Genomic DNA, 50620 nt, shown 5'->3' on the forward strand with positions numbered 1-50620 from the left:
GTGCAGGGCTGCGTTGCTCGGAGCTTATTTGGAACAACCAAACCACGCTCCTCGCGCCTTGCCCTGCACGACATCAGATCCGGCGCGGCGCATGAAATAAGGGAGGACACGCCCACTTGCCACACCCGTTTTTTTTCGTCTGGAGAAAACCGTTATGAAGATTGTTTCTCGCGACCAGTGGTTCGAGGTCAAACAGCTCAGTGATGGCATTCGCCTGATTCACGAGCCTTACATCCGGCCGTTCTACCGTTGCAACCTCTGGCACATCCAGGGTCGCGACAAGGATCTGCTGCTGGACAGCGGCTCGGGGCTGGTGAGCTTGCGCGAGCAACTGCCGTGGATCACCGAGCGGCCGTTGGTGGCGGTGGCCAGTCATTGCCATTTCGACCACATCGCCGGGCATCACGAATTCCCCGAGCGACTGGTGCACCCGGCCGAAGCGCAAATCCTCGCCGCGCCCGATGGCGAGAACACCTTGAGCACGGCGTTTGTCGGCGATGAGATGTTCGAAGCGCATCCCGACTGCCCGTTGTGCTACGCCGAATACCGGGTCAAAGCCGCGCCGGCCACCGGGATGATTGAAGAAGGTGACGTACTGGATTTGGGTGATCGCGTGCTGCAAGTGCTGCACACACCGGGGCATTCGCCGGGTGGCATCAGCCTGTATGAAGCGGCGACCGAGACCTTGTTTAGCGGCGACATCATCTACGACGGTCCGCTGATCGAAGACGCCTACCACTCCAACCTCGACGACTACGCCCGCAGCTTGCAACGCTTGCACGCGTTGCCGATCCGCACCGTGCATGGCGGGCATTTCGGCAGTTTTTCCGGGGAACATTTGCGCACGATGATTGACGAGTGGCAGCGCTCCCACGGCTGAAGCCTGCTGTACTCAGCCAAGGGACAACAACAATAACGCCCTCGAAGAGCAACCATGACCAGAGCCGCCGTTCGTGCTGCCGTGCACCGTTTCATCAGCCGCCTGCTGGAACGTCAGGATGACTTCGACGACAACACCAGCCTGGCGCAGTTGGGATTGGATAAAGAGGATATCGAGGAGCTGATCTTCCATCTGGAAGATGAGTTGGGATTGACGGCGTTTACGGCTGAGGAAGACCTGATGCTCAAGGACGCCAGGACGGCGGCGGATTTGAGTCGGTTTTTAGTGAAGATCGGGCGGCATTGAAAGGATTGCCAATTACAGCCGAGAAACTGTGGCGAGGGGGCTTGCCCCCGTTGGGCCGCGGAGCAGCCCCGAAACCACTCACCCCGGTTGTATCAGGCAGACCATGTTGGCCTATTTACGACTGCTGCGCAGCCGAACGGGGGCAAGCCCCCTCGCCACAACAAGCCCGCCCGCCACAGACAGCGTGTCTGCAATTTACCGGCGGCGCTGCTGGCGTCGACGCTGTTCGTCGTCAGTGCGAATAGGCACAGGTTGCAGAGGCGGTTCGATCAAACCGAGTGCGACACCCAGGTCGTGCAGCCAGTTTTGGATTTTCTCTTTCATGGTGCCCCCTTCAGGGTAGTGCCGAGTGGCCAAAATTCTGTAGCCACTTCGCACTGATAATAGTCCGAAGTCCTACGCAATGCTCGCCCAAGATCGCAATGATCTGTTACTGAATTGATCCAAATAGCTGACCATTAGTTCAAGCCGTCGCCAGCGCCTGACTCGGAACCGTTGGATAGACCAATTGTTGCTGCTCAAGCCAGGCGTTCAGATTCGCCCCGACCATGCCTTTGCGCCACATCAGCCACGTGGTGGCGCTGGCAAACGGCTCGGCCAACGGGTGCACCGCCACGCTTTCGCGGCCCGGCAGGCTGGCCAGCATCGACTCCGACATCAGCGCCACACCTGAGCCGGCGATCACGCAGGCGAGCATTCCCGGATAAGACTCGATCTCTATCGCCCGGCCCATCGCCGCGTGGTAATGGGCGAACCAGGCTTCCAGGCGCATCCGGTAGGAACAACCCTGGCGAAAGGTGAACACCGAGCGCCCTTGCACATCCATCGCACTGAGGATCGGCGGATGATCGGCCTCGCTGATCAGTACCAGCCGTTCGTCGCACAACGGCACGCCGTCGAGTCCCGCCAGTTCCAGCGGACCGTCCACCAGCGCCGCATCGAGACGCCCGGTGAGCAGACCTTCGAGCAATTCACCGCTGGGGCCGGACTGTACTTGCAGGTTCACCGCCGGCCAGGTGCGGTGATAGCGCGCCAACAGCCCTGGAAGGTGGATAGCGGCCGTGCTGTACATGGTGCCGAGCACGAAGTCACCGGCCGGTTGCCCACCCTGCACCGCCGCACTGGCTTCGTCGTGCAAGGCAAACAGCTTGGCGGTGTAGTCCAGCAGGACTTTTCCCGCAGGAGATAACTGCAAACGCTGACGTTCACGCAGGAAAAGTTCGACGCCAAGTTGCTCTTCCAGCTGCTTAAGCCGGGTCGACAGGTTCGACGGCACCCGGTGCAGGCGTTCGGCAGCGCGGGTGATGGAACCCTCTTGCGCGACAGCCTGGAAAATCCGCAATTGGCTGAATTCCACGACCTTCTCCAAATCAGAACAAGTTACTCACTATTATTCATTTTAAAAGAAAGTCAATCAGTCCTAGCCTGACGGTCATTGATCCATTGCAGGAATTCAGACCATGTCCCCTCTGATTCGCTTAACCGCCAGCTTCATCGCCTTGATGATGGCCATGGGTATCGGGCGTTTCGCCCTCACACCGCAACTACCGCACTTGCTCAGCGAAGGTCAGATCGACCTGACTGCCGCCGGTCTGATTGCCGCGGCCAACTACCTCGGCTACTTCGTCGGCGCCGTGGACGCGATGTTCGCCCGCCGCCACCATCATATTCGGCTGCGTTTGCTGGGCGGCTTGTGGCTGTGTGTGCTGCTGACCCTGGCGTCGTTCTGGGCCAATGGCTTCTGGTCACATCTGGTATTGCGCTTCGGCACCGGCGTGGCCAGCGCCTGGGTGTTGGTGATGATCACCGCGTTGAGCCAGCCACTGGCAGCGGCGGCCGGTCGCCCACGGTTGGGCGCCCTGGTATTTGCCGGACCGGGTTTGGGGATTTTTCTTACAGGGTTGTTGGCCTTGGGCTCACACCTGTTGGGACAAACTTCCGCGACTTTGTGGTTGGTGTATGCCGCTGTTGCGCTGGTGATGCTGCTGGGGATTCTGCCCTTCCTGCCGCAACCGGTCACCGCAGTAGCAGCAACGACCGTTAATACTTCAGGCAATCAGGGTATCGGTCGTTTAGGGCTGATCTACGGCTTGTACGGCTTGGGCTACATCATCCCGGCCACGTTTCTCTCGCAGATGGCCAACGCGCAGTTCCATGGTCAATGGATGGCGGATCTGTTCTGGCCATGCTTCGGCCTGGCAGCCGCTATCGGGGTGGTGCTGGTGAGTTTGCGCCGGCACAACCCGAACGCCACGCGTCATTGGTTGATAGCAACGTTGTGGCTGCAAGCCGCCGGGGTCTTCGCCTGCTTGCTGGGCAGCGGCCCAGGCCTGGCGCTGGGCGTCATCCTTTGCGGCACGCCGTTCCTGGCCTGCATGCAATTGGTGATGCAACGCTCCCGGGAACTGGCGCCCCATGCCACTCAGCGCAACGCCGGACTGCTGACCGCATGCTTTGCCGTGGGTCAGCTCGCCGGACCGTTGCTGGCAGCGACAAGCAGCCATTTCAGTGGAGGCTTACAACCCGCGCTGATAGTCGCCGGCAGTGGTTTACTGATCGCCGGCGGTTTGCTGCTGAGCCCGCTCAGTGCTGGCCGAGGGCTTTGCGCAAACGACGGCGCACCCACTGCTCAGCACTGACAAAGGTGATGCCAAGCAACACCAGCACCGCGCCGATCACGAAGTTGAGGCTCAGGTCTTCCCCCAGTAACACCACGCCGAACGTGACGCCGAACAGCGGCGTCATGAACGAAAACACCGCCAGGTTCGCCGCCAGATAGCGGCGCAACAGCCAGAACCAGGTCAGGTAACTGAAGAACGACACCACCAAGCCCTGGAACAGCACGCTGGCCACCGCCACAGTGCTCAGGCTGACGTGGGTGACCTGGCCACTGAGGACCGCGATCAGTAACAGGCCGACAAAACCGACGATCAGTTGATAGAACAATGTCAGGGTCACTGGCGCTTCCGACAGGCGCGAGGCGCGCACCACCACCGTGGTCGCGCCCCACGAGGCGCCGGCCAGCACGCCCAAGGCATCGCCCATCAACATGCGGTGGTCAAGATTGTCCCAGGACACACCGCCAGCAAACGCAATGGCGATCCCGACGAATGCGAGAAAAATCCCCAGCCATTGCACCGGTCTTAAACGCTCGCTCGGCAACAGCCAATGAACGCCCAGCGCGGTGAAGATCGGCGCGGTGTAGAGGAACACCGACATGTGCGCCGCCGTGGTCAGTTGCAGTCCTTCTGAAATGAAGAAGAACTCCAGCCCAAACAGCGCACCGGCCAGTAGTCCACCGCGCCACGTATGGCTGACTTGATCCCAACCGCCCTTCCAGCAGATGAGAAGTCCTACGAGCAACGCAGAAATCCCCGAACGCCCGGCGGCTTGCATGACCGGCGCGATATCGGGCGCCGCCCATTTGATCATCACCTGCTGCACCCCCCAGATCAGGCACAGCCCGAGCATCACTTGCAGAGCAAACCCATCGGCGCTACGCCGGGTGGCGCTCACCGGAACACCTCGACAACAACACAATCCATGGCAGTGACTCGACAGTAAAAAGCAAAGCCCCAGCTCAAGGCTGGGGCGAAAAATTATGCTGTCGATTATTAACCAGATGGCCAGAAAATGCCGCCTGTAAGAGATATACCGAGCAAAGACAATCCTGTGGGAGCGGGCTTGCTCGCGAAGAGGCCATTACATTCAACATTGTTGTTGAATGACAGACCGCTTTCGCGAGCAAGCCCGCTCCCACAATGGACTGCGTTTAGCCAGTGGTCACCATCGCGACCGTGGGCCGAGTTTGCTCACGCCAAGCCAAAACGAAGTAAATCGCGCCACCGAGGAAACACCCCGTGAACCAGGCAAAGTTGGCCATTGGTTGCAGCACCGGGGTGAAGGTGATCGCCACGCCCATCAGCGTTGCAGGAATCAGTGCCTTGACCGCCGTCCAGTTGACCCCGCCGCTGTAGTAATACTTACCGCTCGGCCCGTCATTGAACAGCGCGTCCACATCGATCTGCTGCTTTTTGATCAGGTAGTAATCCACCAGCAGAATCCCGAACAACGGACCGATAAACGCGGCGAGTACATCAAGTGTGTAATGAATCACTTCGGGGTTGTTGAACAGGTTCCACGGGGTGATGAAGATCGACGCCACGGCCGCGATCATGCCGCCGGCACGCCAACTGATTTTGCTCGGGGCGACGTTGGCGAAATCGAACGCCGGAGAGACGAAGTTGGCGACGATGTTGATGCCGATGGTCGCCGTGACGAAGGCGAAGGCACCGAGCAGCACCGCCACACTGTTGTCGATGCGCGCCACGGTGGCAATCGGGTCGTGGAGCATTTCACCGAACACCGGCAACGTGCCGGAGACGATCACCACCGTCACCAGGGAGAACGCCAGAAAATTTACCGGCAAGCCCCAGAAATTGCCCCGGCGCACGTCAGCCATGCTGCGACAGTAGCGACTGAAATCGCCGAAGTTCAGGGTCGGCCCGGAAAAGTACGACACCACCAGCGCCGTCGCGACGATCACTTGTCCGAAAGCCTCCCAGCCCGACAGGGATTTTTCCGCGAGGGTGAAGCTGATATTGCTCCAGCCAGCTTGCCAGACGATCCAGCCGGCCAGCATGAACATCACGCCGTACACCACCGGCCCGGCCCAATCGATGAAACGGCGGATTGACTCCATGCCGGTCCAGAACACTAGCGCCTGGACGAACCAAAGACTGAGGAAACCGAACCAGCCCAGATAGGACAAACCGGCAAAGTGCGGTTCGGCGTAGGCCGCCATCGTAGGAAAAAACCGCAGCACCACGATGATCAATGCACTGGACGCCAGGTACGTCTGAATCCCGTACCAAGCGACTGCGATAAGGCCGCGAATGACCGCAGGAATATTCGCTCCGAATACACCGAACGCCAATCGACAGATCACCGGGTACGGCACCGCCGCTTGCTGGCTCGGCTTGGCCACCAGGTTGGCGATCAACTGCACGATGCAGATCCCGCCGAGCAAGGCGATCAACACCTGCCAACTCGCTAACCCAAGAGCGAACAGACTCGCGGCGAATACATAACCGCCGACACTGTGCACGTCGCTCATCCAGAAAGCGAAGATGTTGTACCAATTCCATTTCTGCGGCAGCGGCCCCAAGTCCTGGTTATACAGGCGGGGGCTATAGCCGTTGGGCACTTGCTCGGTCATCGCGGGGCTCCTCGTCAGAACCGGTCCGCCACACTGCGTACGGGAGCCGGCATCGTTTGTATACGAGTTGCTACGCAGAATGCGTGCCATAGGTGTTTAACATGTGACAGAGCACGGCTTTCAAGCTGCGGGGAAATGGATTTCAGATCGGTTTTCGGGCAACGAATGCCCACGAACAGGGCGCAGGCGCCTGCTAACGGTGCAAAGTTTTATGTATACAACTTGAATGGGGGACTGCTGCGCAGTCAATTCGCGAGCAAGCCCGCTCCCACAGGGGATTTATGTTTGGCTGGGGATCTTCATCTCACGCGAATCCCCTGTGGGAGCGGGCTTGCTCGCGAAGGCGGCATCACAGACAACTCAAATCACCGCACCCTGCACGCAACCCAATGCCCGACGGTGCAGGCCACACAAGTCGCAAAAGCCCCCCACACCATATCCATCACCGCCAACTGCGCCGACCACCCTTTCAACGTCGCCCAGTTGCTCAAGTCATAAGTGCCATAAGCCACCACCCCCAACAACGCGCCCAAGCGTGCGGCGCGTTGCCAGCTTTGCGCCGGCAACACCACGAACACCACACAACCGAAGACATAAAGGAGATAGAACACCGCTGCCGGGGCCAGCAGCGGTTGGTCGAGCATCAGCGGACCAAGCAGCGCGCGGTAGGTCGGCGCCATCAGCACGCCGAGCCAGAGGCCGTCGAGCACGAGAAATGCCAGCAAAGTGCCAGCGTAAGCGAACAAAGCTTTTTTCATTGCACCCGACCTCATGTGGACCCATGTAGGAGCTGCCGAAGGCTGCGATCTTTTGACGTTATAAGATCAAAAGATCGCAGCCTTCGGCAGCTCCTACATGGGGCCGGCTCGGGGTCAGCTTAGTTCAATGCGATCCGCATGAATGACGATCTGGCCGTTCTTGTACAACGCGCCGATGGCCTTCTTGAAGTTGCCCTTGCTGACGCCGAACATGCTGCTGATCAGGGTCGGATCGCTCTTGTCGCTGATCGGCAGGGTGCCGTTGTTGTCGCGCAACTTGGCGAGGATCTTCGAGTTCAGGCTAGTAGCCGCTTCTTCGCCCACCGGTTGCAGGCTCAGGCTGATCTTGCCGTCGGTACGGACTTCTTTGATAAAGCCCTTCTCTTCTTTACCGGCACGCATGAACTTGAAGATTTCGTTCTTGTGTATCAAGCCCCAATGCTTGTTGTTGATGATCGCCTTGAAGCCCATGTCGGTCGCTTCAGCCACCAGCAGGTCAACTTCCTGGCCTGGGGTGTAGCTGGCCGGGGTCTTGTCCAGATAACGGTCCAGGCGCGCAGTCGCGGTAATGCGGCGGGTGTGCTTGTCGAGATAGACGTGCACCACCACATACTCGCCGGCGGTCATCTGGCGTTTTTCTTCGGAGTACGGCAGCAACAGATCCTTCGGCAGACCCCAATCCAGGAACACGCCGATGCTGTTGACTTCAACGACTTTCAAACTGGCAAATTCACCGACCTGCACTTTCGGCGTTTCGGTAGTTGCGATGAGTTTGTCATCGCTGTCCAGATAAACAAAAACGTTGAGCCAATCTTCATCTTCGCTGGGAATATCTTTAGGGATATAACGATTTGGCAGAAGGATTTCACCGTCCGCGCCACCGTCCAGATATAAACCGAAGTTAGTGTGTTTAACCACTTGCAAACTGTTGTAGCGCCCGACTAAAGCCATTTCCAATACCCTCATTGCGTGGGCGGCATTCTACCCGTTTTTGCGGGCCGCGTTCGCCGGCCGGCCCGGTGGCGCGCGAAAATCCTCTGAGGCCCTTAATTTTCCTGGGTTTTATCGACAAGCTTGCGGCCGCTCGTCAGACGGATCTGTCGGCCCTGGCCTGCATCCGTCGAGTCGGATGCACATTTCCCCAGCCAGGCTTCTTATTTAAAACAGCAGCTTAGCCGGGTATTTCGAACAATAACTTGGGAGTAATGGAGTGATGGCCTCGGTTATTTCAGGGGGATATTTACCAAGCAATTGTCAAGTATTTCCTGTACGATGCCTGGCCAAGTTAATTTTCTACAGGTTAATGGCCGCCATGCGTGTAAAAGCATCCAATAGCAAAGCAAAGCCAGCTCCAGCCGTTGAAACCAGCGAATCGATCAACAACCAGATTGCTGCTTTCCTCAAGTCCGGTGGCGAGATCCAGCAAATTGCCAAAGGCGTCAGCGGCCAGACATTCGGCCCGTCGAAGCAAATCACGCTCGGCAAGAAGTAACACCCTGCTTTAACTGGTCCGTAAGCGCTTTGAGCTTCGAAGCGCTTGGACTGGAACCCTCCGCAACACCCCGCAAAATCCAATCAATATTCCAGAAATCGACGAACGGCCCTCAATGCCGAGCATTCGCCGGTATGCTTGCACACGTCTAGATTAAGCGTTTCAGCAGATTTCGGTTCCTGCTTCCCCGCGGTCATGGAGTGACGCATGCTCAAACCCTCCTATCTATTACTCGGTGCCCTCCTGCTGTCGTGCTCGAGTGCCAACGCGCAAATTTTCCAGCGTGAATTGGGCGACTTCGATCTCAAACTCGGCACCACCCCCAGCCGCAGCATGGCCCAAGGCCTGGTCAAGCCCGCCAGCACCGGCTCATTCCACGGCGGTCTCGACTTGAGTCATGACAGCGGCTTCTACGTCGGCCAATGGTCGCCGAGCATGGGCTTGAGCCCAGGCAGTAACCTCGAAGTCGATTCCTACATGGGCTTTAAACAACCCTTCGATAAAACCCTCGGCTACGAAGTCGGCATGATCCATTACAGCTATCCGAAAGTGGACACCCTCGACAGCCAGGAGCTGTTCGGTGGCCTGACCTTTCTCGGCAGCCGTTTTGGCGCCGCCTTCAGCAACGACCCCGACAAACAGAACAGCACCGTGTTCGCCGACCTGGGTGGCAACCAGCCGTTCGGAATCGGTATCAGCATGAAATACACCACCCACCAACTCAACACCCCGGTGTCCGTCGACGGCGGCGCGATCGGCAGTTTCACCGACTGGTCGCTGCAACTGTCCCGCGCGTTCATGGGCGTGGACCTGGACCTGATCTACAGCGACTCCAACCTCAGCGGCAACGACTGCTCCGCCTACTCCGGGCACAACACCCAATGCGACGGGCTGGTCACTCTCAAGGCCGAACGCGCCTTCTATTGATCGGCTTGAACTGCCGGGCTTATCTTGCGTTCACATAGAGAACACCTTCAAAGAAGCCAGGTTTTCGCAAGGACTCGCCCATGTCGCGCTGGTTTAAACGCATCGCCGTTCTCATCACCATCACCCTGGCCCTCGGCGCTTGCAGCCGCATGGGACTGGCCTACCGCAACCTCGACGTGATTATTCCGTGGACGCTCAGCGACTACCTGGACATGAACGGCGAGCAAAAAGGCTGGTTCAATGAACGCCTCAAGGAACACCTGAGCTGGCACTGCACCACCCAACTGCCGGGTTACCTGGACTGGCTGGACCGTTTGCAGGCGATGGTCGAGACCAATCAGGTGACCGACGACGCGCTCAAGGCACGCACCCAGGAAGCCAAGCAAGCCATCGCCCAAACCGCCAAGGAAATCACCCCGTCGGCCATTGAGTTGCTGCAAGGGCTGGATGACCAGCAAGTGGCAGAGATGAATGACGCCTTCGCCAAGGACCAGCGCAAACGCCAGGAGGACTACCTCAAGCCGTCCCTCGATCAGCAAATCAAGGACCGTGCCGAGCGCATGGACAAACGCCTGAATGACTGGCTCGGACCGCTCAGCCCCACCCAGCAGCAGCGGGTGATGACCTGGTCGAACGCCTTGGGCGACCAGAATCAACAATGGATCGCCAACCGTGTGCATTGGCAGAAGCAATTCAGCGCGGCAGTGGCGCAACGCCAGAGTGCAGAATTCCCACAACGGATAGAGATGCTTCTGGTCAATCGCGAGAGTTTATGGACACCGGCTTACCGCCAGGCCTACGCCAACACCGAGGCTCAGGCCCGAGGATTGCTGGTGGATTTGATGGCCGAAAGCACGTTGGATCAGCGTCAGCGGTTGTTGAAGAAGATTGATGGGGTGCGGAAGGATTTCAATGATTTGAAATGCCTGAAAGCCGTTAAACAAGGCTGAACTCAACACAAATCCAACTGTGGGAGCGGGCTTGCTCGCGAAGGCGTCATGTCAGTCAACATTGATATCGACTGAGACGACGCCTTCGCGAGCAAGCCCGCTCCCACATTAGTTTTGCGGTGTTCTTCAGGCGATCTGCGCTTTCGACGCCACCTGATCGAACGTCACTTCATCCAGCGCATCCTGCTGTTCGTCCAGCACTTGCCGAGGATGATCATTCCCCGGAATGCTGCTGTCGATCAGGCTCAATAGACTCGAGCCCCGCGGCGTCAAAATGTAGTTCGAGCCGGAGCCACCCTGCTCTTCTGGTCGGGGCTCGATATAGCCGCGTTCCAGCAGTAATTTCTCGTACTCGCCGGCCACCGCTTTCAGGTGATCGAGGTTTTCAGTCTGCTCGCCTTCCGACGCTTTCTCCGCCGCGTACTGCTCGGCATAGGCCCGAGGCGTGTAGCTGCCTTCACCGTGCTGCACTTCGTGCAGCAAGCGTTCAATCAAATTCCAGTTATAAGTCGTCATCCTTTCAACCTCCAAGCCAGAGTGTGTGATGGCCTTCATAGGTTGTGACCGACAGCGCGGCTAGCCGTTCAGCCGGGGTTTTGAACGGCACCGACCGGTGGTATGTCGAATTTCCCACAGGCCGAACGACTAGGCTGTGTAAGCCAACTCCCAGCATCCCGCAGGAGAAAACCCAATGAACGTTCAGAATCATCCCGTCGTCTCGCGAGAAGAATGGCTCGCCGCCCGCAAGCAACACCTGGCCCACGAAAAAGCCTTCACCAAGGAACGCGACAAGCTAAGCGCCGAACGCCGCGCCCTGCCTTGGGTGAAGATCGACAAGGACTACAGCTTCCAGGGACTGAACGGCGAATTGAAACTGGCTGACCTGTTCGGCGACAACAGCCAACTGATCATCTATCACTTCATGTTCGCCAAAGGCTGGGACGCAGGCTGCACCGGCTGCTCATTCCTGTCCGACCACATCGACGGCGCCAACCAGCATCTGGCCCACCATGACGTGGCGGTGGTGGCGGTTTCCCACGCACCGTTCGCCGAATTCCAGGCCTTCAAGCGGCGCATGGGCTGGAAATTCGACTGGGTGTCGTCAGACGGTTCTGATTTCAACTACGACTTTGGCGTCTCCGCCCGAGCCGAAGACGTCGCCGCCGGGAAAGCGACCTACAACTACGAAAAATCCGACGGCGCCGAAGAAGAACTCCCCGGCCTCAGCGTGTTTTATCGCAACCAAACCGGCGACATCTTCCACACCTATTCCACCTATGCACGGGGTCTGGACATGCTGGTTGGCGCCTATAACTACCTCGACCTCACGCCCAAGGGCCGTAATGAAGAAGAAATCATGGAATGGGTGAAACACCACGACAAATACGACGACAAGGGGTCGTCCAGTTGCTGTCATGGGGGATAGTTTCGGGGGACAGAGGTGCAGCGGCCATTCGCGAGCAGGCTCGCTCCCACATTGGAATGTATTCCCCTGTGGGAGTGAGCTTGCTCGCGATGACGGACTGACTTTCAACATCGATGGCGACTGATACGCCGCTATTGCAAGCAAGCCCGCTCCCACATTCGGGGTCAGGAATCCGGTGGCTGCGGCTTCTTCACAAAGTCCACAAACGCCCGCAACGCCGGTGCCATTTGCCGCTGGCTTGGGTAATAAAGGTAAAAACCCGGAAATGCCGGCGTCCACTCCGGCAAAAGATGCACCAACCGCCCGGAAGTGATGTGTTCCCGAACCTGATGCTCGAACAGGTAGGCAATCCCCGCCCCTTCAAGCACGACACGGGTCAGCATTTCCGGTTCGGTAACCACCAGCGGGCCGTTGACCGAGATCGACAGCTGCTCGCCGGCACGCTCAAACTCCCAGCGATACAGACTGCCGTCCATGGGCCAGCGATAGGACAGGCACTGATGCTCGCTCAAATCATGCGGCGTGTGCGGCGTGCCGAATTGCTCGATATACGCCGGTGAAGCCACGACCATCATTTCCAGATGCCCGCTCAGCTCCACGGCGATCATGTCCTGATCGAGGCTTTCACCGAGCCGGATGCCAACGTCGAAACCACTCGCGACCATATCCACCAAACGCTCATCGGTCACGATGTCGAGACTCACGCCGGGATAGGTGTTAAGGAACGGCCCGATCAGCGGCGCCAGGTAATGAATCGCCGCGATTCGTGGCGCATTGATGCGCAGTCGCCCGCTCGGCGGCGTGCCCGGCGTTTGCGTAACCCCGGCCAGCGCCGCGTCCACCTCGTTGAGCGCCGGTTGCAGCCGCAACAACAACCGCGCGCCGGCATCGCTGGGCGATACGCTGCGGGTGGTGCGATTGAGCAGGCGCACGTCCAGACGCTCTTCCAGCTGGCGGATGGTCTGGCTCAGCGCTGACGCCGACATCCCCAAATGAGCCGCCGCCCGCACGAAACTGCCGTGTTCGACCACCGCGACAAAGGCCCGAAGCTGGGCGTATTCACTGCCTCGCATTATATATGGGTTCCTTAATAAGTCGGACCGATACTAACGCATAATTGAAGCAATCCCACCCCTTTGGGTTTAACACCGACGCAAGGTAAATGAAAACGGGCGACCTTTTAGGTCGCCCGCTTTATGTCATGAGCAATTGAAAAATCCCTTTTATGCAGCAGGTACGCTCGTCACGGGAACACGCTGCTGAGGCAGGGTCACATCGTAAACATGCTGCTCACAGCCCTGACCAATAAACTGGAACTCCACCAAGTAGACCTTGCTTCGTTCTGGCGTAAAAGTGCTGTTCAATGGGCCGCAACTAAAATTGCCGCCGGCGCCCCTGCCATTCGAATATCCCAACACCTCGAAAGGCTTATCGGTATCAGCCTGTACTTCCAACTGCGGAAAGCGTTTTACCGTGACGCTATTGGCCACTTCGTTAAGTTTGGCGATCCAGGCGAACACCTTGCCTTGGCCAGAGTCCACCACGGTCCCTAGCACTTCCATTCTCTGGTCAGGATCTGCCGCACGGCGGACCGAAAACTCTACCGGAAATGTGTTGCCCGACGCTTTCATGATGACCTTGGCGTGCTGTGCGTCGACTGCTACCGTATTTTGGCGTAACTGGATGCCGTCTTTCAGCAGGCAGGGGGAAGAGTCCCTGACGTTGGAATGGCAGCCTGGCAGTGCGAGAATCAGTATCAGTTTTAATAGCTTAGATATTTTCACACACATATATCCTTATTAAACGCACACTCAAACTAACAAAAAACAAAACGGCGATCACATCAATTTAACAAATCACAAAGGGCACAAAAAACACCTATCAAGAGCGACGCCAACACTACCCGCCCGATCGCCTAGCAATATTGGCGCACCTGCCACTTAGCTCGTCACAACCAGACAAGAACGGGCCATATTTCCTAATTATATAATTGCGACCATTCTTCATTCATTAAAAACCGGCCATTTATCACGTATTAAAAACTATAATCCATTACTCATACACCTTTGCTGCACAAAGTATTTTTGCGAAAGTCTTCCAGCTTGGCATGACCACCTCCGTATCTCCCGTATTTTTCGAATATAAGTCAATGACTCTGACCCATGCTTCCATAGCGTCTAAAAAATCCTCTAGAGTTCTGTTCTCCCACTCCTGGGGCGAGAGCAACAGCCCCTCTTTGAACTTAGCTATAAAATCTGCAAGATCTTCTTTTGTCTGTATACCACCAACATCTAAAGTCATTTTTAACCCCCTTTACTTACATATTCCGCGAATACATATAATAGAACCGCTATTAGGGCTAGTCATTTTCCACCCCTCATTTAAAATTTCCGCAGGAGTCGCGGGAACTATATTCACCGGTACGCCTGCGGCGGAGGCAGCCAGCAGCCGCCGATTATCCAGACTATAGACCAAACCATCCTTCTCAAAAACTCGAATAGGTGCAATATCGCTCGGAGAGACGCGACCATACTTCAAATCATCTATTGTCGAATACAGATCTCCACCATCAGTGAAAGCATTTTTTATGCTGTTTTGGGTGAAGCGGATGTCCTTGGGATTCGCTAGTCCGGTTAGATTATCCGGCAGTTCAGTAGGCATTTTATAGAGGCTGACTCCCGTGCCCTTGTCTGGCCCATTGAGTCCCGCCCCTTTACCTGTCCCTCCGTAAATGGACCCAGCTAAACCCCAACCATTTAATAGAGCCTCTACACCCCATATCACCCGTTCAGCATCTGTCGCGCTTTCCCCAGTAATAGGGTTTGCTCCACCTGCTGCCATGTAACCTTGGCATCCGATCCCAACAATACCTGCGCCGCCACATCCGCTGATGAAAAGCTCGTTGGATAAGCCGTCAAGACGAGCCCTCGTGGTCGCTTCGTATAGCTGATTTTGAGTTTCCCCTATGAGCGACTGTTCATGGGATGCTGGTTGGAGAATCCACTCTTCTCCCTGACTTGTCGTTACCGACTTATCCGTGGCAACACAGTAACCATTCGGAGATGTGGCGCAGGATACGATATCCCCAGGATTGATATTTCGATCAGAACGTATAGTGAAGTCACTCGCTTCAGAAATGACTTCAGTTTTTAGAGTACTGAACCCTTTCGCAATCAGCTCAGCAATTTCGTCGGACAATTCCTCGCAATAACTTGATGTAGTACCGGAGCAAGACGTCTCATATTCTTTCTGTGCCACACGAAGCGACATTTTTTCAATTTCGCTAAGGTGGTTGTTCTCTACCGCATTCTTCGCCGTCCAGGCGCCTAAAGATGCACCTGCGGAATCCCCGGTAGCCATAGCACCGGCCAACCCGCCAGCCAGCGTAGCCAGCGCCGAAACCGTTTGTTTCTCCGTCTCCGTCAGTTGTTCACCGGTCTTGCCCGGATAAAGCTGTTGGGCAATCAACTCCCCTATGCTCGCTCCCGCAGCACCCGCCAATGCAGAACCACCCTGCGCCTTAGCGAGTACGGCTCCAAGCAAGGCATGGGCCATCAAGTTGGCAGTGTCATCCCCCTCGGTCATCTGCTTAACGGCTTGAGCCAGGTAAGGCGCAGATGCACCGGCCAAAGCACCAAGGATATTTCCGCCAAGCACACCTTGAACGATCGCAGTGATAGCCTGCGAAGCTTTTTGGAAGCTGCTACCCATGCCGTAATCGCGCTGAACCTGCTGCGCAATTTGTTCAGGCGTCGGATCTGCGATGCCACTGTCGTTTAGCTTTTGCCGTGCTGCGTTTGATGCGTCGCTGTTCGGATCCTTGGCTTCGTCAATTTTCGCGGCAGCGATCGCACTGCCAATGCCCTGGGCCAATTGCATCGCGCTTTTTACAAGCTCGATGCGTTCGTCCATTGCATGCAGGTCAGGCTTGTCCAGCAGTTCATTGGCATTCGCCGTATCACGGTTCAAGCCAACCAGATCATTCGCACCTTCCGGATTACGTACGATGATGGTGCCTTCGCTGACTGCACTTCGGGTTTTGCTTTGGTCAGAATCGGAAAGTGCGATGCCATACAGGCCACCAACGGAGCCGCTGCCACCACCTGCACTACCAAAACTGCCCGATATACCGGCGGACTTGGCATCGACGTCACTGACGTTCTTGATGTCGCTGACAATCAGTCGGTCGGTGATCAGCAGGTTTTTATCCGGCGTTGCATCACTGGCAATAACCCCACCGGTCAGAGTGGTGTTTTTGCCGACATCTATGGTGTACCCGCCCGAGCCGGCAAACAGCCCGGACTGGTCTGTTACGGCTTTGTAGTCGCTGTTCATGCTGCCAGCAGCCAGGTTTGCTGACCCGGCAACTGTCGCGCCATAGCAAAACGGCGGAATGCAAATACTTGCACCGAAGCCACCGCTACTTTGCTTGCTGTCCTGGGTCTCGACATCCTGACGGGAGATGATGTTGAGGTTCCCATCGATCAACGCGTTGATGCTGTCAGCGTTAACTTGAGCACCTGCAAGGGTGGTATCGCCGCCACTGCGCAGTAATAGCGAGCCGGTGTTTAGAGTGCTGTTGACTTGGGTGACGGAGCTGCCGGTACCCATGTTTTTTGCAGCCTGCGCCCCCAGATCAAGCGTGAAACCGTTTTGCTGCCCTATGTTGAAACTGGCACCGATGGCAGTTTTGTTATTACTTGTGTTGTTAGACCAGTCTGCAGTGTTCTGTGCACTTTCCAGGATGATGTCGTTTTTCGCGATCAAGGATGTATCGGCGGCTTTTAAAGCGCTCCCGATGACATGAATGTCACCCGACTCTCCACTCCCATTGCCGGTGGCAATGATGGAAAGAGTGCCACCTGCGTTTGCAGAGCTCTGTTTTGCCGTCTGACTGTTATATTCACTGGTGCTTTTGCTGTGCGTGTTGGCAAGTTCGGTACCAATTTTAATCAGCGACCCATTACTGGATGTACCACCCGCCTTGTCTTTGAAACCGGTACTGTTTGCCTCTGCATCTCCCGCCATGCCATTGAGGTTGTAAGCAGCCAATGCCGCCTGAGCGAACTTTACCGCTTTAAGCCGAGGATCATCCGCATCGTTTGCGGCCTTAATCGATGTGCGAATGGTATTAACGGTGTCAATGATCGCCCCGCCAATAACCCGCCCTACTGCCAAACTGTGGGATTGGTCAGTAGTGCTTTGACTTGAGCTTTCCATACCCGCCGCAATAGTGACGTTGGTACCGCGCAAGCTCATGTTTTTGGTACTGATCAAATCGCTGGCGACAACGCTAAGATCCCCCCCTGCCACAAGACTGACATTGCCGTTGCTGGAGCCAATGGTGCTGCCAGTCAAAGTCGTTTGCGACATCGTGCCGTTATGCCGCTGATCGCTGATGGACAGATGTTGGTTACCGGTGATGTCATCGACACCAAGATTGTTGGCAGTCAGTACGCCCGTAAGGTCGCGGTTTTTTTCCTTATGCGCCTCAGTGCGGGTGTAAGTGTTTTCAGCGGCAGTGATCGCCAGATCCCGGCCAGCACGAACCGCGAGGTCGTCAGTACTGACCAGTGCCGAGCCGGTAATTGCCACATCACGTTTGGCGCTCACTGCAATGGTGTTACCGGATATCAGACTACCCACGGCAGTGGTTTGGGTTTCCGAGAGCGCATCCTTGACCTTGCTCGATTTCAAACCGCCCCAGCTACTTTTACTGGAGCTGCTTTCATGGCGCGCACTGGCCGAATCCGTAACGGCAATAATCTTCACATCATTGCCAGCAGCAAGACCGACGCCGCCTTTCTCAGAGATGACATTGCTGCCTTCGATCGACAGATCATTGCCGGCAGACAACACGGTTTTACCCTGAGCCGTCACCGAACTCCCAACATTGGTAGTGCTGGAAGTCTCATCAAGCTGGCTCTTCTTGCCCGACGAGCTTTTCTTGGTTTTGCTGTAAAAGCTGTAATCCGTATCTTCGGCAGACTGGAGCGTCAGGTCGGCGCCAGCAACCAGATAAGCCTCATCCCCTGCACTCACCCGACTGGCAATCAAGCTCAAGTCCTTGCCAGCGTTAAGCGAGACAGTGCCACCCGCCGTCAGCGTCGTAGACACCTGTTGGACATGATCTTCCTGACTGACGAACTTCTTGTTCGCCCCATAGGCATGCTGTTCATCCGCTGCCGAAGCCAACGTCAAATCACCAATCGCACTCATGCTCACATCGCGCTTGGCGTCGATCTGACTGGCGATAGCGCTGATGTCACGACCGGCGTTGACGGTCAGGCTCTGGCCCGCATCGACGGTTGAGCCGTACTGGGTGACGGTTTCGTTGTGATGCAGTCCGCGCACGCCGTTGATGACTTGTTCAGCGGAGACGAGGTTGACGTCACGCCCGGCATCGATCGTGGTATCAGCGCCGCTTTTCAGCACACCGCCGGTGTTGTTGAAGTCTTGTCCGGCCTTGATGGTCAGGTTATTCGCCGCTTCAACACGGGCAGCGCTGTTGACGAAGTCAGTGCGCTCGCTGATGTTGCCCGTACCACTTTCGTGGGTGGTGACGCTGCGTTCGTTGATCACATCACCATGGGTGGCGGTGAGTGAGACGTCACGACCGGTGATAATGCCACCGGCCTTGTTGACCAGGTTGTTGCCGGCCAGCAAATCGAGGCGATTGCCGGCCTCTACCAGGCCGCTGTTGACCAGGTCGTTGCTGGCGGTGGCGGACAGGTTGTTGCTGGCGCGCAAGGTGCCGGCGTTGTTCAAGTCCTGGCCGGCGATCAGGGTTACGTCGTTGCCCTGGATCAGCGCGCCATTGGCAGCCAGGCGATTGTTGGCGCTGGCCAGGTAGAGCACCGGCACCAGTACTTGCTCGCCGTTCACCACGGCGCTTTCCATCCAGACAATATCGTGAGTCAGGGCCGCGACTTGTTCGGAAGTCAGGGTGACGCCCAAGGACAGGTTGAGCTCACTTTTGCTGGCGATGGCGTTGTTCATCAGGTACTTGAACAAGCCCTCATCGGAGGTCTGGCCATCGATGAAGCGCTGACCGGTACGCTCGACGACGGCTTGCTGGATCAGGCGCTGCTCATAGAGCCCATCGCCCAGTCGCTTGGCGCTGTTGTCCGGGTCGTAACCGAGGTTGGACAGCAGGTAATCCGAGCTCATGAACTGTTTGAGATCGGTCAGGACCGGGTTGGTTTCGATCAGGTATTTTTGCGGCTTGGACTGACCGCTGTTGCTCGGCAAACCTTGAACACGGGTAATGGTCTGGGCAACGGCCGAGGTGATTCGCGTCGGGACGGTCGATGGATTTGCTGTGCCCAATGGCGGTTGAGACACAGGCAGTACGCCGACAACAGCCGGTTGACCGGCGAGGTTCGATCCGGTTACGCCGCCGACAACGGTGGTGCCGGGAGCGCCAGAGATGTGCCCCGGTACGTTGAGAACGCCGGTGCCGGAGGGCGCGCTGACGTTGATGGTCGACGCACTGGCGTCAATACCCGCGCCCTGGCGGGCATCAACGGACAATTTAAGATCGGTCGCTGAAACCTGTGTGACATTGCCTAACTGGATATCCCGGGCCTGAACATCCGGCACGGTCTGGTCGCGTTGCGCCAGCGCCACACTGGCGCCACCGAAAGTCCAGCTTTGCGCAGGGGCATTTCCCGTAGAAGCCTGGGCATCACTGCCGCCCTGCCCACTCAGGCGGAACAAGCCGTTTTGACCGGTAGGCAAGCTGAAGCCCGGAAGTGCCAGCGGGTTGACCTGTTGCTGGGCCAGGTTGGGCGGGAGTTGCGAATTGATGTAGATCGGCGTCGAGTAGCCACTGCCCACGCCGGTGTCGGTTTTGGTATGACCCGCCGCAACGTAGGCATAGTACGGACGCACCACGCTGTTGTTGATCGTCTGAGCGGCGTTCAGCAAGACGTTGCCGCCCGCCTGGATCACAGCGTCGTAGGAACTGCCGGCGCTTTTCACAGTGGTTTTCGGCTGCTGGATGATGCCGCCACCCAACATGCTGATGAAATGACTCAGGTCAGCTTCGACATTGGCCGAAGGTGCCGGGCTGTTCCTCTGATTGAACGCTGCGGCCTCCGGTATCACGCCAAAGATCTGGGTGACGTAGTTCCAGTAGGTGCGTGTGGTGACGATCTCCTGCTCTTGCAAGCCGGTGTTATTGATGGTGCCCGCGTTGACTTCCATATCGCCCGTAGAGGCGATGGTGCTACTGGTGTTGTTCAGGGTCTGGGCGTTGATCAGCATGTCGCCGCCACTGGTGAAACTCGAAGCGGCACTGCTCGCGTTGACTTTGAGGCGATCGGTCTCGGCAATTTCCCAGAGCCCGTTACGCCGTCCGCCACTGCGGAAATCACACCCGGCAATCGGAATCAAATTGCAGTCGAGTTCCGTGATGACGACGGAGCTTTTCTCTTGCTGGGTGAACTGCAGAATGTCCCGCACGTTGTTCACGGTCAGGGCATTGATGGTCAGGTCTTGAGCGCTGTAGATGTCGCCGGAACGGTTTTCCACCAGGTCGGCTTTGGTGCCGTCGCGGTCTCGTCCGATGAGCACGTTACTCAGGCCGTAGACCTGGCCATAGTAGTTGGTGAAGCTTGACGTCAGCAGGCGCATGTCGCCGCCGCTGGTGATGAGCCCGTTATTGTTGACCAACGCGCCAGTCGTGAGGGTCAGGTCGTTACCCGCACCAATGGTGCCGTAGTTGTTGATAGTGGCGGTGTTAACCGTCAGGTTCCCGGCAGACGTCAGTCGACCGATACTGTCCAGCGCGCCGCTAGCATTAATGGTGGTATCGCCACCGCCAGCGATGCTGGAAGTCACTTGATCAAGGCTGACTTGCCCGGCACTCAGGCTCAGGTTGCCCTGGCTGCTGATACGGCCCGGGCCCCAGTAATGGGCGCTCAGCCCCACGTTCAGGCTGCCATCACTGGCAATCAAGCCTTCGTTGTACCAGTTGACACCGCTGCCGCTGAAGCTGTCGGAAGCCAACAGTTGGCCGCTGGCAGTCTGGCTCAAGTTGTTGACGTTGACGGTCAGGCGCCCAGCCTGAATCACGCCAGTGTTGGTCCAAGTGTCGGTGCTGATGGTCAGGCCACCACGGGTGACGAGGGTGCCTCCGGCATTGATGACGTTGGGTGTGGAGATGTCGAACGTGCCGGTACCGACGTGCAACAGACTACCGCCGGTGTTGAGGAAGTTGCCGGCGCCGAGGGTCAGGTCAGAGTTGGCGGTTTCCAGGGTGCCGTTGCGGTTATCGAACAGACCACCGATCTGGAAGTTGGTGGTTCCGCTGGTCCCCAGAGCACGCAGTTGGCCGGCCTGGTTGTCGAGGCTGGCGGCGTTGATCGCCAGGGTACTGTCGCTCTCGATGATGCCCAGGCGATTGTTCAGTGCGCCGCTGAGGTTGAGGTCAATTTGTTGACCGGCGATCTGCCCATCGTTGTCGCCACTGTTATCGAAATTGTTGCCGGTGACGTTGACCTTGCCTTTGGCGTACAGGCCGCCGTTGCGGTTGTCGAAATCAGCGGTGGAGATGATCGCATCACCGCTTTGCGCCGAAATACGTCCACCGTAGTTGTCGATGCCGCCCAATGCGGTCAGGTTCAAGCGTTGAGCCTGGGTGATGCCGCCCTGGCGGTTGTTGTTCAGGTCATAGCCGTTTCTCAGCACTCCGGTCAGGTGCGCGTTGAACGCACCTTGCAGGCTGGAGAGCACACCGCCGCGGTTGTCGAGGTTGGCGGCGTTGATGGACAGGTCGCCGGCCTTGGCGATGATCCGGCCGCTCTGGTTGTCGATGTCGCCGCCCGTGGTGAGGATCAGCGCACCTTGGCTTTGCAGGCTGCCCTTGGCGTTGGCGAGGCTGGCGGCCTGGATTTTCAGGTCGCCATTCTGGCTGTAGATCAAGCCGTCGGCGTCGTTCTGCACGGCGCCTGGAGTGGTAATGGCCAGCAGATCATTGGCGGCTACGGTGCCGCGATTGCGGTTGTCCAGACCACCGGTCAGCAACGTCATCGAACCCTGGCTGGCCAATTGACCACCCTGGTTGTTGATCTGGGTGACATGCTGCACCAGTAACGGGCCGGCGCTGGCCAGTTTGCCGTTGGTGTTGGTCAGGGTGCCGAGCAGGTCGAGGCTCACGGCCCCGTTGCCGACCAGATTGCCGCCGGTGTTATCCAGGGTGGTGCCAGTGAAGCTCAGGTCCTGTTTCGCGTTGAGGGTGCCGCCTGCGTTACCCAACGTTATGGCCTGCATCGTCAGCGTTGCACCGCTGTCGATCAAACCACCTTGCGCGTTGTTCAGAAGACCGCTGAGTGTCAGGGTTTGAGCGCCGCCACTGGAAAGAACGCCACTGTTGCTGTTATCCAGATTCGCAGCGTTGACGCTGAGTTTTTTCAGACTGACCAGTGCCCCCGCGCCGCTGTTGAGCAAGTCACCGCTCAAGGTCACGCCAAGGCTGCCACTTTTGCTGGAGAGCGTACCGTTGTTGCGATTGTCGAGGCTGCCGGCGTTGACATCGAGGCCCTGCCAGCCGGAGAGCAAACCGTTCTGGTTGAGCACGCTGCCGGCGTTGAGGCGGAGTAAGTTGGCGCTGATGATTTTGCCGCCACTGTTGTCGACGGTGCGTGCGCCCAGGGTGAAGCTCTGGCTGCTGGAGACTTCGCCGACACGGTTGCTCAAGTCACGCAAGCGGCTGATGGTCAGCGGCCCTTTGGCGGTGATCAAGCCGTTGTTGTTACTCAGGTCACCACCGCTCAGATCAAGCGTGATGCCGGCATCGCTCTGCAAGCGACCGCCGTTCTGGGTCAGTGCACTCAGCTTCAGGTCGATATCACCGGTGGCCGATACTTCACCGCCATTGCTGGAATCCAGGCTATTGGCGGTAAGGTTCAAGGAAACCTTGCTGTTGATCAGGCCATTGGCGCTGTTGTCCAGTGCCGCCGTGTTGATCGTCAGCGCAGTACCGCCAAACACCTGACCGCCGCGGTTATCGAGATTGGCAGAGTCGATGTTCAACGCCTGTGTCGCATTGATCAGGCCGTCGCTTTTATTGGTCAGCAGGCCATTGACGTTCAGCGCGAGGTCGCCACGGCTATTCAGGGTGCCGCCACTGTTGTCCAGGGTGTTGGCACCCACGTCGAGGCTGGCGGCGGCGATCATGCCCTTGATGTTATTCAGCGCCTGAGCGATTCGCAGGGTGATGCCCTGATTGCTCAGCAGCTTGCCGTTGTTACTGTTGTCGAGGTTGTTCGCCGTGAGGGTGAAGGCTTGAGCGCTGGAAATTTCGCCGTTCCGGTTGACGACATCAGTGAGGTTTTTCAGCACCAGAATCGGTGCATTGATCAGACCGTCCTGGTTGTTCAACTGGCCGTTATTCAGGTCCAGATTCAGGCTGGTATTACTGAACAAACGACCACCCTGCTGATCCAGGCGAGTGACGTTGGCAGTCAAGGCACCGGTACTGCCAATACGGCCGTTGTCCTGGTTGGTGACGGCGCCCGCTTTCAGATTCAGGGTGCTGCCGCTGTTCAGTTTGCCGGCATGGCTGTTGTCAAATGCGCCGGTCGTGACGCTGACGGCGCCCAAGGCACTGACGGTGCCCTGCTGTTGGTTATCTAGACTGACACTGTGCAGATCAAGGTCGGCATTGGTGATCAGTTGTCCGCCCTGGTTACTGATCGCCCCGGCGCTGTTGACATTCAAGTTGCCAGCGCTGGACAGAGTGCCGCCCGTGTTGATCAGCGCGCCCACGCGAACACCCAGGGTGCCTTCACTGCTGAACAGGCCGAGGCTGTTGTCCAGCGTACCAACCAGACCAACGTCAATGTTCTGCTGGCTGAGCAACAGGCCGTTAGTGTTATCCAGCGCGGTGCCCGTGACGCTCAATCCGGTCTTGCCGGAGAGCCGGCCTGCATTGCGGTTGATGATTTGATCAACCGTCAGCGCCAGGGTGTTTTGGGCAAGGACTTTCCCGCTGTCACTGTTGTTCAGTCGCTGGCCGACCAGGGTCAAGCCACCTTGAGTGGAGAGTTCGCCGCCACGGTTGTCGATGCTGCCAACCTTGATGTCCAGTGCGCCGTTCGCGCCGATCAGCCCGGCAAGGCGGTTGTCCAGGCTATCGCCGGTCAGGCTCAGATTGCCTTGGGCGATCAGCTTCCCGCCCTGTTGTTGCAGGTTGCCAACAGTGGCAGTGACGTCTTTGTAACCGGATATCTGGCCGAGACTGTTGTCCGCGGTGGCGGCGCTGAGCAGCAGATTGCCGTCGGCGACCAAGGTGCCTTTGTGGTTGACGAAGTTGTTGTCGACGACCAGATTCAGACCGTCGCGACTGCTGATCATGCCGTCGGTGTTGTCCAGGCTGGCGCTGTGAATATCCAGCGCGGCAGCGGAAATGATCCCTTTGATGTTACTCATCGCCTGCGCCAGGCGCAGTGTTAGCGCCTGATTGCTGATTAGCTTGCCGTTGCCGCTGTTGTCGAGTGTCCGGGCATCGAGGGTGAAGGCTTGGCCGCTGGAGATTTCGCCGTTCTGATTGGCGACGCCGTTAAGGTTTTTCAGCAACAACGCACCGGGCGTATTGATCAAGCCGCCCTGATTATTCAACTGGCCGTGGTTCAGGTCGAGGCTGACAGACGTGCTGCTGACCAGCTGGCCGCCCTGTTGATCGAGGCCGCTGACCGTGGCGGTCAACGCCATGGCACTGGCAATGCGGCCAGTGTCCTGATTGGTGACTTGGGCAGCATTCAGGTCGAGGGTGTTGGCGCTGGTCAGGCGACCGCCGTGACTGTTATCGAACGCGCCAGTGGTGACCCGGGTCGGGCCGTTGCCGGACAGCACACCACCGTTGCGGTTATCGAGGCTTGCGCTGTTGAGAATCAGCCCGGCATCGGTTTTGATCGAACCGCCCTGATTGTTCAGCGCACCAATGGTGGTCACATTAAGTGCCGCCGCACTGGACAGACTGCCTTGCGCGTTGTTCAGGCTGGCGGCATTGACCGTCAGGTTCCCTTCGCTGTTGAGCAGGCCTGCGCTGTTGTCGAGATCGCCCGCCAGGTTGATGACGAGGTCATTCTGGCTGCCGAGCGTGCCGCCGGCATTGTTCAGACTCATGCCATTGAGGCGCAGGGTGTTGCCGAAAAGCAGACCCTTGTTCTGATTGATCAGGTGCGCAACGCTCAGCCCCAGTGCAGTGCCGGTCAGCACTTTGCCGCCGTCGCTGTTGTTCAGTTGCTGGGCACTGATATCGACATCGACCTGGCTGGAGATTTCACCCGCGCGGTTGTCGATCGTGCCAACGTTGATTTTCAGCGCTTTTGTCGCCCCCACCAAACCGTGCTGGCTGTTATCCAGCGTGGTGCCGGTCAGCGTCAATGTGCCTCGGGCGGACAGCTCGCCAGCCTGTTGGGTCAACGTGTCGATATTGGCGATCAAGTCGCTCTGGCTGGCGATACGTCCCGCATTATTGAGCACCACACCGGCTTGCAGTTGCATCAGGCCCACGGCGCTGAGCAAACCGCCCTGGTTATCCAGACGCTGGCCGGTGTAACTGATACCAGCCTTGCTGAAGAGCAGGCCTTGCTGACGGTTATCCAGTTGCTCAACGAACAGTTGCAGGTCTTTGTCGGCGCGAATGACGCCGCCACGGTTATCCGCCGTCGTGGTGCGTAACGTCAGGAGATTCAGCCCCGAGAGACGACCACCGCGGTTGTCCAGGCTCTGGCTCTGGATGTTCATCAGGCCCTTGGCCTGAAGGTTGCCGCCGCTCTGGTTATTCAGCAACCCGGCGAGGGTGACGTCGAGGTTGCCGTCGGTTACCAGACTGCCGGCCTGGCGGTTATCGAGGCTCCCGGCATTGAGGCTCAAGCCTTCTCCGGCACCCAGCGTACCGGCTTGGTTATCCACGGCACCGCTGATGGTCAGGCTCAGGCGTTGATCGGCCATTATCTGGCCGCCAGCGTTACCCAGGCTCATCGCGTTGATCGTGTTGTTACCGGCGCTGGTCAACTCGCCATTCTGGTTGAGCAATGCTCCGCTCAATTGCAGGTTCAGATCGGCATCACTGCTGATGCTGGCGTCGGTGTTATCGAGGCTTGCAGCGTGCAGGTCCACACCGGTGCCAGAGATCAATCCCCGCACGTTGGCCAGGGCCTGATCGATGCGCACGATCAGTGACTGATCGCTGATCAGTTTGCCGTCAGTGTTGTCGAGGCTCTTTGCGGCCAGGGTGAACGCCTTGGCGCTGGAAATTTCACCGCCCTGGTTGTCGACAGTGTTCAGGTTTTTCAACAGCAATTGGCCGGGGGCGGTGATCAGGCCGCCACGGTTATTCAGGTGACCGTTGCTCAGGTCCAGGCTGACATCCGTGTTACTGAACAATTGACCGCCGGTATGCTGATCGAGACCGGAGACCGTCGCGGTCAACGCCATGGCGCTGGCGATACGGCCTGCAAGGCTGTTGTCCACTTGGCTGGCGGTGAGCTGAAGCGTGCCGGTACTGGTCAGTCGGCCGCCCTGTTGGTTGGCGAACGCACCCGTTTTGAGTACCACGCCTTTACCGGCGATACGACCTTGCTGGCTATTGTCGAGGCTGCCACTGGTCAACGTCAGGCCGGCGTCGGTGAGCAAGGCGCCGCCCTGGTTGGTAAGGGCGCCGTCACTGATGACGGTCAAATTGCCCAAGCTGGAAACACTGCCGCTATTGTTGCCCAGGCTACCGGTGCGCACATTGAGTGTGCCGTCGCCGCGTAGCGTTCCTTGGGTGTTATTCAGTTGATTGGCCAGGGCCAGGTTGAGATTGCGTTTGGCATACACGCTGCCGCCGCCGCTGTTGTCCAGTTGCTTGGCGTTGAGCTGCACATCGCGCTGCCCGGAGATCACACCCTTGAGCTGATTGTTGAGGGTATCGAGGGTCAGCGTGACGTCGCCGTTGGCCAGCAGTCGGCCGCTGCCACTGTTGTCCGCCTGGCTGCCGCTCAACGTCAGATTGCCCAGGCTGGAGATTTCACCGTTGCGGTTATCCAGCGCAGGGGTGCTCAATTGCAGGTTGCCGCCTGCATTGAAGAGCCCGGCCTGATTGAGCAATTGCCCGGCAATCTGGGCGGTCAGCGCGCCGCCACTGAGCATCTTGCCTTGCTGACGGTTATCCAGCGTGCCCGCCACGTTCAGGCCCAATGCGCCCTGACTGACCACTGAACCTTGCTGGCTGTTGTTCAATGCACCGGCACTGATCTGCAAATCGCGCTGGGCAAGTACACGCCCACCCTGATTGTTCAATTGGCCACTGGCGGTGATGCTCAGGCTCTGCCCGGCACCGATCAGACCGGCCACGTTATCCAGCGACGCGACCCGCAGCGTGCTGACGGCCGAGCTGGACAGCTCGCCTCCGCTGTTGATCAGGTTCCCGGCATTGACATCGAGATTGCCGGCACTGGTGATCAAGCCGCCCTGGGCGTTCTGCAACTGATTAGCGGTGATGACAAGATTGCCTTGGCTCAGCACCCGACCTTTCTGGCGGTTATCCAGGGTCGAAGTGGAAATCTGCGTGCTGCCCTGGCCGTTCAGTGTCCCGCCCTGGTTGGTCAGGGTCTGTGTCACTGTGGCTTGCAGCGTGCGGCTGGCGATCAGGCTGCCGGTGTTGTTGAGGTTCTGCGCGCTGAGGCTCACGTCGCCGCTGGCGTTACGGCTGTTATCGGCATTGACGCCGGCTTCGATAACCGCCTGATTGCTCAGTTGGCCGCCACTGGAAAGGCTGATGCGATCCCGTGCCGCGAGGTTCTGTTGAACGTTGAGATCACCCGAGGTGGTGACCGCGACGCTGGTGCCGGCATACACCGGCCCAGTGGCATTGAGGCTGGCGGCATTGACGTTGACCGCGCCGCTGGCAGCGGTCTGGGCCATGCTCAGCTGACCGTTGACGTCGAGTTGAATATCGCCGCCGCTGGCCGCCATATTACCGGCCAGTTTCACCCCGACCCCGGCCTCGGTGCCCACCAGTTTGATCGCCCCGGCATACATGCCGCCGAGCGCCGAAGAGTCGATGGCCAGTTCCGGTTTGGCACTGCCGTCATTGGCACGGGCGGTGGCGTTGAGGCTATCTGCGTTAACGTCGTTGCGACCGGCAATGATCGTCAGGTTATTCGCCTGGATCTCGGCGTTGATCTTCGCGCTGCGGGTGATGATTTCGAAGCGGTCAACGTTGTTGGCGTTAAGCCCCGCACCGTCGATGCTGACACTACCCTGATCGACCTGAAAACGATCCAGACGACCGTTACCGTCGAGCACCGGTTTACCGGTGGTCAAGGTCACCCGCGGCGTATTGATAAAGCCGCAACCGTTGCAACTGATGCCATACGGGTTAGCGACGATCACCCGCGCCGACTGCCCCGCCACTTCGGTGTAACCGCGCAACTGGCTCGGGCTGCCGCCGATCACTTCGTTGAGGATGGTTTGTGCCGCAGCCCGGTTGATCAGGTTGGGGTTGCCGACAATGATCCCGCCCAATTGCGTCGTGCCGGTCTGAGCATTGACGTTGTTGAGGATCACGCCCTGGGTGCCGACGTTGTAGTCGTGGAACTGGTTGTGCGACAGACCGCTGCCATTGGGCGTGGCGATATTGACGATCGGCACACCGTTGCCGGCCTGACCCAGACTGGTCCCCGGATTGGCCACTACAATGCCTTCGGCTTGGGCCCACATCGGCTGCCAGAACATGACGTTTGCCAACAGGAACGCCAACCCGCGCTTGGGCATGCCCCAGAAGTGCTCGCGGGTTTTCAGGTCCGCAGAAGGCTGGCGCACGAGGAAGGCGTGTTGGCGAACGTCCATGTTGGAGGTCTCGAATTAGCGAAATTAAAGAAAGAAATCCAGGCGAAAATAGATCGGCGCTTCGCGCTCGGTCAGTGCATCCGGGCGTTCCAGGGAATGGGCGAACGTCACCGTGGCGGCGAGGTGCTGACCACGAGCGAACAACTCCACCGAGTCGCTGGACATCCGCCCGTGCTGATCGCCGTTGTAGCGATTGGCGCTGATCACACCTTGGTCATAACCGAGGCTGGTGCCGTATTCGGCGAACACCGGCCGCAGCCATTCGAGGCTGATCGGGCGGCTCCAGCGCAGGTCGTTGCGCCAGTACCCGCCGCTGTCGCCAGACAAGGATTGATCCTTGTAGCCGCGGATCGACGACAGCCCGCCGAGGCTGGTGCGTTGCGGGCTGAACAGCACATCTTCGCTGTGCTGACCGGTCATCAGGCTGCTGAAACTGAACGACTCGCCCCACACCTTGAACGGTTGCAGATAGCTCACGGTGCCGGTGTATTTGCGATAGCGCGCGTCGGGCTCGCCGGGCCCCGGATGACCGGTGCCCTGCGCGTCGAGGAGGCCGATACCTTGCTGCATCCCCAGGTCCAGGTTGACGAACGCACTGCCGACTCGCCGACCGTGGTTGATGCCGAACTGCGCTTCGCTGATGCGATTGCTGCTCAGCTTGAGCTTGGAGTCTTCGATAAAGTTGTTGGTGCGCAGGTACGACAAACCGGTGCTGATGGAGGTCTTGCTCACGGCATCGCGATAGATCACCCGCTCGGCGCGCAGTTGATGGTTTTCGCTGTCGCCAGTCTGTTTGAAATTGAAGCCGTTGGATTGCGCCAGCGAGCGATAGTCACTCTGGCTGTAGCTGTAATTGAACGTCCACCAGCCCCACGGCAGGCTGTAATTGAGCATCGCGTTGCTGGAGGTGTGCTGGTGATCGCTCACCGCATCGTGGCCGCCGCGCAGGTTCAACTGGTCCGCCAGGCCCAGCGGGCTGTCCCAATCAAACGTGGTGCCCCACTGCTGCTCGCCGGTGCTGCGCTGGCCGTCATTGCTGCGCGACAACCCGGCACGCCACGGCTTTTGCGGGGTGTTCTTGACCAGCACTTCGCTGCCACCAACGGCCTTGCCCGGCGACAATTCCATCTGCGCCTGATTCGACGGCAAGCGGTTCAGCTGATCAACCATCTGCTCGATTTCGCGCAGATTGACCAACTCCCCCGCCTTGCCGGGAAACGCCATGCCCAACTCGCGCTCCGACAGCTTGCTGCCATCCGCGCCCTTCAAGCCTTCGAGCTTGCCCTCGACCACCAGCACCTTCAGATGGCCAGCGGACAAGTCCTGCTGTGGCAAGTAGGCGCGGCTGGTGACCAGGCCTTTTTCGATGTAATGGTCGGTGATGACCTTGAGCAATTCGTTGAGCTGAGTGACGCCCAGGCACTGGTCGATAAACGGTTTGAGCAGACGCGTTTTTTCATCCGCAGAGAGACTGTCCGCACCGCTGAGCTCGATGTCTTTGATCGGGAAGCAACGGGTATCGACGGGCGCTGCCGGTTGCGCAGGTTGGGCTGCCTTGCCGGGTAATTCCTTGAGTTCATCGAGGCGACGGCGCTGTTCGTCGAGGAGCCGATCCTGACGATCACGGATCAGGTCGGTATCGCCAGGGTTGGGGGCAGCGTGCGCAAGATTAAGCGGAGAAAGGCACAGCAAAGCCAGGCACAACCTCGCCACGAGGGCGGGTGGGTACATGTTCGATCCCTCGACAACAAGTGATATCAAAATAGTGGCGCGATATTAGATGGCCGCTATTTTGACGTCAATGAATGGATCCATTCAAAGGGGAGTGCCGACGAACGGTAGGTAGCGGCTGATTACTGGGGGATATGGGGAAACGTGATGTGGGGGATTACGTGATGGTCGTGATTGGCCGGCGATTGCGGGCTCAGGTCACGCAGTGAATGAAAACGGGCGACCTGTCGGTCACCCGTTTTGTTGCTGCATTAGCATCCTGTCCCCCAGGAACTGCCCGTGCCGACTGCGGCTCGCGACAGGAGCACCGCCACCAACGTGGCTCTTAATACGTCGTCGTACTCATCCCCGAGCCGGATGCTGATGATTTCTGTAGTCATTATTAATCATCCCAGGCTCTGGGCGCCGACACAGTTATTTTATGGCGATAGATTTATTTACCAAACTAACAAACCCGCTCCCTTCCCTCTTATTCAATATCAAAAGCGCGACTTGCCCCTGCTTACTTCGACTATCTCCCCTTCAAGCAAAAGCTAACATATATCGCTTTAACAATCGCGCACTCACCTTCTTCGATATCAGACAGATAAACGCTCATGCCTAACTCTTCCATATCAAAACCATCGTCATCGACGTCTGGCTGCATTTCCTCTCGGCGAAATAAGTTCAGCGCCTTGGAAGACACCTATCCAACAAGTAACTGTCCTTTCCAGGAAAACGTGCCTCCTCGAAAAAATTCAACACCTTTCACAAGATCATTCACATCGTAGTAAACATGCAGACAATGAAGATCAAATGCATCGGTCGTATTTAAAGAAGCCGTCGTTTTCTTAAACTCGTCAAACCGACCACCCAGAATATTGCGAACCTGCTGCCTAGATAAAGTCCCATTCAAAGGGCCGACCACGCCGCATTTACGATACGCAAAGTCCATGCACTTGACCGCCTAACGTCGTTTTTAGTGGCATAGCCCAATACAAAATATTGGACAGCTTTATTTTTCGTATACAGAGAGCTAATTTTTCTTACGGTAGTTTCACTGTGACTACTGAATCTAACGACTCAGGTAATCCCAGAAAATACCTCCACTGCTCTAGAACGATTCGCCACTCCTCTAGGGTAAATTTGCCCTCGGGCTGTCCATTCCAATCGTCGTTGACGCGGATGTCGACTTGCACACCTGAAGCGTCCATTGTCAGTGCAACATCGTTCCCGCCAGTTTCGACAGACTGTTCCGAACCGCTTTCGATAGATGCAATATAACCAAGTAATCGATCGCAATCTTGTGGGATCTGGGCAATAGCGTCTAGCACAGAGCATATATAGAGCTCATAGCGCGGGGCATTTTCTCCCGAGGAAACCATCGCGCCCCGGTAAAACACTTCCCCTGCAATAGCGTGGTGCCCCGCGTAAATATAGTAAAACCTCAGTTCCATTTCTCTTCCCTGCTTTAAGGTTTGTAGCGTGGGTAAACGGTTGCTCTTGGGGACGTGTACCCGGTTACTGAAACACCGGAAGGCGTCGTCGAAGTCCATCGTGTCCCCGTTACTACTTTCGTAGGACTATTCCAAGCGCCGTCAATTTCATCTATCAATTGTGCCTTAGTCCAAGAGGCAGGAAACATCGTGTTTATCGAATTGTTACTTGTTTTAGTCAGCCACTGACCTGGATTTTTCGGGTCCGGCACTTGAACAGTGGCTTGATAGACACCAGATGCATCAGGAGCAGACTGTGATTTGGGAACAATTCTCACATCACCATTCAATAATGTATGCGCTCCAGTCGGATTGCCATCCCTGTCATAATCAGCACCGATTATATGAGGAATGTCAACTGGATTACTGAACATACTGCCTGGCGATAGATTCGGATCCACCGCAGGGGACGTAGTACTCCAACCACCAGAATTGTCAATCTGGCTTCCATCAGTACTCGTCGGCAGAGATGGCTGCACCTCCTGCCCACCAACGCGCCTTGGTCGGAATATCCAAGGTGTGGCGGAACGACCACCGCATCTGCGTGCGGCTGGCTTGTTCGATCCCTCGAAACGGCAAAGTGATGTCAATTTGATGGCTCGATGTTCAGTTGCCATCATTCTGACGGCAACAAGTTGCTCTAACGCACTTTCCACGACCGCTCTAGACCGAACCTTTGCGACCTTCACCTGAACTTTTCGAATCGTTAACCCCTCAACTCAGTAATGCCGTGAAACTGATCAATGAGGTCCGCCCGATGAAAACCTTGCTGAAACTCACCCTCGCCGCAACCCTCGCCTGCGCCCTGCCCGCTTGGGCCTGCACCCCCGAAGAAGCCACCGCCAAACGCGAACAACTGGCCAAGGAAGTGACCAGGCTCACCCAACAGAATCCGAAGAAGGCCAAAGAGATCAACGATGAGCTGCAGAAGATGGATCTGGGCACGGCCAGCGCGGATTTGCCGGATAAGTGCCAGTTGATTGATCAGCGGCTGAAGGAGTTGGATGCGGCGGACAAGAAGGTAGAGGGTTAAGAGCAAGGTCAAAAGATCGCAGCCTTCGGCAGCTCCTACGGGATTTGTGTTCGCCTGATAGATATTGGTCGTACGCAACCCCTGTAGGAGCTGTCGAAGGCTGCGATCTTTTGATCTGGAATTTGCATTAGCGCATTTAATTATTTGCACAAACGCATATCCGTACCTAAGGTTACCTCGAGCCCAGATCGGAGCCGGCCATTCAATATGGCAAACCGCACACGCCGATCGCTCAGCAACACCGCTACACCCCCACTAGCTGGACGCTAGTTTTCACTCATGGAGGATTGAAAAATGTTAACCACTGAAGCAACGCAATTTACCGGCGACACACTGCCAAGGTGCCTGGCAAATCATCTGCTCGACCCACACCTGGTCGAGGTCGAATCGGTAGCACACGTCAATGCGCTGGCCGCTGCCAGCCTCAACTTCACGATGCAGCAACAAACCCAGACCAACTGGTGCTGGGCGGCGGCTTCCGCCTCGGTCGGCAACTATTACGGCACTGGGTCCTGGACCCAATGCGGCGTGGCCAGCGCTGCGCTGGACCGTAACTGCTGCAATCAGCCGGGGCCGTGCAACGTGTATGGCTATCTAGATACGGCCCTGCGAATCACCCGCAGTTTCAATGGCATGAATCAGGGGTCGTTGCAGATGTCAGCGATCCAGAACCAGATCAACATGGGCCGCCCGGTCTGTCTGCGTTGCGCCTGGTACGGCGGTGGTGCGCACTTCCTGGCGATCTATGGCACCAACGGCAACTACGTGCTGGTCGCGGATTCAATCTACGGCTACTCGACCCGCGCGTTGAACTCGTTCCCCGGTTCGTACAACGGCGGCGGCAACTGGACCAACACTTACTTCACCGTGAAAAACTAGGAGGGCGACATCATGCAACTGACTTATCCAAAGGCGCCTTCCAATGGCGTACAGACCTTGCGCCCGGCGCTTCAAGCCGCCCTGCAAACCCAAGGCTTCGGCATCAATCGCCAGTTCGCCAACGCCACACCCAGCAAGATCAGCCTCAGCGAGGCCTATCGCGGTTACTCACTGAGCCTGGAGGATTTGAGCCACGGCAAAGGCCTGAAACACGCCAAGCTCGGCGACTGGCATTACCTGGTGTTTTCCGATGGCGTGACGATTGCCGATGCGCAATTGGCCGACGTGCGTGGGCATGTCGAGTTCTCCTCGCTGAACCACGGGGTCATGGCTGCTGCCACGGTCAGTGCGTTGAAACTGGCGGAACAGTCGCCGCAACTTCAAGGTAAAACCGTTGAATTGCGGGTGCTGTTTGTCTCGGCCATTCACTTGGTCGCGATCTGGCTGCATGCAGACACTGAAGACGTGCTGATCCCGATTGAGCCGACGCCCAAGGAGTTGGCGGTCACTCAGCTGTACAGCGAAGCGGCCCTGCTCGCTTTGCTTAAACCGGCGGCTAATCAAGCCAAGCAACGCTTTGATGCGGACACCAGTGGGCTGTTGGGCAGCTGACAAACGCTGGACATAAAAAAACCCGGACACTGTCCGGGTTTTTTATTGGGTCATTCAGGCGTTGTACTGAACCTGTGATGAACGGGCTTTTGTGGCGAGGGGGCTTGCCCCCGTAGGACTGCGTAGCAGTCCCATTTCTTAGGGCCGCTTCGCGCGCCAACGGGGGCAAGCCCCCTCGCCACAACAAGCTCCCTCGCCACAGTTTTACTCAGCAGCCGGCGCTTCCGGCTTGCGGCGCTTGAGCGGCGCCATACCGTCCTTGCTGACCAGCGACAGGGCGTCGGTCTTCGGACGGTTAGCGATCTTGCGCTTGGTCGGTGCCTTGGCGCCGGTTTTCTTCTTGTCGCCTTTGGCGTCGACCTTTTTCTTCTTCACGCCAACGGCTTTGCCCGAGGCCTTGACCTTTTTCGGTCCGCCGTAGGTGCCTTTGACTTCCTTGATGGTGCGGCGCTCGAAGCTCTGCTTGAGGTAGCGCTCGACGCTCGACATCAGGTTCCAGTCGCCGTGGCAGATCAGGGAGATGGCCAGGCCATCGTTGCCGGCACGCCCGGTACGACCGATGCGGTGCACATATTCGTCGCCGCTGCGCGGCATGTCGAAGTTGATCACCAGGTCCAGGCCTTCCACGTCGAGGCCGCGCGCGGCAACGTCGGTGGCCACGAGGATTTTCACGCCGCCCTGCTTCAGGCGGTCGATCGCCAGTTTGCGATCCTTCTGATCCTTGTCACCGTGCAGCACGAACGCTTTGTATTCCTGCGCCACCAGACGGCCGTAGATACGGTCGGCCATGGCCCGGGTGTTGGTGAACACGATGGCCTTCTGGTAGGTCTCGTTGGCCAGCAGCCAGTTCACGATCTGTTCTTTGTGCTGGTTGTGGTCAGCGGTAATGATCTGCTGACGCGTGGTCGCGTTCAGGTCGCTGACGTTGTTGAGCTGCAAGTGCTCAGGGTTGTTCAGGACTTTAGCGACCATCTCGCGCAGACCCGAACCACCGGTGGTGGCGGAGAACAACATGGTCTGCTGACGGTTGGTGCACTCTTGAACCAGACGCTGCACGTCTTCGGCAAAGCCCATGTCGAGCATGCGGTCGGCTTCGTCGAGCACCAGCACTTCAACTTCTTTCAAATCGAGGTTGCCGGCGTTCAGTTGCTCGATCATCCGGCCCGGCGTACCGATCAAGATGTCTGGCACTTTGCGCAGCATGGCGGCCTGGACCTTGAAGTCTTCACCGCCGGTGATCAGGCCGGACTTGATGAACGTGTACTGGGCGAAGCGCTCGACTTCCTTGATGGTCTGCTGGGCCAACTCGCGGGTCGGCAGCAGGATCAGGGTCTTGATGCTGACGCGGACTTTCGCCGGGCCGATCAGACGGTTGAGGATCGGCAAAACGAAAGCAGCGGTTTTGCCGCTGCCGGTTTGCGCTGTCACCCGCAGGTCACGCCCTTGGAGCGCCAGCGGAATAGCCGCTGCTTGCACAGGCGTTGGCTCGACAAATTTAAGCTCGGCCACGGCTTTGAGCAGGCGTTCGTGCAGGGCGAATTGGGAAAACACGGGTGCTACCTCGAAGAAATACAAAAAAACAGCTGCATAGGGTAACGGTTTCGAGCGCTGAGGCCGAGTTTCTTTATGCAAACGACAGTAAACAGTGGCTTTTTTGTTGCCTGGTTTGTCTCCAAACGTCATCCACAGCGTCTTAAATGCTCTAATCGCCCGACGCAACCTACAGAAGAATCGTTTTCGCCCATGGATATCAAACAGCTCTGGCTCAATGCCCAAGACCTTTGGGGCGCCCTCGACCAACACCCGCTCCTGCATTCCAGCCTGGCGCTGATCCTGCTATTAGTCGTGGCGCTGGTCCTCGGACGAGTGGCGCGCTACCTGATCCTGCACGCCACCAAGATGCTCGGCCGCCAACCGGCGCTGCACTGGGTCAATGATTTACGGCACAACAAAGTCTTTCATCGGCTGGCGCAGATGACGCCTTCGCTGGTGATCCAGTTCGGCCTTTACCTGGTACCGGAACTGAGTAAAACCAGCCGGATCTTCCTCGGAAACGTCGCGCTGTCATTCACCATTCTGTTCCTGCTGCTGGCGGCCAGCGCCCTGCTCAGCGCCCTGCTGGACATCTACGCCCGCACCGAACACGCTCGCACTCGCTCGATCAAGGGCTACGTGCAACTGACGAAAATGGTCTTGTACGTGCTCGGTGCGATCATCATCGTCGCCACGTTGATCGATCGTTCGCCACTGTTGCTGCTATCCGGCCTGGGCGCCATGTCGGCGGTGATTCTGTTGGTCTACAAGGACACCCTGCTGTCGTTCGTCGCCAGCGTGCAACTGACCAGCAACGACATGCTGCGGGTCGGCGACTGGATCGAGATGCCGCAAGTCGGCGCCGATGGTGACGTGGTGGACATCACGTTGCACACGGTCAAGGTGCAAAATTTCGACAAGACGATCGTCTCGATCCCGACCTGGCGCCTGATGTCCGAGTCGTTCAAGAACTGGCGCGGCATGCAGCAGTCCGGTGGGCGGCGGATCAAGCGCAGCTTGTTTATCGATGCCAGTGGCGTGCGATTCATCCGCGATGATGAAGAACTGAAACTGTCCCAAGTGCACCTGCTGACCGACTATATCGGCCGCAAGCAGGCCGAACTCAAAGCCTGGAACGAAGCCCAGGGCAACGTCGCGGCGATGTCGGCCAACCGCCGGCGCATGACCAACATCGGCACCTTCCGCGCCTATGCACTGGCGTACCTGAAGAGCCACCCCGAGATTCAGCCGAACATGACCTGCATGGTCCGCCAGATGCAGACCACCGCCCAGGGCATCCCGCTGGAAATCTACTGCTTCACCCGCACCACCGCGTGGGCGGATTACGAGCGGATCCAGGGCGATATCTTCGATTACCTGCTGGCGGTGCTGCCGGAGTTTGGCTTGAGCCTGTATCAGCAGCCGAGTGGCGGGGATCTGCGGTCCGGGTTGCTGCCGGCGGTGTTGGGCGCGAGCCACATTCCCGAGCCGGAAAAACACGTCATGTAACCCCACGGATTCCCTGTGGGAGCGGGCTTGCTCGCGAATGCAGTGTGTCATTCAACACTAACGTCGACTGACACGGCCTATTCGCGAGCAAGCCCGCTCCCACAAGGGTTTAGTGTACGACTGCCGTTCGGCGTACGCCCAACCGGCTAATCCACACCGCCAACAAAATCACCGAACCGCCTAGGAACAACCGCCCCAGTTCCTCATGCTGATTCCAGATCAGCAAATTGATCAACAACCCCACCGGCACATGCAGGTTGTTCATCACCGCCAGCGTCCCGCCATTCACCAGGCATGCGCCTTTGTTCCACCAATACAACCCCAGCGCCGTCGAGACCAGGCCGAGGAATACCAGCACGCCCCACTGCAAGGGCGCTTCGGGCAGGAAGTTCTGTTTACCGAACAGCAGAAACGCCGGCAACGCCACCGCCAGTGCGCCGAGGTAGAAGTAGCCGAAGCGCCGGTAATGCGGCAGATCACTCGGGTGACGCGCCACCAGATGCTTATAAAGTACTTGCCCGGCGGCGTAGGTGAAGTTGGCCAGTTGCAGCAACAGAAAGCCCATGAAGAAGTCCGGGTTGATCCGGTCGTAGCGAATCACCGCCGCGCCCGCCACTGCCACCAATGCCGCGACCAAGGCCCACGGATTGAAGCGCCGGTTCAGCGCATCCTCGATCAGCGTGACGTGCAACGGTGTGAGGATGGTGAACAGCAAGACTTCCGGCACCGTCAGCACTCGGAAGCTCAGGTACAGGCAGACGTAAGTCACGCCGAACTGCAACGCGCCGATCAGCAACATGCCGCGCATGAATGCGGGCTCGACCGAACGCCAGCGCGTCAGCGGAATGAACACCAGCCCGGCCAGCAGCACACGCACCAGCACCGCGAAGTAACTGTCGACATGCCCGGCCAGGTATTCGCCGATCAAGCTGAAGGAAAACGCCTGGATCAGCGTGACAAAAAGTAGATAGCCCATGCTCGCCTCGTTTTGAATGGCGGCGACGATAGCGGGTTTTACGCTTCACTGCGAATCATCAGATAACACAAAAATCCCCTGTGGGAGCGGGCTTGCTCGCGAAAGCGGTGTGTCAGTCACCATAGATGTTGACTGACACGGCCTCTTCGCGAGCAAGCCCGCTCCCACAGGGTGATCGGTGTACATCCATCAAATCCCAGGCAAAAAAAAGCCCGATCTCGCTAAAGCGTTCAATCGGGCTACAGCACTCAGGAGCAACAAGTGCAAAGGGAGGTTCGATGCGCGTAAAGCCTTGAAGGGGTTGCGCCAGGTCACTTGAACATCGAGGGATTATCTGGCGATTAAAGCCTCAAGCCACTTGGGAAAGCTTGGCGTTGGCCTGGTTCAGACCCTTCTCCTGGAAGTCGCCACCCAGGTTCATGCCTTCGGCGTGAATGAAGGTCACGTCGTGGATGCCGATGAAGGCCATCACCTGACGCAGGTACGGTTCCTGGTGATCCGCCGGGCCACCGGCGTAGATCCCGCCGCGAGCGGTCAGCACGTAAGCACGCTTGCCGCTGAGCAGGCCTTGCGGGCCGGTGTCGGTGTATTTGAAGGTCACGCCGGCACGCAATACGTGGTCGAGCCAGGCTTTGAGCGTGCTCGGGATCGCGAAGTTGTACATCGGTGCGGCCATGACCAACACGTCGGCAGCCAGCAGCTCATCGGTCAATTGGTTGGAGCGGTCCAGGGAAGCCTGTTCGATGTCGTTGCGTTGTTCGGCAGATTTCATCCAGCCGCCCAGCAAGTTGATGTCCAGGTGCGGCACCGGGTTCACAGCCAGGTCACGGACGGTGATCTGGTCGGCCGGGTGTGCAGTTTTCCATTGGCTGATAAAGGTCTGGGTCAACTGACGGGATACCGAGTCTTGCTGACGGGCGCTGCTTTCGATGATCAGAACGCGGGACATGGGATGTAGCCTCCATCTGAGAATGCTGTAAGTCGATGGAGTGGAGATTAAACAGAGTTATATCGATGAAAAAGCGCAAATAACTGCTATAAAGCATCGATAAATTTGTTTATAAGCTGAGCGATCGCTGTACCTGTAGGAGCGAGGCTTGTGTGGCGAGGGGGCTTGTCGGAATGCCGCATCACCCCGTTCGGCTGCGAAGCAGTCGCAAACCAGACACCGCGATTCTGACTAAAGATTGCAGTGACTGGTTTTAGGAACGCTTCGCGTCCCAACGGGGGCAAGCCCCCTCGCCACACTAGCCTCGCTCCTACAGGGTTTTATGTCATTTAGGCGTGCAGGTCAGGTCAATGCGCATCTTGATGATGGTCCGGGTGAACTTGGCGGTGGCATAGCTGTGTTTGCCGGCGGGCACATCGATCTTGCGCGTACGCGGTGCCTCCGGGCCATTGTTGAACACCACCTTGCAGGTCGCATCGGTGCTGCCGAAGTTGTTGACCTGAATGGAAGCGATGTCGTTATCGGTGTCAGTCGCGTTGTAGTCGATGCTCAGGCCATTCAGCGTTTTCTGGACATCAATCGGATAGGCAAAGGCAGTCAGCGGCAGCAGTGCCAACACCACACAACAGAATTTTTTCATTCGGCAGTCTCCAATAAGGACTGCCAGCTTAGGACAAGAGGAGCTCATCATGAAAGCGCCCCGCGTGACCCTTGATCAATGGCGAACGTTGCAGGCCGTGGTCGACCACGGCGGTTTCGCCCAGGCCGCCGAAGCGCTGCACCGCTCGCAATCGTCAGTCAGCTACACCGTGGCCCGCATGCAGGACCAGCTCGGCGTGCCGCTGCTGCGCATCGACGGCCGCAAAGCGGTACTGACCGAGGCCGGCGGCGTATTGCTGCGCCGCTCGCGGCAACTGGTCAAACAGGCCAGCCAACTGGAAGACCTGGCCCACCACATGGAGCAAGGCTGGGAAGCGGAAGTGCGGCTGGTGGTCGACGCCGCGTACCCGAGCGCCCGCCTCGTGCGCGCCTTGACCGCGTTCATGCCACAAAGTCGTGGCTGCCGGGTGCGGCTGCGCGAAGAAGTGTTGTCGGGTGTGGAAGAAGTCCTGCTCGAAGGCGTAGCGGACTTGGCGATCACCGGCCTGAGCATTCCCGGCTACCTGGGCGCGGAATTGAGCGATGTCGAATTTGTCGCCGTCGCCCACCCCGAACACCCGTTGCATCGCCTGAACCGCGAAATCAACTTCCAGGACCTGGAAACCCAGATGCAAGTGGTGATCCGCGACTCCGGCCGCCAACAGCCACGGGACGTCGGCTGGCTCGGTGCCGAACAGCGCTGGACTGTCGGCAGCCTGGCAACTGCGGCGACGTTTGTCAGCAGCGGCCTGGGTTTCGCCTGGTTGCCCCGGCACATGATCGAACGGGAATTGAAGGAAGGTACGCTCAAGCTGCTACCGTTGGACCAGGGCGGCAGTCGTAACCCGAGTTTCTATCTGTACTCGAACAAGGACAAACCCTTGGGCCCGGCGACGCAAATTCTCATCGAACTGCTGCGCACCTTCGACACCGCGCCGCTGGATGCGCCTTTCGCCGCCCCTGAACAAGCCTGACACGGAGTAACTGCATGGCCTATTTCGAACATGAAGGTTGCAACCTGCACTATGAAGAATATGGCCACGGCACTCCGCTGCTGCTGGTCCACGGGCTGGGCTCCAGCACCCTGGACTGGGAAATGCAGATCCCGGCGTTATCCACCCGCTACCGGGTGATCGTCCCGGATGTGCGCGGCCACGGCCGCTCGGACAAGCCTCGCGAGCGCTACAGCATCGCCGGATTCAGCGCCGACCTGATCGCCCTGATGGAACACCTGAACCTCGGTCCGACCCATTATGTGGGCCTTTCAATGGGCGGCATGATCGGTTTCCAACTGGCAACCGATCAGCCGCAATTGCTCAAGAGCCTGTGCATCGTCAACAGTGCGCCAGAAGTGAAACTGCGTAGCCGCGACGATTACTGGCAGTGGTTCAAGCGCTGGAGCCTGATGCGTGTGCTCAGCCTCGGCACCATCGGCAAGGCCCTGGGCGCCAAGCTGTTCCCCAAACCGGAACAGGCTGATTTGCGACAAAAAATGGCCGAGCGCTGGGCAAAAAACGACAAACATGCTTATCTCGCCAGCTTCGATGCCATCGTTGGCTGGGGGGTTCAGGAACGACTTTCGAAGGTCACCTGTCCAACCCTCATCGTCAGTGCCGACCGTGACTACACACCGGTAGCGCTGAAAGAAGCCTATGTAAAACTGCTGCCCGATGCGCGGCTGGTGGTGATCGCCGATTCGCGCCACGCCACCCCGCTGGATCAACCCGAACGCTTCAACCAAACCCTGCTCGAGTTTCTCACCGCAGTCGACACCACTACTCAGGATCACTGACCCATGCTGAAAAAAATCGCCCTCGTCGCCGGCTCCGTACTGTTTGCCGCCAACCTGATGGCCGCCACGCCCGCCAAGGCGCCGCATGTGCTGCTGGAAACCACCAATGGCCAGATCGAAATCGAACTGGACCCGGTCAAGGCGCCGATCAGTACCAAGAACTTTCTTGCGTACGTCGATAGCGGCTTCTACAACAACACGATTTTCCACCGTGTGATCCCTGGGTTCATGATCCAGGGCGGCGGCTTTACTCAACAAATGCAGCAAAAAGAAACCAAGGCACCGATCAAGAACGAGTCCAAGAACGGTTTGCATAACGTGCGTGGCACGTTGTCCATGGCGCGCACTTCCGATCCGGATTCGGCCACCAGCCAGTTCTTCGTCAACGTCAAAGACAACGATTTTCTCGACAGCGGTGACGGCTATGCCGTGTTCGGTAAAGTCGTCAAAGGCATGGACGTGGTTGACGTCATCGTCAACTCCCAGACCACCACCAAAAGCGGTATGAAAGATGTTCCTGCCGACCCTGTGTTCATCAAGTCGGCCAAGCGCATCGACTAAGCTGCACAGGAAGTGCTGAGCGGTCGCCGTTTTTTTACGGCGCCGCTCACCGTGTTTAAAGGAGAGCCCCAGCGCGGGCGGAGAACCAATGCTTTATCGCCGTTTTGAAAAACTGATCGACATCTTCCGCGACGCACCGACGGCGGCTCCGCCGGATCGGGTTCTCCCCTTCTATACCTATTATTTGAAGCAGGTCTGGCCGAGTTTCGCCGCCCTGCTGATTGTCGGCCTGTTCGCCTCCCTGATCGAAGTCGCGCTGTTCAATTACCTGAGTCGCATCATCGACCTGGCGCAGGGCACGCCAAACCCCAACTTCTTCCAGGACCACGCCCTCGAACTGACCTGGATGGTGGTGGTCACCCTGATCCTGCGCCCGATTTTTTTCGGCCTGCACGACCTGCTGGTGCACCAGACCCTGACACCCGGCATGACCAGCCTGATTCTCTGGCAGAACCACCGTTATGTGCTCAAACAGAGCCTGAATTTCTTCCAGAACGACTTCGCCGGGCGCATCGCCCAGCGCATCATGCAAACCGGCAACGCCCTGCGTGACTCCGCCGTACAAGCCGTTGATGCCCTGTGGCACGTGCTGATCTATGCCATCAGCGCATTGGTGCTGTTTGCCGAAGCCGACTGGCGCCTGATGATCCCGCTGGTGACCTGGATCGCTGGCTTTATCGGCGCACTTTATTACTTCGTGCCACGGGTCAAGGATCGCTCGGTGCAGTCTTCCGATGCGCGCTCCAAGCTCATGGGGCGGATCGTCGACGGCTACACCAACATCACCACCCTGAAGCTGTTCGCCCACACCAATTACGAACAGCAATACGCCAAGGAAGCGATCAAGGAGCAAACCGAAAAAGCCCAGATGGCCGGCCGTGTGGTTACCAGCATGGACGTGGCCATCACCAGCATGAACGGCCTGCTGATCGTGACCACCACTGGCCTGGCCCTGTGGCTGTGGACGCAGTCGCTGATCTCGGTGGGCGCGATTGCCCTGGCGACCGGCCTGGTGATCCGCATCGTCAACATGTCCGGCTGGATCATGTGGGTGGTCACCGGCATCTTCGAAAACATCGGCATGGTCCAGGACGGTTTGCGCACCATCGCCCAACCGGTCAGCGTCACGGATCGCGAGCAGGCCAAACCGCTGGCGGTGGCCCGTGGCGAGGTGCGTTTCGAGCACGTCGACTTCCACTATGGCAAGAAGAGCGGGATCATCGGCGGCCTCAACCTGACCATCAAACCCGGTGAGAAAATCGGCCTGATCGGCCCGTCCGGTGCCGGCAAATCGACCCTGGTCAACCTGCTGCTGCGCCTCTACGACGTGGAAGGCGGGCGCATCCTCATCGATGGCCAGAACATTGCCGAAGTCGGCCAGGAAAGCCTGCGCGAGCGCATCGGCATGATCACCCAGGACACGTCGCTGTTGCACCGTTCGATCCGCGACAATCTGCTTTACGGCCGGCCCGACGCCACCGACGCCGAACTCTGGGAAGCGGCGCACAAAGCCCGGGCCGACCAATTTATCCCATTGCTCTCGGACGCCGAAGGCCGCACCGGTTTCGACGCGCACGTCGGTGAGCGCGGGGTGAAACTTTCCGGTGGCCAACGTCAGCGGATCGCCATCGCCCGGGTGCTGCTCAAGGACGCGCCGATTCTGATCATGGACGAAGCCACGTCCGCGCTGGACTCGGAAGTCGAAGCAGCGATCCAGGAAAGCCTGGAAACCCTGATGCAGGGCAAAACCGTAATCGCCATCGCCCACCGGCTCTCGACCATCGCCCGGATGGACCGGTTGGTGGTGCTGGAAAACGGCAAGATCGCCGAAACCGGCAGCCACGCAGAACTGCTGGCCCATGGCGGGTTGTATGCGCGGTTGTGGGCGCACCAGACGGGTGGGTTTGTCGGCATCGATTGAACAAACTCGGCCCCTGTGGGAGCGGGCTTGCTCGCGAAGGCGGTGTGTCAGGCAACATTGATATCGACTGACACTCCCTCTTCGCGAGCAAGCCCGCTCCCACAGTTGGATCTGCGATACACCAGAAACCGCCACAGCCCTCTAACCACAGGGCCTGGCGGTTTTTTATGCCTGCTGGATTTTCGCCGGAACCCTGCTGTACTCAGCCAAGGTTCTGGAGATGAACCTGTCGTAAGTCTGCAGGAAGCACTACGCGATACAGTCTCGATAGGTCGCCTATCAAGGACGCTCTCATGTCTCTGTTCAAACGTTCAGTCACTGAGTTGTTAGGTACGTTCTGGCTGGTGTTGGGTGGGTGCGGCAGTGCAGTGTTGGCCGCGTCTTCGCCCTTGGGAATCGGGGTGTTAGGGGTCGCCCTGGCATTTGGTCTTACCGTGCTGACCATGGCGTTCGCCATTGGCCATATTTCTGGGTGTCACCTCAACCCCGCCGTGTCGGTAGGTTTGTTCGTCGGCGGGCGATTTCCTGCCAAAGAGTTACCGGCCTACATCATCGCCCAGGTGATTGGCGGGGTTATCGCGGCGGCATTGCTCTACTACATCGCCAGCGGCAAGGAAGGCTTCGATCTGTCGGCGGGGCTGGCCTCCAACGGTTATGGCGAGCACTCCCCCGGCAAATACTCGATGGCTGCAGGCTTTGTCTGTGAACTGGTGATGACCGCGATGTTCGTGCTGATCATCCTTGGCGCCACCGACAAACGCGCCCCGGCGGGACTGGCACCGATTGCCATCGGCCTGGCCCTGACGCTGATCCACCTGATCTCGATTCCCGTCACCAACACCTCGGTCAACCCGGCACGCAGTACGGGGCCGGCGCTGATGGTCGGCGGCTGGGCCATCGCGCAGTTGTGGATGTTCTGGGTGGCGCCGTTGCTGGGTGCGGTGGTTGGCGGGGTGACTTATCGTTGGCTGGGCAAGGAAGGCACCTGAGCGCTTGGACGAGGATTTGTCATGTCTCCGGGCATGGCAATCCTCGCTTCCTCGACATGTTTCATTAACTCGGCCTAACTACTAAGCGCGCGGCACTTTATCAATCAACTTTCACTCAACACACACAACTTGCAAAACCCTCACACAAACAGAAGCAAACATCACTTAGCCCTTATTTAAAACCATTGTTAATATCCCGCTCCCTTGAACCATTGGTTCAATCCATCAGATAAACAACCGGAAAATATTAATGATCAAAAAGATTTTGGCCTTCAGCGTATTGCTGAACATCGGGCTGTTTCAAGGTGCGGCCTTCGCTGATCCCATTGCTACCGCTATTGAGTCCGGCCCGCTGCATCATATGGCCATCGCGTTTCCCACAAAATGCCCGCCAGGATATGACGAGACTTTCTACCAACACATCTGCATCAAATGAAAGAATGTTTATATTCTTGCTACAGCTAAATACCCAACACACCCACGACCTAAAACAACTTCAATAAAGCCAGCAAACCTATAACTTTGAAACATCGCCCCCCCTATCAATAGAGGGGCGGTGCGTTTAAATGACGATCCAAGCAATTTCAGAGATGAATTAAAACGCATTTGATTGGCTCAAACCTGCCGATAAGGCAACGCCGTTCTCGCCTCTTCCGCATACGCCAAAACCCCAACTCGCTCCTGCTGCAAGAAGTCTTTGACCGCCGCTTTCAACCCCGGATGACGCAAGTAGTGCCAGGAATGAGTGATCACCGGCTCGAACCCACGAATCAACTTGTGCTCACCCTGGGCACCCGCGTCAAAACGCTGGAAACCGTTGGCGATGGCGTAATCCATGCCCTGATAGAAACACGTCTCGAAGTGCAAACGGTCGTACTCCGCCAGGCAGCCCCAGTAACGTCCATAAAAGCTGTCGCCGCCCACCAGGCTGAATGCCATTGCCACCGGCCGTGAGCCTTGCTTGGCCAGCACCACGCGAATAGATTCCGGCATGCGCTCGGCCAACAGGCTGAAGAATTCCCGCGTCAGGTACGGCGTTTGTCGACGCACCGCGTAGGTATTGGCGTAGCAGGCGTAGACGAAATCCCACTGCGCCTGGTTCAGTTGCGCCCCTTCAAGCCATTCAAACTCGATGCCCTGCCCCGCCACTTGCTCGCGCTCCTTGCGCATCTGCTTGCGCTTGCGCGAACTGAGCACATCAAGGAAGTCCTGGAAGTCCCGATAGCCGCGGTTTTGCCAGTGATACTGACAACCGATGCGCTGCAACCAGCCAGGTTGTTCGGCCAGCGCGGCGTCGGTGAACGGGTCGGTGAAATTGATGTGCGCGCTGGAAAGCTCTTCGATTTCCAGATAGCCCGGCAGGCTGTTCAGCAACTCAAAACCATCCTCCACGTTAGCCGCCAACAAGCGCGGGCCGCTGACCGGGCTGAACGGCACGGCAGTCAACAGCTTGGGGTAATACTCGATGCCCGCACGGGCGCAGGCGTCAGCCCAGCCGTGATCAAACACGTACTCGCCGTAGGAATGCCATTTGCGGTAACTGGGTAATGCCGCGATCAAACGATCGCCTTCGATGTGCAGCAGATGCTCGGGCTGCCAACCAGAATGCGGGCCGACGCTGCCACTGTCTTCCAGAGCGCTGAGGAAGGCATGGCGCAGAAACGGCTGACTTTCAGGTACCAGCGCGTCCCACGTATGTGGCGCGATTTCCGACAGACTTTCCAGACATTGCAGCGGCATCAGCATTCTCACAGTTCGTTGCGTAACAGCCTGGCGAGTATCGCCTATCGCCACATATTCCACACCCGTCATCCGCCGACAGTGCTCTGGAGCAATGGTTCACGAGCACTTTGTATCGTCATCGAGACGCCATCACTTTGCCACTGCACTGTCATAAACCATCGCGATACTGGCGCCTGTTTTTAGAGCGCCGGGTTCTACCCGGTCACTGTTTTCCGTCCGTCATCGGTCGGTTGTGTCCTGGATGGCTCAGTCATCCCTTTCATCTTCGGAGATTGATATGCGTCTTGCTTCCACGAAAACTGCGGCAGCCATATGTGGCGGCCTGCTGCTGGCCATGAGTGTTCCGGCCAGCGCTGCAGTCGACGCCAAACTGCTCGACATGCTCAAGGCAAACGGCTCGATTTCCCAGGCGCAATACGCCGAACTGCAAGCCGAACTGGCGCAGGATCAGAAGACCCAGCAAATCGCGCAACAGGCTCAGCAAGAGACCAACGAGCAGATCGCCGCGACCGCGAAGAAAACCAACGAGCTGAGCACCTTCGACCAGAAACTGGCGTGGGCCGCCAAGACCCAATTCAAGGGTGACGTGCGCTTCCGCGAAGAAACCGTGCACAACGATGGCGTGCCGAACAGCAAAGACCAGGACCGTCAGCGCATTCGTGCCCGCCTGGGTGCCTACAGCGAGATCAACCCGCAAGTCGACACCGGCATCCGTATCGCCACCGGCAGCAACGACGACGCGCGCTCCACCAACCAGGACTTGAACAACTACTTCGACAAGAAGTCGATCTGGCTGGACCAGGGCTACGTGGACTACCACCCGGATGCGATCAAGAACCTGCACATCGTTGGCGGCAAGATGCCGCAGCAATGGGTGAGCATGGGCGACATCATCTGGGATAGCGACATCAATCCGGAAGGTCTGGCACTGACCTACAAATACCCATTGGGCGCCAGCACCGAGCTGTTCGGTAGCGCCGGCCACTACACCCTCAAGGACAACGTCGACGGCGAAGGCGTGCAGTTCAAACACGACCTGCGTCTGTACACCGGTCAGTTGGGTGCGCGCTTCGCGATCACCGACAACCTGAAAATGACCCTGGGTGGCAGCCTCTACACCTACGACAACGACGACAGCAGCGCTTGCCCGACCACCGGCACCGTCACCGCGCCATGCGCACTGGCCGTCAACGGCAACAGCGCGAACGAGCGCTTTAAACTGTATGAAGGCTTTGGCCAGCTCGACATCGGCGGTCTGCCAATGCCGCTGTCGCTCTACGGTCAGTACGTCAACAACAAAGACGCCAGCAACGACCAGGACACTGGCTGGCTGGCGGGCGTCAAGACCAAGTTCTACGGGATCGCCGTGGACTACAACTACCGCGACGTACAACGTAACGCCGTGGTCGGCGCCTTCACCGACTCTGACTTCGCCAACGGTTTCACCGGTTCGCGCGGCAGCAAGTTGAAAGCCAGCTATGAAATCGACAAAAACTTCGCCATCGGCGCGACGTACTTCATGGCCAACTCCGACTACACCAACGCCAGCATCAACAAGCGCGATTCGGACATCAACACCCTGCAACTGGATGCCGAAGCCAAGTTCTGATACCCCGCAATACGACCCGGGCAAGGAAGCCCGGGCGCTTTTTTACAGCCTCGCGTTGGTCTATCGGTCCCCATCATCCGTCCGATAGACCAACGCGGGGCTGTTTTCATTCTCCAGTAACGCACCGTCCATTGTGGCGAGCGAGCTTGCTCGCGCTGGGGTGCGAAGCGGCCCCCTGCATTCCCTCTGACAGACCGCATTCGCTGGTTTTGCGACTGCTTCGCAGCCGAGCGGGAGCAAGCTCCCTCGCCACAAGTAATTCCCTAACCACAAAAACCCGGCACAAAAAAAGATCGCAGCCTGCGGCAGCGCCTACGCCGATCGGGTTCAACCTCACTATTGAGTTGAAACCCGATCGGCGTAGGCGCTGCCGCAGGCTGCGATCTTTTAGAGCGAACTCAGCGCTTACGCAGAATCACGCTACCAATCGAATACCCGGCACCAAACGAGCTGAGCACGGCCAACGAGCCGCTGGCCAGATCATCCTGGTTCTTGTGAAACGCAATCACCGAACCCGCGGAGCTGGTGTTGGCATAGGTGTCGAGAATTACCGGTGCTTCTTCTTCGGTGGCTTCACGACCCAGCAGTTTCTTGACGATCAAGTGGTTCATGCTGAGGTTGGCCTGGTGCAGCCAGAAGCGCTTCACGTCGCTGATGTTCAGCTTGTTCTCTTCAAGGTGCGTGGCGATCAGCTCGGCGACCATCGGGCATACGTCGCGGAATACCTTGCGGCCTTCCTGCACGAACAGTTTGTCCTTGGCACCGATGCCCTCTTCCGCCGCGCGGTTGAGGAAGCCGAAGTTGTTGCGGATGTTGTTGGAGAACTTGGTCAGCAGTTTGGTGCTGACGATGTCGAACTGGTATTTAGACGTCGCCTGGTCGGCACGTTCGATGATCACCGCAGTAGCGGCGTCGCCGAAGATGAAGTGGCTGTCACGGTCGCGAAAGTTCAGGTGACCGGTGCAGACTTCCGGGTTGACCATCAGGATCGCCCGGGCCTGGCCGAGTTGTACGCTGTTGGCGGCGGCCTGGATGCCGAAGGTCGCCGATGAGCACGCGACGTTCATGTCGAAACCAAAACCTTGAATGCCCAGGGCTTCCTGGACTTCGATGGCGATGGCCGGGTAGGCGCGTTGCAGGTTGGAACAGGCGACGATCACACCGTCGATGTCCGCGGCGGTCTTGCCCGCACGCTGCAAGGCTTGCTCGGCGGCACCGATGGCCATCTGGCACAGCACCGACCATTCGTCGTTGGAACGCTCGGGCAGGCGCGGCGCCATGCGTTGCGGGTCGAGGATGCCGTCCTTGTCCATGACAAAGCGGCTTTTGATGCCAGAGGCTTTTTCGATAAACGCCGCACTGGACTCGGTCAACGCTTCGATTTCACCGCGCGCGATGGCGTCGGCATTGTCGGCGTTGAATTGCGCGACGTAAGCGTTGAAAGACTGCACCAGCTCTTCGTTGGAGATGCTGTTGGCCGGGGTGTACAGGCCGGTGCCGCTGATGACGACGTTATGCATGGTCGTTTCTCTAATCTGTTCAGGCAGAAAGCGTTGGCACCGACGTACCAACACACAAAGGGTCTTTTCCCGTCCGGGGAATCAAACCTGGCATCGCTTTATTCCGATCCGCTACGCCTGCGAAGGCTCAAAACGGCGGAGCCGGCGTTTATAGGCGCGAAGTTTGCCATAAACGTTAGGTTTTGGCGCCTTTTGCTGGATCAAGCGACATAACGCAATACCCATGTAGATACCGTCTTGAATCTCACCGAGCAAGCGCAAATTCCGGGTCATATGGCTGGCCCGATTTGAGCACTGCGTAAACGTAGTGCAGCAGCTTGCGCATGGCGGCGCAGATGATCTGTTTG

Annotated in this window: 39 protein-coding genes; 18 read left to right on the forward strand and 21 right to left on the reverse strand. The window is 58.0% G+C overall.

The window, feature by feature from the left end; all coding sequences use genetic code 11:
• The first annotated feature begins 154 nt into the window (after positions 1 to 154).
• Complete coding sequence (locus ACWIKB_RS32250) at positions 155 to 880, forward strand: MBL fold metallo-hydrolase (protein WP_475271470.1); 726 nt, start codon at positions 155 to 157, stop codon at positions 878 to 880.
• A 54-nt stretch (positions 881 to 934) separates the two neighbouring features.
• Positions 935 to 1186 (forward strand): acyl carrier protein, encoded by a 252-nt coding sequence (locus tag ACWIKB_RS32255; protein ID WP_475271472.1) that lies wholly within the window; start codon positions 935 to 937, stop codon positions 1184 to 1186.
• Between the two features lie 195 nt (positions 1187 to 1381).
• Here the strand turns inward: ACWIKB_RS32255 and ACWIKB_RS32260 are convergent, their stop codons facing one another.
• Positions 1382 to 1510, reverse strand: a complete 129-nt coding sequence (locus ACWIKB_RS32260; RefSeq protein WP_007914492.1) for a PA1414 family protein — start codon at positions 1508 to 1510, stop codon at positions 1382 to 1384.
• Between the two features lie 139 nt (positions 1511 to 1649).
• Positions 1650 to 2543, reverse strand: coding sequence for a putrescine utilization regulator PtrR (ptrR, locus tag ACWIKB_RS32265; protein WP_475271473.1), 894 nt, complete (start codon positions 2541 to 2543; stop codon positions 1650 to 1652).
• A 103-nt stretch (positions 2544 to 2646) separates the two neighbouring features.
• Here ptrR and ACWIKB_RS32270 point away from each other — a divergent pair, with 103 nt between their 5' ends.
• Positions 2647 to 3825: an MFS transporter gene (locus ACWIKB_RS32270; protein ID WP_475271474.1), complete on the forward strand. Its 1179-nt coding sequence runs from the start codon at positions 2647 to 2649 to the stop codon at positions 3823 to 3825.
• On the opposite strand, the gene ACWIKB_RS32275 is transcribed toward ACWIKB_RS32270, so the two are convergent.
• From ACWIKB_RS32275 to ACWIKB_RS32290, 4 genes are all read right to left on the reverse strand, one after another.
• A complete protein-coding gene (locus ACWIKB_RS32275) occupies positions 3770 to 4702 on the reverse strand; it encodes a DMT family transporter (RefSeq protein ID WP_475271475.1) in 933 nt (310 codons plus the stop codon). The two genes, ACWIKB_RS32270 and ACWIKB_RS32275, sit on opposite strands and share 56 nt — an antisense overlap.
• Before the next feature lie 256 nt (positions 4703 to 4958).
• Positions 4959 to 6404 (reverse strand): NCS1 family nucleobase:cation symporter-1, encoded by a 1446-nt coding sequence (locus ACWIKB_RS32280; RefSeq protein ID WP_475271476.1) that lies wholly within the window; start codon positions 6402 to 6404, stop codon positions 4959 to 4961.
• Positions 6405 to 6769: 365 nt separating this feature from the next.
• A complete protein-coding gene (locus ACWIKB_RS32285) occupies positions 6770 to 7162 on the reverse strand; it encodes a DUF2177 family protein (RefSeq protein ID WP_475271477.1) in 393 nt (130 codons plus the stop codon).
• A gap of 114 nt (positions 7163 to 7276) precedes the next feature.
• Positions 7277 to 8113 (reverse strand): CvfB family protein, encoded by an 837-nt coding sequence (locus tag ACWIKB_RS32290; RefSeq protein ID WP_201201609.1) that lies wholly within the window; start codon positions 8111 to 8113, stop codon positions 7277 to 7279.
• A gap of 352 nt (positions 8114 to 8465) precedes the next feature.
• Here ACWIKB_RS32290 and ACWIKB_RS32295 point away from each other — a divergent pair, with 352 nt between their 5' ends.
• The 3 genes from ACWIKB_RS32295 (at position 8466) to ACWIKB_RS32305 (ending at position 10531) form a co-directional block, all read left to right on the forward strand.
• Positions 8466 to 8654 carry a hypothetical protein gene (locus ACWIKB_RS32295; protein WP_017337097.1) on the forward strand — a complete coding sequence of 63 codons (189 nt, stop codon included), beginning with the start codon at positions 8466 to 8468 and terminating at the stop codon, positions 8652 to 8654.
• 207 nt (positions 8655 to 8861) lie between these two features.
• On the forward strand, positions 8862 to 9581 hold the full coding sequence (locus ACWIKB_RS32300) for a TorF family putative porin (RefSeq protein WP_475271478.1): 720 nt from the start codon (positions 8862 to 8864) through the stop codon (positions 9579 to 9581).
• A gap of 80 nt (positions 9582 to 9661) precedes the next feature.
• A complete protein-coding gene (locus ACWIKB_RS32305) occupies positions 9662 to 10531 on the forward strand; it encodes a DUF6279 family lipoprotein (protein WP_475271479.1) in 870 nt (289 codons plus the stop codon).
• A gap of 126 nt (positions 10532 to 10657) precedes the next feature.
• Here ACWIKB_RS32305 and ACWIKB_RS32310 read toward each other — a convergent pair whose 3' ends face one another.
• Entirely contained in the window at positions 10658 to 11047 is a 390-nt protein-coding gene (locus ACWIKB_RS32310) for a transcriptional regulator (protein ID WP_475271480.1), read from the reverse strand.
• Positions 11048 to 11222: 175 nt separating this feature from the next.
• On the opposite strand from ACWIKB_RS32310, the gene ACWIKB_RS32315 reads away from it, so the two are divergent.
• Positions 11223 to 11957: a DUF899 domain-containing protein gene (locus tag ACWIKB_RS32315; RefSeq protein WP_475271481.1), complete on the forward strand. Its 735-nt coding sequence runs from the start codon at positions 11223 to 11225 to the stop codon at positions 11955 to 11957.
• A gap of 164 nt (positions 11958 to 12121) precedes the next feature.
• On the opposite strand, the gene ACWIKB_RS32320 is transcribed toward ACWIKB_RS32315, so the two are convergent.
• The 8 genes from ACWIKB_RS32320 to ACWIKB_RS32355 all read right to left on the reverse strand — a co-directional run bounded on the left by ACWIKB_RS32320 (position 12122) and on the right by ACWIKB_RS32355 (position 32628).
• Positions 12122 to 13030 carry a LysR family transcriptional regulator gene (locus ACWIKB_RS32320; protein ID WP_475271482.1) on the reverse strand — a complete coding sequence of 303 codons (909 nt, stop codon included), beginning with the start codon at positions 13028 to 13030 and terminating at the stop codon, positions 12122 to 12124.
• Positions 13031 to 13180: 150 nt separating this feature from the next.
• Positions 13181 to 13741: a hypothetical protein gene (locus ACWIKB_RS32325; RefSeq protein ID WP_475271483.1), complete on the reverse strand. Its 561-nt coding sequence runs from the start codon at positions 13739 to 13741 to the stop codon at positions 13181 to 13183.
• Positions 13742 to 14009: 268 nt separating this feature from the next.
• A complete protein-coding gene (locus tag ACWIKB_RS32330; protein ID WP_475271484.1) occupies positions 14010 to 14258 on the reverse strand; it encodes a DUF7660 family protein in 249 nt (82 codons plus the stop codon).
• 12 nt (positions 14259 to 14270) lie between these two features.
• Entirely contained in the window at positions 14271 to 28802 is a 14532-nt protein-coding gene (locus ACWIKB_RS32335; RefSeq protein WP_475271485.1) for a two-partner secretion domain-containing protein, read from the reverse strand.
• A gap of 24 nt (positions 28803 to 28826) precedes the next feature.
• Positions 28827 to 30533 carry a ShlB/FhaC/HecB family hemolysin secretion/activation protein gene (locus tag ACWIKB_RS32340; protein WP_475271486.1) on the reverse strand — a complete coding sequence of 569 codons (1707 nt, stop codon included), beginning with the start codon at positions 30531 to 30533 and terminating at the stop codon, positions 28827 to 28829.
• 685 nt (positions 30534 to 31218) lie between these two features.
• Positions 31219 to 31467, reverse strand: a complete 249-nt coding sequence (locus ACWIKB_RS32345) for a hypothetical protein (RefSeq protein WP_475271487.1) — start codon at positions 31465 to 31467, stop codon at positions 31219 to 31221.
• Positions 31468 to 31558: 91 nt separating this feature from the next.
• Positions 31559 to 32068 carry a hypothetical protein gene (locus ACWIKB_RS32350; protein WP_475271488.1) on the reverse strand — a complete coding sequence of 170 codons (510 nt, stop codon included), beginning with the start codon at positions 32066 to 32068 and terminating at the stop codon, positions 31559 to 31561.
• Positions 31984 to 32628, reverse strand: coding sequence for an EndoU domain-containing protein (locus ACWIKB_RS32355; RefSeq protein WP_475271504.1), 645 nt, complete (start codon positions 32626 to 32628; stop codon positions 31984 to 31986). Before ACWIKB_RS32355 ends, ACWIKB_RS32350 begins: the two co-directional genes overlap by 85 nt.
• A gap of 137 nt (positions 32629 to 32765) precedes the next feature.
• Between ACWIKB_RS32355 and ACWIKB_RS32360 the strand changes: the two genes are divergently transcribed.
• The 3 genes from ACWIKB_RS32360 to ACWIKB_RS32370 all read left to right on the forward strand — a co-directional run bounded on the left by ACWIKB_RS32360 (position 32766) and on the right by ACWIKB_RS32370 (position 34532).
• Complete coding sequence (locus ACWIKB_RS32360; RefSeq protein WP_475271489.1) at positions 32766 to 33041, forward strand: hypothetical protein; 276 nt, start codon at positions 32766 to 32768, stop codon at positions 33039 to 33041.
• A 294-nt stretch (positions 33042 to 33335) separates the two neighbouring features.
• A complete protein-coding gene (locus ACWIKB_RS32365; RefSeq protein ID WP_475271490.1) occupies positions 33336 to 33920 on the forward strand; it encodes a papain-like cysteine protease family protein in 585 nt (194 codons plus the stop codon).
• A 12-nt stretch (positions 33921 to 33932) separates the two neighbouring features.
• Complete coding sequence (locus ACWIKB_RS32370) at positions 33933 to 34532, forward strand: hypothetical protein (protein ID WP_475271491.1); 600 nt, start codon at positions 33933 to 33935, stop codon at positions 34530 to 34532.
• Positions 34533 to 34736: 204 nt separating this feature from the next.
• On the opposite strand, the gene ACWIKB_RS32375 is transcribed toward ACWIKB_RS32370, so the two are convergent.
• Positions 34737 to 36083, reverse strand: coding sequence for a DEAD/DEAH box helicase (locus ACWIKB_RS32375; protein ID WP_475271492.1), 1347 nt, complete (start codon positions 36081 to 36083; stop codon positions 34737 to 34739).
• Between the two features lie 192 nt (positions 36084 to 36275).
• Here ACWIKB_RS32375 and ACWIKB_RS32380 point away from each other — a divergent pair, with 192 nt between their 5' ends.
• On the forward strand, positions 36276 to 37574 hold the full coding sequence (locus tag ACWIKB_RS32380; protein WP_475271493.1) for a mechanosensitive ion channel family protein: 1299 nt from the start codon (positions 36276 to 36278) through the stop codon (positions 37572 to 37574).
• Positions 37575 to 37683: 109 nt separating this feature from the next.
• On the opposite strand, the gene ACWIKB_RS32385 is transcribed toward ACWIKB_RS32380, so the two are convergent.
• From ACWIKB_RS32385 to ACWIKB_RS32395, 3 genes are all read right to left on the reverse strand, one after another.
• Positions 37684 to 38550, reverse strand: a complete 867-nt coding sequence (locus ACWIKB_RS32385) for a carboxylate/amino acid/amine transporter (protein ID WP_475271494.1) — start codon at positions 38548 to 38550, stop codon at positions 37684 to 37686.
• Between the two features lie 349 nt (positions 38551 to 38899).
• Entirely contained in the window at positions 38900 to 39499 is a 600-nt protein-coding gene (locus tag ACWIKB_RS32390) for an FMN-dependent NADH-azoreductase (protein WP_475271495.1), read from the reverse strand.
• A 325-nt stretch (positions 39500 to 39824) separates the two neighbouring features.
• Complete coding sequence (locus tag ACWIKB_RS32395) at positions 39825 to 40139, reverse strand: 3-phosphoglycerate kinase (protein ID WP_475271496.1); 315 nt, start codon at positions 40137 to 40139, stop codon at positions 39825 to 39827.
• Positions 40140 to 40188: 49 nt separating this feature from the next.
• On the opposite strand from ACWIKB_RS32395, the gene ACWIKB_RS32400 reads away from it, so the two are divergent.
• The 6 genes from ACWIKB_RS32400 (at position 40189) to ACWIKB_RS32425 (ending at position 45837) form a co-directional block, all read left to right on the forward strand.
• Positions 40189 to 41112 carry a PA3225 family LysR-type transcriptional regulator gene (locus ACWIKB_RS32400; RefSeq protein WP_123410624.1) on the forward strand — a complete coding sequence of 308 codons (924 nt, stop codon included), beginning with the start codon at positions 40189 to 40191 and terminating at the stop codon, positions 41110 to 41112.
• Positions 41113 to 41126: 14 nt separating this feature from the next.
• Positions 41127 to 41930, forward strand: coding sequence for an alpha/beta fold hydrolase (locus tag ACWIKB_RS32405; RefSeq protein WP_475271497.1), 804 nt, complete (start codon positions 41127 to 41129; stop codon positions 41928 to 41930).
• A 3-nt stretch (positions 41931 to 41933) separates the two neighbouring features.
• A complete protein-coding gene (locus tag ACWIKB_RS32410) occupies positions 41934 to 42491 on the forward strand; it encodes a peptidylprolyl isomerase (protein ID WP_475271498.1) in 558 nt (185 codons plus the stop codon).
• An 88-nt stretch (positions 42492 to 42579) separates the two neighbouring features.
• Positions 42580 to 44412 carry an ABC transporter ATP-binding protein gene (locus tag ACWIKB_RS32415; RefSeq protein WP_475271499.1) on the forward strand — a complete coding sequence of 611 codons (1833 nt, stop codon included), beginning with the start codon at positions 42580 to 42582 and terminating at the stop codon, positions 44410 to 44412.
• A 293-nt stretch (positions 44413 to 44705) separates the two neighbouring features.
• Positions 44706 to 45401 carry an aquaporin Z gene (aqpZ, locus tag ACWIKB_RS32420; RefSeq protein WP_475271500.1) on the forward strand — a complete coding sequence of 232 codons (696 nt, stop codon included), beginning with the start codon at positions 44706 to 44708 and terminating at the stop codon, positions 45399 to 45401.
• A gap of 250 nt (positions 45402 to 45651) precedes the next feature.
• Positions 45652 to 45837, forward strand: coding sequence for a hypothetical protein (locus ACWIKB_RS32425; RefSeq protein ID WP_475271501.1), 186 nt, complete (start codon positions 45652 to 45654; stop codon positions 45835 to 45837).
• 179 nt (positions 45838 to 46016) lie between these two features.
• On the opposite strand, the gene ACWIKB_RS32430 is transcribed toward ACWIKB_RS32425, so the two are convergent.
• Positions 46017 to 47141 carry a GNAT family N-acetyltransferase gene (locus tag ACWIKB_RS32430; protein WP_475271505.1) on the reverse strand — a complete coding sequence of 375 codons (1125 nt, stop codon included), beginning with the start codon at positions 47139 to 47141 and terminating at the stop codon, positions 46017 to 46019.
• Positions 47142 to 47421: 280 nt separating this feature from the next.
• On the opposite strand from ACWIKB_RS32430, the gene ACWIKB_RS32435 reads away from it, so the two are divergent.
• Positions 47422 to 48753, forward strand: coding sequence for a putative porin (locus tag ACWIKB_RS32435; RefSeq protein WP_475271502.1), 1332 nt, complete (start codon positions 47422 to 47424; stop codon positions 48751 to 48753).
• A gap of 398 nt (positions 48754 to 49151) precedes the next feature.
• Here the strand turns inward: ACWIKB_RS32435 and ACWIKB_RS32440 are convergent, their stop codons facing one another.
• Positions 49152 to 50273: a beta-ketoacyl-ACP synthase III gene (locus tag ACWIKB_RS32440; protein WP_475271503.1), complete on the reverse strand. Its 1122-nt coding sequence runs from the start codon at positions 50271 to 50273 to the stop codon at positions 49152 to 49154.
• Positions 50274 to 50620 lie beyond the last annotated feature (347 nt).

Source organism: Pseudomonas sp. 5Vm1k, from assembly GCF_056161485.1.

Coding starts and splice junctions, on each gene's coding strand:
- ACWIKB_RS32250 (WP_475271470.1), top strand. CDS start 155: ATGAAGATTGTTTCTCGCGACCAGTGGTTCGAGGTCAAACAGCTCAGT.
- ACWIKB_RS32255 (WP_475271472.1), top strand. CDS start 935: ATGACCAGAGCCGCCGTTCGTGCTGCCGTGCACCGTTTCATCAGCCGC.
- ACWIKB_RS32260 (WP_007914492.1), bottom strand. CDS start 1,510: ATGAAAGAGAAAATCCAAAACTGGCTGCACGACCTGGGTGTCGCACTC.
- ACWIKB_RS32270 (WP_475271474.1), top strand. CDS start 2,647: ATGTCCCCTCTGATTCGCTTAACCGCCAGCTTCATCGCCTTGATGATG.
- ACWIKB_RS32280 (WP_475271476.1), bottom strand. CDS start 6,404: ATGACCGAGCAAGTGCCCAACGGCTATAGCCCCCGCCTGTATAACCAG.
- ACWIKB_RS32285 (WP_475271477.1), bottom strand. CDS start 7,162: ATGAAAAAAGCTTTGTTCGCTTACGCTGGCACTTTGCTGGCATTTCTC.
- ACWIKB_RS32290 (WP_201201609.1), bottom strand. CDS start 8,113: ATGGCTTTAGTCGGGCGCTACAACAGTTTGCAAGTGGTTAAACACACT.
- ACWIKB_RS32295 (WP_017337097.1), top strand. CDS start 8,466: ATGGCCGCCATGCGTGTAAAAGCATCCAATAGCAAAGCAAAGCCAGCT.
- ACWIKB_RS32300 (WP_475271478.1), top strand. CDS start 8,862: ATGCTCAAACCCTCCTATCTATTACTCGGTGCCCTCCTGCTGTCGTGC.
- ACWIKB_RS32305 (WP_475271479.1), top strand. CDS start 9,662: ATGTCGCGCTGGTTTAAACGCATCGCCGTTCTCATCACCATCACCCTG.
- ACWIKB_RS32310 (WP_475271480.1), bottom strand. CDS start 11,047: ATGACGACTTATAACTGGAATTTGATTGAACGCTTGCTGCACGAAGTG.
- ACWIKB_RS32315 (WP_475271481.1), top strand. CDS start 11,223: ATGAACGTTCAGAATCATCCCGTCGTCTCGCGAGAAGAATGGCTCGCC.
- ACWIKB_RS32320 (WP_475271482.1), bottom strand. CDS start 13,030: ATGCGAGGCAGTGAATACGCCCAGCTTCGGGCCTTTGTCGCGGTGGTC.
- ACWIKB_RS32330 (WP_475271484.1), bottom strand. CDS start 14,258: ATGACTTTAGATGTTGGTGGTATACAGACAAAAGAAGATCTTGCAGAT.
- ACWIKB_RS32335 (WP_475271485.1), bottom strand. CDS start 28,802: ATGGACGTTCGCCAACACGCCTTCCTCGTGCGCCAGCCTTCTGCGGAC.
- ACWIKB_RS32340 (WP_475271486.1), bottom strand. CDS start 30,533: ATGTACCCACCCGCCCTCGTGGCGAGGTTGTGCCTGGCTTTGCTGTGC.
- ACWIKB_RS32345 (WP_475271487.1), bottom strand. CDS start 31,467: ATGGACTTTGCGTATCGTAAATGCGGCGTGGTCGGCCCTTTGAATGGG.
- ACWIKB_RS32350 (WP_475271488.1), bottom strand. CDS start 32,068: ATGGACTTCGACGACGCCTTCCGGTGTTTCAGTAACCGGGTACACGTC.
- ACWIKB_RS32355 (WP_475271504.1), bottom strand. CDS start 32,628: ATGATGGCAACTGAACATCGAGCCATCAAATTGACATCACTTTGCCGT.
- ACWIKB_RS32360 (WP_475271489.1), top strand. CDS start 32,766: ATGAAAACCTTGCTGAAACTCACCCTCGCCGCAACCCTCGCCTGCGCC.
- ACWIKB_RS32365 (WP_475271490.1), top strand. CDS start 33,336: ATGTTAACCACTGAAGCAACGCAATTTACCGGCGACACACTGCCAAGG.
- ACWIKB_RS32370 (WP_475271491.1), top strand. CDS start 33,933: ATGCAACTGACTTATCCAAAGGCGCCTTCCAATGGCGTACAGACCTTG.
- ACWIKB_RS32380 (WP_475271493.1), top strand. CDS start 36,276: ATGGATATCAAACAGCTCTGGCTCAATGCCCAAGACCTTTGGGGCGCC.
- ACWIKB_RS32385 (WP_475271494.1), bottom strand. CDS start 38,550: ATGGGCTATCTACTTTTTGTCACGCTGATCCAGGCGTTTTCCTTCAGC.
- ACWIKB_RS32390 (WP_475271495.1), bottom strand. CDS start 39,499: ATGTCCCGCGTTCTGATCATCGAAAGCAGCGCCCGTCAGCAAGACTCG.
- ACWIKB_RS32395 (WP_475271496.1), bottom strand. CDS start 40,139: ATGAAAAAATTCTGTTGTGTGGTGTTGGCACTGCTGCCGCTGACTGCC.
- ACWIKB_RS32400 (WP_123410624.1), top strand. CDS start 40,189: ATGAAAGCGCCCCGCGTGACCCTTGATCAATGGCGAACGTTGCAGGCC.
- ACWIKB_RS32405 (WP_475271497.1), top strand. CDS start 41,127: ATGGCCTATTTCGAACATGAAGGTTGCAACCTGCACTATGAAGAATAT.
- ACWIKB_RS32410 (WP_475271498.1), top strand. CDS start 41,934: ATGCTGAAAAAAATCGCCCTCGTCGCCGGCTCCGTACTGTTTGCCGCC.
- ACWIKB_RS32415 (WP_475271499.1), top strand. CDS start 42,580: ATGCTTTATCGCCGTTTTGAAAAACTGATCGACATCTTCCGCGACGCA.
- aqpZ (WP_475271500.1), top strand. CDS start 44,706: ATGTCTCTGTTCAAACGTTCAGTCACTGAGTTGTTAGGTACGTTCTGG.
- ACWIKB_RS32425 (WP_475271501.1), top strand. CDS start 45,652: ATGATCAAAAAGATTTTGGCCTTCAGCGTATTGCTGAACATCGGGCTG.
- ACWIKB_RS32430 (WP_475271505.1), bottom strand. CDS start 47,141: ATGCCGCTGCAATGTCTGGAAAGTCTGTCGGAAATCGCGCCACATACG.
- ACWIKB_RS32435 (WP_475271502.1), top strand. CDS start 47,422: ATGCGTCTTGCTTCCACGAAAACTGCGGCAGCCATATGTGGCGGCCTG.
- ACWIKB_RS32440 (WP_475271503.1), bottom strand. CDS start 50,273: ATGCATAACGTCGTCATCAGCGGCACCGGCCTGTACACCCCGGCCAAC.